We start from the raw sequence: 56,504 nt of genomic DNA on the forward strand, positions 1-56,504 counted from the left end.
ACCACACCCCCCCCCCCCCCCCCCTCCCCCCCCCCCCCCCCCCCCCCCCCCCCCCCCCCCCCCCCCACACCCCCACCCCCCCCCCCCCCCCCCCCCCCCGGTCCAGGTCGGCGGCGAGCAGTTCGAAGTCGTCGGCGTCCTCGGGCGGGCGGCGGCGCGGCGAGCGCTGCGGCGGGGGCTCGCCCTGGCGCAGCGCGTCGACCAGGGCGTGCAGGTCGGCCTCGCCGTGCGCGGCGGTACGGCGCAGGGCGGCGACGCGGTCGGAGACCGAGCGGGCGGCGCGGTCGGCGGCCACGGCGGCGATGAGGATGCCGGCGACGGTCACGGTGACCGCTCCGGCGAGCACGGCCCACAGCATGGGCCCGGTGCGGGTGCCGGAGGACCGGATGCTGAACAGGACGGCGGCGGTGGCGCTGAGGGCGACCGCGACGGGCGGCAGCACGGCGAGCCGCATGAGCTGGGGCCGTATGTGCGTCTCGGGCAGTGCGGGAGCGGGTCGGGCGACCGGTCGCCCGTGCCGTCCGCCCTCCCGGCGGTCGGCACGGCCGGCCGGTGCTCGGAGGTGAGACATCTGCGTCCTCGTACTTGTCCGTCGGGCTGCCATGCGGCCACTGACAGTAGTCGCCTCTGCCTCATGTGCGGGGGGCAGTTGACAAAGTCCCGCACGATCGGTCCCGCTCTGGTATGAGCCTTCGCACAAAAGGCCGATAACCCAGCCCGGCCAAGGGAGTTGGACTTCGAAAGAGATCGGTACGACTCGCACATGATCGGTCATGGGGATGCACTGCGAACCCTCGACCGACCCGGCAAATCATTACGGAGAGTAATATCTCTGGCCCCCGACTGGACCCACCCGGTCACCGCCGTGCGGTGGCGGCACCCGGGCTGAGGCGAGAGGAGGAGGGGGCGGGTGGCCCGGCCGGCGGGCGCACGGCCGTGGTGCGGGTGTCCGAGGTACGGCACGTGAGGAATCCGCACGCCACACTCGTGCCGCCGTCCGTCGATCCGTTCTTCTACCACCGGGCCGCACAGGAGTCGGCCGGAACCGGTCGCGTGTCGGCCGGTTCTCAGATCGCCGTCAAGCAGAACTGCACGAGCCCCGCGTCGACGTCCAAGATGTTGCGCTCCATCTCCCGCCACGATGGGTGGAAGCCGCCGGCCCGGTCGCCCCACTCCACGGTGAAGCCCAGGATGGCGCCCTGGGTATGGGTGGTGTCGGCGAAGTGCCGTGCGTAGGCGTAGTCGTCGCTGGTGCCACAGGTCGGATACAGGTGGAAGGCGGACTTCGGGGTGTAGGTACGGCCCGCGACGCCCCGCACGGCTTCGCAGAACTGCTGCGCGAGGTCGACGGCGTCATTGGCGTCGTCCTTCGGGAAGTACTCCCCATATGTGCCGTTTCCCAGCCCTCGCCGGTGGTCGAAGACGGAGTTGAGGAAGTTCTGGTCCTCGTCCTGCGACTGGTTCTCGTCGTCACCCCAGTTGGTCAGCATGTCGTCGGAGTAGCTGTGCACGTCGACGAACCAGCGGGTGCGGGGGTGGCTGTCGAGCAGCCGGCGGACGTTGCGGGTCTCGGGCTCCGAGAAGGGGCTCGGGCCCTGGTAGACCTCGCTGGCCGGGTCGGCCGAGACCTGTACCGGGGCGCTCGGGGCGAAGGCCTGCGTGAAGTCGAAGAGGAAGTCGTAGTTGCGGTTGATGTCGACGCCGATGCGGGCCGGGTCGCCGCCCGAGTTCGCCGGATTGCGGTTCTTGCGCCACATCGGCTCGACGGTCTGGCTGTAGCGTCGGCCGTCCGGGTTGACCAGGGGAAAGACGACGAGCTCCAGCTCGTCCACGATGGTGCGCACCTGGTCGCTGGTGAAGCGCGTGCCCCCGTAGCCGAGTCCGGTGCCGGTGGCGTAGGCCTCCAGCAGGTCGGCCGCGAAGTGGACGAGGATCTCGCAGCTGCCCCACTCCCGGGCGTGCACGCCGCCGATCAGTACGGCGCAGTCCTTGGTACCGGCGGGGGCGGAGCCGATCCGCAGGGCGTGGCAGATCCGGCCCTCGACCGACGGCTCGGGCAGGTCGATGAGTGCGCTGGTGGCCGGGTAGGCGGTGGCCAGGCTGGTCACGGCGGAGTCGACCTCGGTGATGTTCAGGTACGGCATGGTGTCCTCCTGAGCGTCCTACTCCTTGGCGGCCAGGCCGCGGGGGACCGCGTCGGCGGGGGCGAAGCGGTCGCCCTGGCCGACCTCGGCCTGACGGGCGCGGCCGACGGCCGTGGCGTCCTCGATCGTGGTGACCTGGACTCCCTCGCGTTCGAGGGCCTCTGCCTGCTCGGCGGTCACATAGGCGTCGATGGCGACGGTGCCGTCGTCGGAGCGGTGGGGACGGCCGCCCACGTCGGGGCGGGCGTCCTGCAACAGGGCCCGCAGGGTGTCGGCGTCCCGGGCGGTGACGCGCACCCGGAGGATGGGCTCGGAAGTGCTGGGCATGACGGGCCTCTTCCGGCGCCGTCGGGCTGCCGGGGCGGCACGGCGGCGCGCAGGAGCACGGGTGAATGTACGGGTGGGAGCGCGCGCAGTGCGGAATATTCGGTAAGCATATGCCCGATGTGTACGTTGTAATCTCAGGGTGCTCCGCCCCGGTAGAAGGCGTCAAGCGGGGGCTCGGGGAGGCTGCCGAGGAGGCTGTTCAGGCCGGTCATCAGCTCCCGCTCGTCGTCGTAGTCGCCGAAGCGCGGGACGAGGGCGCGCAGCCGCGGGTACTCGGCCGCGGGCAGCCGGTGCAGGCCGAGGCGCAGCATGACATCGGGCTCGTCGGGATCGTCGACGACCTGTCGCTTGTCCACGAGGAGGCAGCCGAGGGTCCAGGCGACGAAGGTGCGGTAGACCGTCAGCGCGGTGGTGTCGTCGAATCCGGCACGGGTGAGGACGGCGAGCATGTGCTCGGTGAGCTGGAGCCAGGCCCTGGGGCGCCGGGCCACGGGCACGGCGAGCGGGCGGGTGGCGACCACCGGCAGGATCTGCGGATGCGCGTGCACGACAGCGGCGAACGCCCGCGCCACCCGCCACAGTTCGGCCCGCCAGGGCGGCTCGGCCGGTGCGGCGCCGGCGCGGGGTTCCTGTGCCGAGGTGCGCAGCCGTTCGTTGACCTCCTCGAAGAACGCCTCGACCAACCCGTCGAGCAGCCCTTCCTTGCCGTCGGTGTACCGGTAGAGAGCCATCGGCTCCACGCCCAGGTCGGCCGCCAGGCGCCGCATGGTCAGAGCCGCGAGCCCGTCGCGGTCGACGAGGGTGACAGCCGCACTGAGCACCAGCGGGCGACTGAGGCGTCCCCGCCGCTCGGGGTTGTTCCGCTGAGCCATGACCGCGCTCCGGATACGACGTACACTTCGTCCTTAATTGTACGTTTTACCCTTACAGGGCTGCCAGCCCAGTGCTCAGCAGTTCCAGCCGTGCAGGTGGCGAGGTCAAGCGAGTTCCTTCCGCATCAACGTGCACATCGTTTCGTAGCGGCGCAGCGATCCATCAGGAGCTTGCTCGTCCCACGAGTCCGGCTGACGGTCGTACGCGACATATCCCAGTCGTTCGTACAGTGCACGTGCCCGGGGGTTGATTTCCTCCACCGCCAGCTCGGCCCGCCGCAGACCGCGGTTCCTGATCCGCAGTTCTGCGGCTTCGACAAGGAACGTGCCGATCCCACACGACTGCAATGCGGGGTGGACCGCCAGCTGCCACAAAGTGCCGGCACCTTCCTTGACCCGGTAGTCGACACCGCCCTTCGCCACAGGGATGTTGGTGGCAGGGCAGACCGCCAGGTAGTCGACCTCACCGATCCGGGCACGCTCCAACTGCTCGGCGACGCGGGCCAGGTGGTGGGCAGACCCTGCCCACCCGCACGACGCCAGGTCCGCATGCACGAAGTCACGGGCTGACAGCTTCAACACAACGCCGGTCATCTTCAGTACCTCCGGCGAGCCAGCATCCCCGCCGGTCACACGCGGCGCAAAGCCGTTTCCCCGACCCTCGACCTGATCAGTACGGTCGGGTCGTTCGGTCCAGGCGGACGACGACGATGGCGATGTCGTCGTCGGCGCCGCTGGCGAGGCCCAGGCGGGCGAGGAGGGCGTCGGCGAGATGCTCCGCGCCGAACTCGGTGCACGTGGCGAGGGTCGAGGTCAGGCGGGTCAGGCCAGCGTCTATGTCCTCATCGCGGCGTTCGATCAGGCCGTCGGTGTAGAGGACGAGGGTGTCGCCGGGCGTGTAGGTCGCGTTGGCCTGCGGGCGGGGGACGTGTTCGGGGCGGGCCCCCAGCGGTGGGTCGGTGGCCTGGTCGAGCAGCTCGCAGGAGCCGTCCGGGTGCAGCAGTACGGGCGGGGGGTGGCCGGCGCTGCTGTAGATGAGCAAGTGGCTGTGGCAGTCGACGAGGACCTGTACGGCGGTGGCGGCCAGTGCTCCTTCGACCGAGCGGGCGTACAGCCCCAGGACCTCCAGCGCTTGGGCGGGGCCGTGGACGGTGCGGGTGGCGGCGCTCAGTGCGCTGCGGAGCCTGCCCATGACGGTGGCGGCCATCAGCCCGTGGCCGACCACGTCGCCGACCGTGACGGTGAAGCGGTCCGCGGGCAGGTCCACCGCGTCGTACCAGTCGCCGCACACGTTCAGTGATCCGGTCGCGGGCAGGTAGCGCACGGCGATGTTCGGGTGCCGGGCCAGGTCCGGGGAGTGGAGCATGGCTTCCTGGAGGGCGACGGCGATGCGCCGTTCACGGGCGTGGGCCTGTCGCAGTTCCTCGTTCAGCTGCTGCAGTTGCCGCGCCCGGGCGTACAGCTCGGCTTCCATGGCCGCTTCCCGGCCGGGGCTGACCGACGGCAGGTGCGCCGTGCGGCGGGAGCGGACGACGTCGGTCATGTCCTCGGACCGGTGGATGATCCAGGCGACCTTTCCGTCCGGTCCGACGACGGGCACGTTGATCGCGGTCCACCACCGCTCCTTGAAGACCTCGGGGTTGCCGGGGACCGGGATGTCGTACTTCTGCAACGCCATGTGATCGGTCTGGCCGGAGGACAGGACACGGTGCAGTGAGGCCTTCAGCGTCTCCACCCCGTCGGCCTCCGGGTCGGTGGGGTTGTCCGGGAAGGTGTCGAAGAGGTACTGCCCGAGCAGCTCGGCCCGGCTCTGTCCGGTCACCTCGCAGAAGGCCGGGTTGGCGTCAGCGATCACCAGGTCCGTGCCGAGCACCAGGCACGGGCTCGGAAGGGCGGCGAACACCCCTGGGTAGTCGATCGTCGGTGTCACACGCATTCCTGCCAGTCGCTCGCTCCTCAATCTACGGAAGGTCCAGCTCCCGCGCCCGCCGAGCCCGCTCGTGGGCACCGCGGGCAGCTGCGTACGATCAACGGACGTCCGCCGTGATCAGGGCCCGCCGGATCACGTGGTGCCCTGCCCCGCGGCGGTGTCGTGGGGGCGGCGGTGTGTGACGGCGTCGTGGGCAGTGGCTCACGCATGGCCGGGCAGTGCGGGCGGGCCGCTGCGGGGCAGCAGGTGCGCAGCGGACTGACGAGCCGCATCAAGGGGGACGTGGAGGGGACGTCGCCCGGCGTCCGGCGTGCCGGCCACGGTGGTGCAAAGGCCGTCGACCCACGACTCGGCCGTGCGTATGTGCGGGGTCGGAGATCATCTTCGATCGCGGTCTGGGGGATACGAGATCCTCGCGGAGCACACGAGGCACACCGTCGACCTGCTGCTGGACCGCTCCCGCCCCCTGGCCGAGCGGGTCGCCGCCGGGCAGGCCGCTGTGGTGGGCCTGTGCTGCAGCCTGGCCGACGGGACCGCGCGCCTCGTCGCGGCCCGTGGCCTGGACATGCGCGTCGCCTCGGCTCGGTGAGGACCAGAGGCAGGGTCCTCGGTCAGCTCCTCGAAACCGGCGGGCGGTCCGCTTCGTACTGCTGCCGGAATGCCTCCTGGGCCACCGGATGCTCCGCGTCGAGCACCAGTACGTCTCCGCGGCCCCGCGCCTGCTCCAGCTGCGGGTACAGCGCGGAACGCTCCGGCGCGTAGAGCACCTGGACGCGTCCTTCGCCGGAACCCCGTTCCGCTATCGGGGCCACTGCCACCGGATGGCCGCCGACGTCGGTGACCCACAACTGGAAGTCGTCCTCCTTGAAGAAGACGATCTCGGTGATCGGACTCGGGTAGTGGTGGACCCCACCGCCCTGCGGCAATTCGGCGGAGTGCACGTCATGCGGCAGCGGGACACTGGCGTTGCAGATCGAATCCGTCCACTTCTTCACTCCGTCGGCATCCGTGATGGGGGTGTCCAGGAGCTCTCGGATGCCGAGCTTCTCCACGGCTTCAGGGAAACGCGCGTACAGACGACGGGCGTTCTGGCGCAGCAGATCGACCTTCGCCGGATCGGCACAGAATTGGGCGGACCACTCGATTCCCGCGAGATTGCGGACCATGAACCAGCCATCGTCGTCCTTGAGCCACAACCCTCCGCCGTGGTGGTCCTCGACGGGTTCCGGACCGTAGAAGGGCGGATTCAATGTGTCGACCAGCTGGTGCATTTGCTTCCGGGAGGCGATGTACTCCGGAGAGTCCCGCCGGGGTTCATGCCCGGGGATGTTGATCGTCCAGCCCAGCTTCTCCGATTCAGTGTGCGGCTTGCTCGGGCCTGCCCGCGTTGCGTCCATGGCGCCCTCCTCGTCGAGCGCTGTGCAACCTTCATGAGACGGCTTTCATGCGGATCCATGTGCGGCCGGAGGGTCGAAGCGGCGTAAGCCGTCGTGGGGTCGGGAAACTCACGAGCCGACGAGGCGCAGACGACGCAAACCGTTGATTGCGGACGCTCTGCCGACCTCCTTCCACGCTACGACCTGCACGGGTGGACTGCCACTGCGGGTTACCGACGGGCCTACGCGCATCGGTCTGGCTGGGGGATGCTGCGGGCGTAGTGCGTCCAGTCGGTGGGGCCTGCGTGCCGAAGTGTGCTGCATACCAGGGCACGGACGGTGTCCGGGGTGAGATCCCAGAGGCGGACGGTGCCGTCGAGGGCGGCGCTGGCGAGCTGCCCTCATGCGGGCCCATGCGGGCGCCGTGCGATGAGTTCCAGGGCGGCGGCAAGGCGCGTCCCCCGGTACAGCAGGTGGGGGGTCCTGGCCCTCCTGCACCCAGGTGCGGGCGGCGGTGGTGAGCTGCTGGTGGGCACGCAGCGCGGCACGGTCGGAATCGATCCATTCGCGCAGCCTGGGCCACGCCCGGAGCAGGGCCTCGTGGCTGACCTGCACCTGGTCGGCGTCGACGGTCGGCAGCCGGGCCCGGGTGAACGCCTCGACGACCCCCTCCGCCGCCGGATCCGCTTGGACCAGGGCGTCCCGGTCGGCCGGTTGACGGACGTCGTCCTCGTTGTCGCCGACCCGCGCATCACCCCCTGGGCCGCGTCCTGCTCCTCGGGACTGAGCCGGGCGTAGACGCGTTCTGCGGTGGCGGCAACGGCACCGTGGATGCCGCCGGTGCGCTCGTAGCCGGCGACGGTGAGGACGCCGTCCTGGCGATGCTGCCGACCGAGCGGTTGGACAGGAGGAAGCAACTGCTCCCCGAACGGTTGGACTTCACACGCGCAGCCGCAACCGGCACCGGCAGGCACGTGACCTGATGTCGCGTCACCCCCTCCTCCGCCGCTCCGAGCGCAGCCGACGCCCGTCCCACGAGATCGCTCAGCCGCAGGTCAGCGGCCTGGGACGTCCCAAGGCGTCCCATCCGGCCGTCAGCGGTGGAGGGACGGTGGCGCGGTGATCAAGGATGGTGGTCGCCGGCCGGCTCCCCCCCAACGCCACTCCATCCATCCCTCCTGGGCATGACCCGGGACAACTGGAAGAGAATCCACGTGTCCACAACGACCCTCCGCATGCCCACGCGTGCGGTCGGCGCCCGCGTCACCTCGGTGACGCTCGCCCTCGCCGTGATACTCGTCGGCCTGCTGTTCGGCCCGGGGGTGTCCCAGGCTCACGCGGCCGACGTGCGCCTGCTCCAGCGGGACCTCGCCGGCCTCAGCTACGCCCCGCTCAGCGGTGTCGACGGCGTCTACGGCCCCCAGACCACCGACTCGGTGCGCCACTTCCAGCGCGACAACGGCCTGGCCGTGGACGGTGACGCCGGCCCCGCCACCATGACCGCGCTCACCGCGAAGGTGAAGCAGGTCCAGAGCAAGGCGGGCACCCCGGCCGACGGCGACTACGGCCCGGCCACCCTCAGCGCGGTGAAGACCTACCAGAGCGCGCACGGCCTGGACGTCGACGGCATCGCCGGCCCGCAGACCATGGGCGCGATGAACATCGACCGTGTGACCTCCAGCGGCACCGGCACCAGCAGCGACACCAAGCTGCTGCAGCGCAACCTGGTCGGCCTCGGCTACCTGGGCGCCGGCGGCGTGGACGGCATCTACGGTCCGGCCACCAAGGACGCGGTGGTGTCCTTCCAGAGCGACAACGGCCTGGACGTCGACGGCATCGCCGGCCCGCAGACGAACTCCGCGCTCACCGCGAAGGTCAAGCAGGTCCAGAGCAAGGCGGGCACCCCGGCCGACGGCGACTACGGCCCGGCCACCCTCAGCGCGGTGAAGACCTACCAGAGCGCGCACGGCCTGGACGTCGACGGCATCGCCGGCCCGCAGACCATGGCGTCCATGGGCATCGCCCGCGAGACCGGCGGCGGCAGCTCCGGCGGCGAGAGCGGCGGCACGCCCAGCGTCCCCCCGCTGTCCGGCAGCGCCCGTGACAAGATCGTCCAGGCCGCGCGTTCGCAGCTCGGCGTCCACGAGTGGGGCAACAACTGCAACCCCTACGGCCCGTGCGAGGCCTGGTGCGCCCTGTTCGCCAGCTGGACCTGGCGGCAGGCCGGTGTCGACTTCCACACCGCGTTCAGCGGGGACTTCTACTACTACGGACGCGAACACGGCACGCTGCACAGCGGTCTGAGCAACCCTCAGCCCGGTGACGCCATCGTCTTCGGCAGCGGTCCGCAGAACACCAACACCAGCGTGCACGTGGGCATCATCGAGAAGGCCAACGCGGACGGCACCGTCGACACCATCGAGGGCAACTCCAGCGACCAGGTGATCCGCCACCACTTCAACCCGGCCTCGCGCGGCGCCTACGCCATCGTCTCCCCCGCCGGAGCCTGATTCGCCTCCGGGCCCAAGAGCCGAAGGCCACGGCCACGGCCACCCACCACATCGATCCGTCCACGAAGGAAAGAAACAACCATGCGTGTGAAACTCGCCGCCGCCACCACCGGCCTACTGCTGCTCTCCGGCCTCGGTATCGGCGTCGGCACCGCAACCAGCGCCTCCGCCCTCTGGCAAGGCAACTACTGCAGCATGTACACCACGGCCGAGCCTCAGGTGAGCTACGGCAGCACCGACGACGCCGTCAAGGCCGTCCAGTGCGCGCTGAACCGCAGTGTGAAGAACGCGAACCTCGCCGAGGACGGCATCTTCGGCAAGCAGACCCGCAGCATGGTCGTCAAGTTCCAGGGCTGCGCGGGCCTCGCCCAGGACGGCATCGTCGGCCCGAAGACGTGGCGCCAGCTGGATGTCTGGAGCAGCTGGGACACCAAGGCGGACTGGATCTGCTGATCCCCGCTCCCCCGGGCCGCCCCGTCGGGGCGGCCCGGCCCCACGACTCACACAAGAGGAACTCCCTTCATCATGACCGCAATCCGGACCGTCAAGGCCCTGCCCACCCTCGCGCTCGCACTGTCCGCAGCCGGCACGCTGCTGCTCTCGGCGCCCGCCGCCCACGCCGGCGAGTACCTCGACACCTGCCTGGACTCCGTCGGCGCGCGCACTTCTCCGAACGGCGTCTGGAAGATCCCGGCCCGCAACTACTCCCAGGGTTCGTCGGGAGTGTGCGTGAAGGAGATCCAGGCCGACCTCGCCTCCACCATCGGGCTGGACCTCGCCGACGCCGACGGATTCATCGACGGCCGGTTCGGCCCCAAGACCGATGCGTACGTGCGCCGGTTCCAGCAGACCTACCACCTTCAGGCGGACGGCGTCGTCGGCCCGCAGACCTGGCAGATGCTCGTCTCCATGACGAAGGACTGAGCGGCGATGACCCGAACGAACAGGACGGCAGGCCGGCGCGCCGGCGGGGCCGCCGCGGTGCTCGCCGCTGTGGCGGCACTGGCTGCCGGGGGCGCGACCCCGGCCCAGGCCGGCTGGGACGGCACGCTCCAGACGTGCAAGAACACGTACGGATCGGAGCACTACCTGGGCTGGGACATCCCCACGGTGGTGCTCGCCCGGGGCTCGACCGGAGTGTGCGTGCAGGAACTGCAGGAAGAGCTGGTCGAGGCGGGAGCGGTCGCGGTCGCCGACCGACCGGGCTTCGTCGACGGGGTCTTCGGACCGAAGACGTACGGCGCGGTGGTGAACTATCAGCTCCGGCACGCGGTGACGGGCGGCGCCGACGGCGTCGTGGGGCGGTACACCTGGCACAGCCTGATCGCTCGGGTCTACTTCGAGTAGCCGCGTCGCCCGGCGTCGCGAGTGGCGCGGCTAACACCTTCTCCGCGGCGTGTGCCGTCGCGGCGGCGCGCTGCGGCGACTGTATGCTTCCGTTCGACTTTCAGGACCGGAGCACCGGGCCTGAGGCGGGGGGCAGTCAACTACGGGGGCCGGCGGCGCGCCGGTGCGTCGCTGTGCCCTCGGCTCGGGCTGGTGTTCCATCAGCGAACGGGCTCACAGTGAGCGACAGAGATCTCCCCGCAGTCAGACCTGAGCCTGGCTCCGATGCCAGGCTGCACGCGGAACTGCTTGCGCTGAAACAACGGTCGGGACTCAGCTACGCCCGGATCAGCGCGCTCACCCATTACTCGAAGTCGTCCTGGGAACGCTGGATCAACGGCAAGCAGTTCCCGCCCCGCGGCGCCGTGGAGAGCTTCGCCCGCGCCGCGCGGACGCAAGCCGCGCCGCTCCTCGACCTGTGGGAGCAGGCCGAACTGCTCCGGGTCGCCGGCGCCGAGCCGGCCGAGCAGCCGCTTCCGGTGTCCGAGGGGGAGCCTGCGGCCCCGGAGAACGGGGATCCCACGGCCGGCCCTCCGGGCGGGTCGGACCCGGAACCGGCCGTGCCGGGACCGGACCGGCCGCGGCCCGCCGCGCCCGAACCCGGCGCGGCCGAGCAGGACATGCGCGAACCTGCCGTAGCCGGGCCCACCGTGCCCGGTCCGGCGGACACCGCTGGTGACGGCGGTGCTTCCGCCGGCGGCGCGGGCTTCGTCCGGCGCCAGGGACGCGGCCGCCTGGTCGCGATGGTGGCCGCGGCCTGCGTCGCGGTGGCGGCGGCCGGTGTCGCCGTCGTTCGGTACTCCTCGGACAACGCGGAGGACGGTTCGCACACCGCGGGCGGTCGTGCCTCCGCGTCCCACGCCGCCGCACACGGCGACCCGGTCGGCTGCACCCACGCCGGCTGCACGGGCAAGGATCCGATGACCATGGGGTGTGTACGGGACGGACAGACGCTCGCCCTGATCCGCAACCAGAACATGGTGATCGAGCTCCGGTACAGCAGCGAATGCGGCGCCGCATGGGGGCGGATCACCTATGCCAAACCCAAGGCGGTCGTCGACGTGGACAACTCCAGCGGCACCACGGAGGCCACACCGGTGCACTGGGGCAACGACGTGTACTCCCCGATGGCCGAACTGGGCCCCGGCCAGACCGCTTGGGCGTGCGGAACACAGCCGGACGGAAAGAGCCGGACCTGCACCACGCACAGTCCCGTACCCGCCGGGCACTGATCCGCGGGGCGGCGAACCGGCGTGGTCAGCCCTCGCCCACAAGGTCGAGGTCGTCACGAGAGGCCACCGGCATGATCTCCGGAACGGCCCACTTGCGGTTCAGCGGCTGGGACGCGTCCCGCCACCAGGGGCGCGCAGGGAGGACCCCGGCAGGCTCGAAGGGCTGGCCCGGGACAGGGACGGCGACCGCCTGCCCGACCGCGTCGGCCGCGGCCAGCGTCCACTCGCCCGGTTCGGCCCAGGGGTGCGGGGCGAGGTTGAAGGTGCCCCAGTGGATCGGCAGCAGCGCGCCGTGCGGCGCTCCGCCCTGCAGGTCGAGGTGGGCGCGCAGGCCTTCCTCGGGCGTCATGTGGATGTCGGGCCAGAACTCGCTGTACGCACCGATCTGGATCATCGTGGCGTCGAACGGGCCGTGGGCCGCGCCGATGTCCTTGAAGCCGTCGAAGTAGCCCGTGTCACCGCTGTGGAAGATGCGGTGTTCCTCGCCTTCGACGGCCCAGGACGCCCAGAGGGTGTGCTGGGTGTTGCGCAGGGCACGGCCGCAGAAGTGGCGGGCGGGTGTCGCGGTGAGGGTGAGCCCGCCGACCCGGGTCGACTCGTGCCAGTCCAGCTCGCGCAGCCGGTCCGGGGAGACGCCCCAGTGTTCGAGGTGGGCGCCGACGCCGAGCGGCACGGCGAACAGGGTGTCCGTGCCGGCCAGCGCCTTGATCGTGGGCAGGTCCAGGTGGTCGTAGTGGTCGTGCGAGATGACGACCACGTCGACCTCGCCGAGCGCGGCCAGCGGCAGCGGCACGGGGTGCAGCCGCTTGGGTCCGGCGAAGGGGAACGGGGAGCAGCGCTCACCCCAGACGGGGTCGAACAGCACGCGGTGGCCGTCGATCTCCGCGAGGACGCTGGAGTGGCCCATCCAGGTCAGCCGCAGTCCCGTGGCGGGCGGCTCGGCCAGGTCGGCGAAGGTCGTGGGATGCACCGGGACGGTGCCCTTGGGGGCGCGCAGGGGGCGGGTGTCCTTGTCCAGGAACACCTTGGCGAGGTCCAGCGTGGAACCGGAGGGTCTGGTGCGTGCCGTACCGCCCGGGTTCTGGAAGACGCCGTCCTTGAAGTGGGGAGAGCGGCGGATGCGTGCCAGGCGCTCACCGCCCGGGTCCGCGCCGAAGGCCGCCGGCCGCAGCGCGCGGAGCCCGGAGGTCGAGGAACGCAATCCGGTCACGGTACCTCCCGGTGGAGTGGGTGAGCTCCCCATTATGGTCGGACCCTCCGACAGCCCCGGACGGCCGGGGCGCCGGTACGGCCCCGGCGCACGCCACTGCCCCTTCGTCGAGCGCATTGACAGGGCGCGGGCCACGTCCCGATACTGACTCATCGTTCAGTAGAGAGGCAGTCCCCGAGCCGAGGCCGCCGGGCACCTGCAGGACATCGTGGTGTTCGCACGGCGGCTGCGGCGGGATCCGCGACGGGATGCGGGCGCGCGGCGGCGTACCGGTCGCGGCGGACCCGGCGCCGGACCGGCCTGGCCCGCCCTGGCCCGCGCCCACGACGGACATGGCACGCGCGCGTGCCGTCCCGCCGCACCGGCGCGCGCCCGCACCGGGGCCCTCGACCGGCCCGGCCCCACCCTGTGCACCGTCCCCGAGGAGATCCCATGACCGCCCCCGCTCCCCTGATGTCGCTCGTCTGGACCGACCACGTCACCGGCCGCCGGGGTTTCCTGGTCGTGGACCGGCTGGTGCGCGGCGTGGCCAGCGGCGGGCTGCGGATGCGCCCCGGCTGCACCCTGGAGGAGGTGGCGGGCCTCGCCCGCGGCATGACGATGAAGGAGGCCCTGCACTACGACCCCGAGGCACGCTATGTCCCCCTCGGCGGCGCGAAGGGCGGCATCGACTGCGATCCGCAGGAGCCACAGGCGTACGGACTCCTCGTCCGCTATCTGCGCGCCATGCGGCCGTACATCGAGAGCTTCTGGACCACCGGCGAGGACCTCGGCCTCACCCAGGACCTCGTCGACCGGGCCGCCGTCGAGGCGGGCCTGGTCTCCTCCGTCCAGGCGGTGTATCCGCTGCTGGACGACGAGGCGGCGGCCCGTGGGCGGCTCGCGGACGCGTTCGCGGTCGAGGTGGAAGGCATCGGCCTGGACGAGCTGGCCGGCGGCTGCGGGGTCGCCGAGTCGGTGCTCGCGGCGCTGGACCGGGCGGAGGTGCCGTACGCGGGCACCCGGGTGGCGGTGCAGGGGCTCGGCACGATGGGCGGGGCCACCGCGAGATTCCTCGCGCGCGCGGGGCTGACGGTGGTGGCGGTCGCCGACGTCAAGGGCACGATCGCCAATCCGGCGGGGCTCGACGTCGAGGCGCTGCTGGCCGCGCGGGACGGCTATGGCGCCGTCGACCGCCGTGTGCTGCGCCCCGGCGACCGCGAACTGTCCGGTGAGGCCTGGCTGTCCGCCGATGCGGAGGTGCTCGTGCCGGCGGCCGTGTCCTATGCGATCGACACCGGCAACCAGCACGGCATCCGCGCCCGCTGGATCGTGGAGGCCGCCAACATGCCCGTGCTGCCGGAGGCGGAGGAGCTGCTGGCGGCGCGCGGGGTGGCCGTGCTGCCGGACGTGGTGGTCAACTCCGCCACGAACGCCTGGTGGTGGTGGACCCTGTTCGGTGACATCGGGCCCGACGCCGACGAGGCCTTCGCGTACATCCGGCGCTCCATGCGCGCCCTGGTCGAGCTGATGCTGGACCGTGCGGACGCGGACGGTACGACCCCGCGTGCGGCCGCCCACGCCATGGTGACCGACCGGCTGCCGGTGATCGCGGACCGCTTCGGGTGGTACCGGTGACGGACCCCGCGATGCCTCGCCGTCACGGGGGCGTCAGGGCCGCGCACCTGTCTGCACCCGGCCGCCCGGCGCACGGGTGACCGAAAGGTCTGCCGCCCCGCACTCGAACGGCCGCGAGTGCGGGGCCCTTCCGTGCCGTCCTCGGCAACGGATTAGGGTGAGCGCGTGGCGAGAGTGCGGTTGAGCGTGGCCGAGCGGCGGGAGGAACTGCTGCAGGCTGCCATCGGGCAGATCGAGGCGCGGGGCGTGGCGGCGGTCAGGATCGCCGACGTGGCCGCGGTGCTCGGGGTGAGCAACGCCCTGGTGCTGTACCACTTCTCGACGAAGGAGAAGCTGGTCGCGGCCGCGTTCCGGTACGCGGCAGAGGACGATCTCGCGCATCTGCGCAAGCTCCTGGGGCGGCGGACGTCCGCGCTGCGCCGGCTGCGGGCCGCGGTGCGCTGGTATGCCCCGACCGGGCAGGCCAAGGGCTGGCGGCTGTGGATCGAGGGCTGGGCGGTGGCCCTGCGCGAGCCGGTGCTGCGCGAGGTCACCCGGGATCTCGACAAGCAGTGGAAGGCGGCGATCGCCGAGGTCATCGCCGAGGGCGTGGCGGCGGGCGAGTTCGCCTGCGCCGACCCGGCCGGTGCCGCGCTGCGGCTGACCGCGCTGCTGGACGGGCTGGCCGTGCAGCTGACCTCGTACCCCGGAGCGGTGCCGCGGACCCGCGCGCAGGAATGGACCGACGAGGCGCTGGCCCGTGAACTGGGCCTGGACCGGCAGGCGTTGACCGAACGGTAGGGGCTCTCGGCCGCATCGGGCCGGCTGCACGGTGCTGTGCGGGTGAGCCGCTGTGGTGCCCGAAGCCGGGGTTGGGCGGGCGCCGCCGACGAACACCGGCCGGCCGGACACCCACGTGCCCCGCACCGCGGGTACGGGCGGTGCGGGGCACGTGGGTGCCGGTCAGGCCACCGAGGTGATGCGCAGCTTGATGTCGTCGGGGGAAAGGGTGCCCTTCGCGGTGACATGGTCGCCGGAGGACTCGCCGCGCAGACGGCGGCCGATCCACGGGACCAGGTACTCGCGGGCCCACTGGACGTCGTCGCGGCGGATGTCCAGCGTGCCCCGGGGCGGCTGCGGCGGCCACGGCTGCTCCGGGTCGGCCGGGATCTCCAGGCCGAGGACCTGGCCGGCGCGCAGCGCCACGCGCGTGTGCCCCTCGGGCGAGAGGTGCAGCCGGTCACTGTCCCAGGCCCTGCGGTCCTGTACGGACTTCAGGGACCACAGGTCGAGCACGGGGCAGCCGTACCGGTCGGCGATGGCGCGGACGTGCCCGTTGTACGTGGCGATCTTGCCGCGCAGATGCTTCAGCACGGGGACGCCACGGGTGTCGAAGCCGGTCGTCACCATCACCGTGCCGACCGCCTCGGTCAGCCGGGCCACGGCGCGCTCGAAGCGCTCGGCCACCTCGTCCGGGTCGGTGCCGGGCCGGATGATGTCGTTGCCGCCCGCGCAGAAGGACACCAGGTCCGGGGCGAGTTCGACGGCCTGCGGGAGCTGGTCCTGCACGATCTGGTCGAGCAGCTTCCCGCGGACCGCGAGATTGGTGTATTTGAAGTCGCCCTCGGGCTGCCGGTCCGCGAGCAGTACCGCGAACCGGTCGGCCCAGCCGACGAATGCCCCGTCGGGGCCGGGGTCGCCGACGCCCTCGGTGAAGCTGTCCCCCACCGCCACGTACGACCCGATCACTGATGTGTTGTCACTCTTCGAATCGTCTGCCACGTCGGACCATGATTCACCTTTGGATGTGTCCTACGCGACCGTAGGCAGGGGTTGACGGCCGGTGAGATATGACACCCTTAAATGATTTGCCAACCCGGAACAGGGCGAACACGCCGAAGGACGGACAGCCTCAGACGACGGCGACGCCGTGCTCGCGGAGGTAGCCGACCGGGTCGATGTCGGAGCCGTAGTCGGGGGTGGTACGGATCTCGAAGTGCAGGTGCGGGCCGGTGACGTTGCCGGTGGCGCCCGACAGGCCGACCTGCCGGCCCTCGGTCACGGTCTGCCCGGGCGAGACGGAGAGCCGGGAGAGGTGGCCGTACTGCGCGTAGTGGCCGTCGTTCAGCCTGAGGACGACCTGGTTGCCGTACGCGCCGCCCCAGCCGGCGGAGACGACCGTCCCGGCGGCGACGGCCTTGACCGGGGTGCCGGTCGGTACGACGAAGTCGACGCCCGTGTGGTAGCCGCTGGACCACATGCTGCCGGCCACGTGGTAACCGGTGCCGATGGTGGCGCCCGTGACCGGGAGGGTGAAGCCGGTGGAGGTGGCCGGCGTCGTGGCGGCGCCGGAGGTCCTGGGCGCCGGGGCCGCCTGGGGCGTGGAGCGGTGCGAGCCGCCGGACGACCGGCTCGGGGCCGCGGGCTCGGTGCGGGTGGGTGCGGTCTGCCTGCGGGTGGGTGCGGCCTGCCTGCCGAGCGCGAGCTCCAGGCCGGGGTGGATCAGCGACGGGTCGTCGCCGACGGCCTGCCGGTTGTCGGCGTAGAGGCGGTGCCAGCCGCCCGCCACGTGCTGCTCGTCGGCGATCACCGAAAGGCAGTCGCCGGTCTTCACCGTGTAGGTACGGACGCCGGAATCCGGCTGCGCGGCGGCCTTGTGCACCGGGGCCCGAAGGGACTGCACGGCCTGCGCGGAGACGGACTGCGCGGTGCCGACGGCATGCGCCCCGGTGGTTCCGACGAGCGGGAGGGCCAGGGCGGCACCACCGGTTCCGGCGACGGCGATCGAGCGGGAAAGACGCGGGGTCTTGGGGCGTCGGTGCTTGCCCTTACCAGGCATGGCGCATTCCTCTCCGGCGCCTGCGAGGTGAGCTGTCGGGTTCGGGCTGGAGCTGCCCGGCCGTGCGCGCACGGTTTCACCCCGAGCCTGTCGCGGAGACCGGACAGGCAGTGGTACCTGATGGGTCCCCCGCTCCTGCCGAACACGGGTCAAGTGTGTGGGGCTCCGGGCGGCGGCAGGATTCGGCGTTCCGTCCGGATCGGTGGCGAACGTAAGCGGGTGGGACGCAGGGAAACAAGCAGTCGGATTCCGCCGTTCGCCTTTCAGAAGATCGGATTCGGGAATTCGCCGTCACCCTCCGTGCATTTCCACCCGTTACGGCCCTTCAAATTCCCTCTTCACCGAGGAAATTACGTGGACATGACGCGGCACGCACCGTCACGAATATGACGCTCCTCACGCGCACCCGACCATGAGTCCGCATTTCACTCCGAGTTTGAATGAAGGCACCAATTCGGGCAGAAGCATTAGATGCGGCGCAGGCGGATAACCGTTGCATCCAGGTCACCTTTGAGGCCGGCACGCAGCCCGTGGTGCAGCAGTACGGCACCGCGATGGACTTCGCCCGTTTCGCGACATTCGTACGACGCCGCCGGGTCGAGTCCGCGCAGGCGCAGCGCCGGCACGGGTTCGCCGTGGCTCTGCGCCTGGAGCCAGGCGAGGACCACCGTCTCCTCACCCAGGACGTACTGGACGGCGCTCAGTCCACCGGCCGGAGGTCGCAGCCGGTACAGGTCGCCCTGCTGGACGACCGGCCGGATCTCCTTGTAGAGATCGATCCACTGCCGGGCCTCGGCCAGTTCCTGATCGGTCCACTCGGTGAGGTCGCCGCCCACCCCGAGCACGCCCGCCATGGCGCTGACGAAACGGAACCGCAGGCCACTGACCCGACCGTTGAGCTGGGTGTTCGGGCTGTCCGTGACCCAGGCGGCCATGATCCGGGCCGGGTGGATCTGACTGAAGCCGTGCTGGATGGCGAGCCGGTCCAGCGGGTCGGTGTTGTCGGAGGTCCACACCTGGTCGGTGCGGCTCATGACGCCGAGGTCGATCCGGCCGCCACCCCCCGAGCAGGACTCGAAGGCGACGGAGGGGTGGGCCGCGCGCAGCCGGTCCAGCAGGGCGTACAGGGCGCGGACGTGGTCCACCCACAGGCGCTGCGGGTACGGCTCACCGGGCCAGCCGGCGTCGGTGAAGCAGCGGTTGAAGTCCCACTTCACATAGTCGACCGGCGCGCCGGAGAGCAGGGTGTGCAGCTGCTCCCACAGGTACTCCTGCACATCCTCACGGGCGAGGTTGAGGACGAGCTGGTTGCGCAGTTCCGTCCGCTTCCGTCCCGGTTGGTACTGCACCCAGTCCGGGTGCGCGCGGTACAGGTCGCTGTCCGGGTTGACCATTTCGGGCTCGACCCAGATGCCGAACTGCATGCCGAGGTCGTGCACCTGGTCGGCGAGGGGCTTCAGGCCGTGCGGGAAGCGGTCGGGGTTGGGCGTCCAGTCGCCGAGACCCGCGCGGTCGCTGGTGCGGGCGCCGAACCAGCCGTCGTCCACGACGAAGAGCTCCACGCCGATCCCGGCGGCCCGGCGGGCGAGCGCGAGCTGCTGCTCCTCGGAGATGTCGAAGTTCGTCGCCTCCCAGGAGTTGAACAGCACCGGCCGGTCCCGCTCGGCGTCCGGGATGACGTACGCGCGCTGGTAGGCGTGCCAGGCGCGGCTCGCGCCACCGAAGCCGCCGTCGCTCCACAGGCCCGCGAACACCGGGGTGGTGTACGACTCCCCCGGCTCCAGGAGCAGCAGGCCCGAGTCGTCGTAGCCGGCGCCGCCGGTGATCTGCACGCGCGCGTCCGGGAGTTGGGCGACCGCGATGCGCCAGGAGCCGGACCAGCCGAGCGCGCATCCGTAGACCTCACCGCGCTCCTCGGTGGCGTCGGTGTCCAGCGCCACCCAGGGCAGGTGCTGGTGGCCGGTGTGGCCGCGGCGGCTGCCGATGACCTTCTCGCCGTAGGTGAGCGGGGCGGCGACGAGGCGGGACTCGGCTGCCCAGCGGCCGTGCAGCTGGGACAGCCGCCAGCCCTCGCGATCGGGCAGGGTCCAGGTGGCGGCGTCGGCGCGCAGCAGCTCCACGCGTACGTGCCCGCCGTTCGCCACGGTCACCCGGCGTTCCACGACATCGCCGCGCATCCGGTAGTGCAGGGTGACGGCGAGGCCGTCGTCGTCGAAGCGCAGCCGCAGCTCGTCACCCTCCGGCCCGTCCGCCTCGTACGCCTGGAAGGTCCACTCCGTGCCGCGTCGCTCGGCGGTACGCACCGACAGGGCCGGGCGGACGAAGCGGGGGCCGCCCTCGACGGGGTACTCCTCCCGGCCGTCCAGGGGGGACTCGAAGGGCCAGTGGCCGGGCAGCGGGTCCTTGGCCAGGGCCTGCGCGTCCGCGAGGGTGATGCGTGGCCCCCAGTGCAGGTGGAGCAGCTCGTCCGCGCCGGTGAGATGCAGGGCGTAGCTGCTGGTGGGCCCCGAGAGGAGCCAGGTACGACCGTCTTCGGAGATGTCCACCACGTAAGACCTCACAGGTGCCAACAGATTCGCTCAAGTGCAAACATCATCGAGCCGTACGAGCGTGGCGACAAGCCCTGTGGACAACTCCTTGCCCGAGGAAACCGATGTCGTATGGTCGTCAGAGCGCCCGCCGACGAGCCGCGACGGCGGGATCCGAGCGTGTGAGGAGCCCCCGTGACGCAGCACGTCCCGTCGACCGAGCCGGAGCTGGCCGGAGTACGCAATTTCCGTGACGTGGGCGGACTGCCGACGGTGGACGGGCGGCGGGTGCGGCACGGGGTGCTGTTCCGCAGCGGTCACCTGGCGCACGCGACCGAGGACGACGCGGCCTTCCTCGCCTCCCTGGGCCTGCACACGATCTTCGACTTCCGCAACGCGGCCGACCAGAAGCTGGAGGGCCCGGACGTCGAGCTGCCCGGCGTGCGGAATGTGAACCTGCCGCTGAGCGACCCGGCGGACGGCGCCGAGTTCTGGAAGATGGTCCGCGACGGCGACCTCGACCAGCTGCGCCAGATCCTCGCCGACGGCAAGGGGGCGGCCCGGATGATCGCCTCGTACCGGAGGATCGTCAAGGAGCGCACCGCCGAGCACTCCCAGGTGCTGCGCGCGCTCACCGAGGACAGCGTGCCCGCGCTGATGCACTGCGCGGCGGGCAAGGACCGCGCGGGCATCTCGATAGCCGTGACGCTGCTCGCGCTGGGCGTGGAACGCGAGGCGATCATCGCCGACTACCTGGAGTCCAACGCCAGGCACCGGCGCTACAAGGTCCACCGCAGCGGCAGCGCCAAGACCGCGTACACCCCGGAAGTCATGGAGCTGCTGAGCCCGCTCTTCGACGCCCGCGCCGAGTACCTCCTGGCGGCGTTCGAGACCATCGAGCAGACGTGGGGCGGCGTGGACACCTACCTGGAGCAGGGCCTCGAACTCACCCCGGCGGCCCGGGCCCGGCTCCGCGAACGCCTGCTGGACTGACCGGACCGCCCCCGCAGCCCGGTGTCCTCGTGCGGGGCACGAGAACGACAGCCGGACGTACCGGTGGCTTCGTCGCGTCAGCTCTTCCCGCCGACCGCGAACAGCAGGTAGAGGAAGGCGGCCAGGACGTGGCCGGCGGCGATGTAGATGATCAGGCGGATCCACAGGGCGCGGGGGAACTTGGTCTCGAGGTTGGTCATGGCAGCTCTCCGGTCGGCGGGCCCAGGCACAGCGTGGCCGTGGGGCTCTGCAGCAGGGTGTGGACGAACAGCAGCTCGACGCCGTCATGGTCCTCGGCGGCGAGGCGGTGCGGGGTGAGCGAGTCGAAGTGCGCGCTGTCGCCGGGTGCGAGCAGGTGCGCGGTGTCACCGAGGCGCAGCCGGAGGCGGCCCCGCAGGACGTAGAGCCACTCCTCGCCCGGGTGGACGCGCACGATGTCGCCCTGCGAGCCGTACGGCACGCGTACGCGCAGGGCCTGCATACCCCGGCCCGGCGCCCCGGCCTGGAAGTATGTCCAGCCGCCGGCCCGGGTCGGCTCCATGTCGCCGGCCCGTACGATCGCGTTCCGGTCGGCGACCGTCTCACCCAGCAGTTCGGAGACGGTCGTACCGTAGATGCGGGCGAGAGCCAGCAGCATCGGCAGCGAGGGCTGCCGCTGTCCGGTCTCCAGCCGGGACAGATGGGCCGGCGAGAGCCCTGCGGCACGGGCGGCGGCCTCCAGGGTGAGGCCGGCGCGCCGGCGCAGCCCGCGCAACTGCGGTGCGACAGCGGTCAGCTCGCCGCCCGGGCCCGCCGACGGGCCGGCGTCTGAGGCGTTCATGCCTCCATTCAGCCCGATTCTTGCCCGAGCGGCAATTTCCTTGCCTGTGAGGCAAGGCGCCTCGACGTCATCCCCCTTCCTGGTACTCCCCGGCCGGCGCCCGGTGCGGGCGTCCTCAGCGGCCCGCCACCGCCTGCTTCATCAGGGTCTTGCCGAAGTCCCACATCAGGCCGCCGCCGCTGTGCGCGTCGTCCATCACGGCGGTGAAGGCGTCCACGAACCGCTCGACGTCCGCCTCGTCGAGGATCAGCGGCGGGATCAGCTTGATCACCTCCAGGTGGTCACCGGAGACCTGGGTGAGGATCCGGTGCCGCTGCAGCAGCGGCACGACGACCATCTGCGCGAACAGTCCCTTGCGGGCGGCCTGCAGCACGGTCCAGCGGCCGCGGAGCTTGAGCGAGGACGGCCTGCCGAACTCGATGCCGATCATCAGGCCCCGCCCGCGCACGTCGGCGAGGAGTTCGTACTTGTCGATCAGCGCGGTCAGCCGTGACTTCAGCAGTTCGCCGGTCCTGCGGACGCCGGCGACGATCTGCTCGTTCTCCATGACCGACAGCACGGCGAGGCCGCACGCCATCGCCTGCGCGCCCGAGCCGAAGCTCGCCGAGTGGACCAGCACCCGGTCCATGGACGAGTAGACCTTCTTGAAGATCCAGTCCTTGCCGAGGGTGGCGCCGACCGGGACATACCCGCCGGACAGGGCCTTGGCCACGCACACCAGGTCGGGTTCGACACCGTCCTCGTGCTGGTAGGCGTAGAAGTCGCCGGTGCGGCCGAGACCGGTCTGCACCTCGTCGGCGATGAGCAGCGCCTTGTGCTTGTGCAGCAGCTCCTGCGCGGCGCGCAGATAGCCGGGAGGGGCCTCGTGCACGCCCTTGCCCTGGATGGGCTCGACGATGAGGGCGGCCACGTCACCCTTCTTCAACTCGCGGGCCAGGGCGTTGAGATCACCGAGGGGTACGGCGGTGTCGGGCAGCAGCGGGGCGAAGCCGTCACGGAAGCCTCTCTCGCCGTTGACCGACAGGGAGCCGGTGGTCAGACCGTGGAAGGCGTGATCGCAGTAGAGGACACGGGGCTTTCCGGTGGCGTACCGGGCGAACTTCAGGGCCGTCTCCACGGCTTCCGTGCCGCTGTTGCCGAAGAACACCCGGTCCAGGTGCGGGCTGTGGGCAAGCAGCCGTTCGGCGAGCAGGCCGGGCAGCGGCTGGCAGTCGAACCGGGTGAGGTCGGCGAGGTCCAGGTCGAGCACGTCGTGCAGCGCCTTGCGGACGACCGGGTGGTGGCGGCCCAGGCCCATCACACCGAACCCGGCGAGCATGTCCAGGTAGTCGTTGCCGTCCGCGTCGAAGAAGTGGGCGCCCTCGGCCCGCTCGTAGACCTTGTCGAAGCCGATGGTGTGCAGCATGCGCGGGAGCTGCGGGTTGAGGTACTTGGTGTGCAGCTCGTAGCGTTCGGCTCCGCGCTCGGCCAAGAGGGCGCCGAGGTCGAACTCCGTGGTCATTCCTTCTCCTTGACTGTGCCGTCCATGTGCCGGACGGCCAGGCTCGCGCTGATCCGTCCGGCGACCTCGACGGGCGTGAGGCCGATGTCGGCCAGCACCTCACTGCGTTTGGCGTGCGCGAGGAACTGCTCCGGGATGCCGAACCGCCGTACCGGCACGTCCACGTCGGCGTCCCCGAGGGCCAGTGCCACCGCCGAACCCACCCCGCCGGCCCGGCTGTTGTCCTCGACGACGGCCACCAGACGGTGTTCGGCGGCCAGACCGGGCAGGGCCGGGTCGACCGGTTTGACCCAGCGCGGGTCGACCACGGTGCAGTTGACACCCCGTGCCGCCAGAAGCTCGGCGGCCTGGAGGCACACGGATGCCATCACGCCGACGGCCACCAGGAGCACGTCCGGGCGGTCCGCGCGGTGCAGGACGTCCATGCCGCCGACCTGGTCGATCGCCGGGATGTCCGGCCCGACCGACTCCTTCGGGAAGCGGACCAGGGTCGGCGCGTCGTCCACGGCCACGGCCTCCCGCAGCTGGGCGCGCAGCCGGCCGGCGTCGCGCGGGGCGGCGATCCTGAGGCCGGGGACGGCCTGGAGGATCGACATGTCCCACATGCCGTTGTGGGAGGCGCCGTCGGCCCCGGTGACGCCGGCCCGGTCGAGGACGAAGGTGACCCCGCAGCGGTGCAGGGCGACGTCCATGAGCAGCTGGTCGAAGGCGCGGTTGAGGAAGGTGGCGTAGACGGCGACGACCGGGTGCAGTCCGCCGGTGGCGAGGCCGGCCGCGGAGACGGCCGCGTGCTGCTCGGCGATGCCCACGTCCCACACGCGGTCGGGGAATCGCTCGGCGAACTTGCCGAGGCCGACCGGGTGCAGCATGGCCGCCGTGATGGCAACGACGTCGTCCCGTTCCTCGCCGATCCGTACGATCTCGTCGCCGAACACCGAGGTCCAGGAGGGGGCCTGGGCGGGCGCGAGCGGCTCGCAGGTCAGCGGGTCCATCACACCGACGGTGTGGAAGTGGTCCTCCTCGTGGGCGAGGGCGGGCTCGTAGCCGCGGCCCTTCTCCGTGAGGCAGTGGACCAGCACCGGGCCGTGGAACCGTTTCGCGCGGCGCAGCGCCGACTCGACGGCGCCGATGTCATGGCCGTCGATCGGGCCGACGTACTTCAGGCCCAGGTCCTCGAACATGCCCTGCGGCGCGAAGGCGTCCTTGAAGCCCTTCTTCGCGCCGTGCAGGGACTCGTAGATCGTGCTGCCGACGACGGGTGTCCTCAGGAGGACGTCCTTGCCCCAGGCGAGGACCTTCTCGTAGCCGTCGGTGGTGCGCAGGGTGGCCAGGTGGTTGGCGAGGCCGCCGATGGTCGGGGCGTAGGAGCGTTCGTTGTCGTTGACGACGATGATCAGCGGGCGGTCCTTGGCCGCCGCGATGTTGTTCAGCGCCTCCCAGGCCATGCCGCCGGTCAGCGCGCCGTCGCCGATGACCGCGACCACATGGCCCTTCTCCCCCTGCACCTGGTTGGCCTTGGCCAGGCCGTCGGCCCAGCCGAGCGCGGTGGAGGCGTGGCTGTTCTCGATGACGTCGTGTTCGGACTCCTCGCGCGAGGGATAGCCGGACAGGCCGCCCTTGCCGCGCAGCTTGGAGAAGTCCTGACGCCCGGTCAGCAGCTTGTGGACGTAACTCTGATGTCCGGTGTCCCACAGGATGCGGTCGACCGGTGACTCGAAGACCCGGTGGAGCGCGACGGTCAGTTCCACCACGCCCAGATTGGGTCCGAGGTGACCGCCGGTTCTCGACACCGCGTGCACCAGGAACTCACGTATCTCCTCGGACAGTTCACCCAGTTCCGCCTCGGACAGCGCCTTCAGGTCGCGTGGTCCCCGGATGCTCTCCAGAATGGTCACGCTGGGCCCCCTCTCGGTCCGTGCCGTGCTGTACTCAACTCACTTCGTCTGCGGGGCTCGTCCGCTCGGCGAGCTTCATGGCCTCCTCGATGAGGGTCTCCACGATCTTCGACTCGGGTACGGTCTTGACGACCTCTCCCTTGACGAAGATCTGCCCCTTTCCGTTGCCCGAGGCAACTCCGAGGTCGGCCTCACGGGCCTCGCCCGGACCGTTGACCACACACCCCATCACCGCGACCCTCAGCGGCACTTCCATGCCGTCCAGGCCCGCCGTGACCTCGTCGGCGAGCTTGTAGACGTCGACCTGCGCCCGGCCGCAGGACGGGCAGGAGACGATCTCCAGACGCCGCTGCCGCAGGCCCAGGGACTCAAGGATCTGGATACCGACCTTGACCTCCTCCGCCGGCGGCGCGCTCAGGGAGACGCGGATGGTGTCGCCGATGCCCCGGGACAGCAACGCCCCGAAGGCCACGGCCGACTTGATCGTCCCCTGGAACGCGGGACCCGCCTCGGTCACCCCCAGATGCAAGGGGTAGTCGCAGCTCTCGGCGAGCTGCCGGTAGGCCTCGATCATCACGACCGGGTCGTTGTGCTTCACCGAGATCTTGATGTCCCGGAAGTCGTACTCCTCGAAGAGCGAGGCCTCCCACAGGGCCGACTCGACCAGCGCCTCCGGGGTGGCCCTGCCGTACTTCTGCAGCAGCCGCCGGTCCAGCGAACCGGCGTTGACCCCGATACGGATCGGCGTGCCGTGGTCCTTGGCGGCGCGGGCGATCTCCCGCACCTGGTCGTCGAACTTCTTGATGTTGCCCGGGTTCACCCGGACCGCCGCGCAGCCGGCCTCGATGGCCGCGAAGACGTACTTCGGCTGGAAGTGGATGTCCGCGATCACGGGGATCTGCGACTTGCGGGCGATGGTGGCGAGGGCGTCCGCGTCGTCCTGCGTGGGGCAGGCGACACGGACGATCTGGCAGCCGGACGCGGTGAGTTCCGCGATCTGCTGCAAGGTGGCGCCGATGTCCGACGTACGGGTCGTCGTCATCGACTGCACCGACACCGGGGCTCCGCCCCCGACCGCCACCGGCCCGACCTGGATCTGCCGCGACTGCCGCCGCGGTGCCACCGGCCGGGCCGGTACCTCGGGAACGCCCAGGGGGACGGCGGTCACCGCGTCACTCCCGGTTCCCGGAGACGGTCTCGCGCATGGCCCGCAGCGACTCCTTCAGGGAGCCCATGGTGGCGAGGACGGCGGTGGGCTCGTACCCGCAGTGCGCCATGCAGTTGGCGCAGCGCGGGTCCTTGCCGCGGCCGTACTTGTCCCAGTCGGTCTTCTCGATGAGTTCGCGGTACGTCGGCACGTACCCGTCGCTCATCAGGTAGCACGGGCGCTGCCAGCCGAAGAGCGAATAGTTCGGGATCGCCCACGCGGTGCACGGGAAGTCGACCTTGCCCTCCAGGAAGTCCAGGAAGAGCGGGGAGTGGTTGAGCCGCCACTTCTTGCGGTTGCCGCCCGCGAACGCCTTCTTGAAGAGTTCGCGGGTCTGCTCCACGCCGAGGAAGTGCTCCTGGTCGGGGGCCTTCTCGTAGGCGTAGGCGGGCGAGATCATCATCTCGTCGACCTTCAGGTCGTCGTTGAGGAAGTTGAGCACCTCGATGATGGTCTGCGGGGTGTCGGTGTTGAAGAAGGTGGAGTTGGTGGTCACCCGGAAACCGCGCCGCTTGGCCTCCTTGATGGCCTCCACCGCCTCGTCGAACACGCCCTCCTTCGCGACCGACTCGTCGTGCCGCTCACGCAGACCGTCGATGTGCACGGCGAAGGCGAAATAGGGAGAGGGCTTGAATTTGTCGATCTTCTTGCGCAACAGCATCGCGTTGGTGCACAGGAAGACATACTTCCGCTTGGCCACCAGCTGGCGCACGATCTCGTCGATCTGAGGGTGCATCAAGGGCTCGCCACCGGCGATGGAGACCATCGGCGCACCGGACTCCAGCACCGCGCCCACGGCCTGGGCGACCGGCATGCGCTGCTTGAGCACACCCGCCGGATGCTGGATCTTGCCGCAGCCCTCGCACTTGAGGTTGCAGGCGAAGAGCGGTTCAAGCTCGACGATGAGCGGAAACTTGTCCCGCCTGCGCAGTTTCTGTTCAGCCAGGTAAGTAGCGACCTTGATGGACTGACGCAGCGGCATGGCCATCTGGCTCACCTCCGGGGGAGCAGCAAAGAACGGTGCCATTCGAAAAATGCGGGAAGAACGGATCGAAGAACACGGAAGGCCGATATTCCACCGCGCACCGTGCCGATCCGCACGAGTTCGTGTTCAGGGGCGTCCACGACCACCCGTACGGCCGCAACCGGACGCTCACTGATCCGGACGGCGCTCAGCAGGGTGGCCGCCGACTCCATGTCGACCGCGATCGCGCCGGTCGCGAGCAGCTGGGACCGCTCGGGGCCGCGTACGACGTGGTCGGAGCCGGTGAGCGGGCCGGTGTGGACCGTGCGCCCGGGCAGCAGCCGCACGAGTTCCTTGACCAGCAGTTCGGTGCCCACGCAGGCGACGGTGCCGCGCGGGTCCCGGGTCTCCTCGGCGACCACCAGATCGCCGGGGTGCATGCCGGGGGCGAGCCCGGCGCAGAAGCCGGTGGCCAGCACGGCGGCGTCGGCAAGGTGCGGCTCGGACAGATACCCGGTGACGGACCGTTCCGCCGCCCGGGGACCCATGCCCGTACGGACGAAGGTGACCGGCCCGCCGGCACCGCTGTGGTCGCCGGTGCGCAGGGCGAGGTGCTCGATGCCGAGGGCGCAGGCGATCAGCAGCGGGGCCGGGGCGGGCGGGGTGCTCAACTCAAACTCACCTTGGCCCCGGACAGCGGTTTCCCGGCGAGGAGGCCTCGCTCGAAGGGGTCGCCGTGCAGGTACCGGCCGAGCGCGGTGAGCGGGAAGACCTGCCGGTACAGGTGGTAGTTGATGGAGAAGTCCCAGGGGAAGCCGGTGCCGGTGAAGTACGGCTCGTCCCAGGTTCCGTCCGCCCGCTGGGTGTCGGCGAGCCACTGGATGCCGCGCTCGACGGCCTTCGAGTCCTGCTCCCCCGCCGCGAGCAGGGCCATCAGCGCCCACGCGGTCTGCGAGGCGGTGGACGCGCCCCGGCCGCTCCATTCCTTGACGTACTTGTAGGAGCGCAGGTCCTCGCCCCAGCCGCCGTCGTCGTTCTGGACGCTCTCCAGCCAGGACACGGCCCGTCGGATCGCCGGGTGCGAGCCGGGCAGCCCGGCGGCGGTGAGCGCCGGTACGACGGACCCGGTGCCGTAGATGTAGTTGACGCCCCAGCGGCCGAACCACGAGCCGTTCGGCTCCTGTTCGGCGAGCAGCCAGTCGATGCCCCGGCGGGTACGGGGATCGTGGGCGAGTCCCTCGGCGGCGAGCATCTCCACGACGTGCGCGGTGACATCGGCGGAGGGCGGGTCGATGACCTCGCCGAAGTCGCAGAACGGCAGCCGGTTGGGGAACGGGCTGGTGTTGTCGACGTCGAAGGCGCCCCATGCGCCGTTCTTCGACTGCATCCCGAGATTCCAGCGCACCGCGCGCCCGATGGCGTTGTCCACACGCTCGGGGTCGTGGTGCCGGACCCGGCGCAGCGCGAGGGCGACCTCGGCGGTGTCGTCGATGTCCGGGTAGTTGTCGTTGTGGAACTCGAACGCCCAGCCGCCCGGCGGCAGCCCGGGCCGGCGTACGGACCAGTCGCCGGGCCGGACGATCTCCTCGCCGAGCATCCAGTCGGCCGCCTTGACCAGTTGCGGATGGTCGGCCGGGAGGCCCGCGTCGACGAGCGCGATGGTGGCGAGGCAGGTGTCCCACACCGGGGACTGGCAGGCCTCGATCATCCGGGCGCCGTCCTCGCGCCACACGGCGAAACGGTCCAGCGAGGCGAGGCCCTCGCGCATCACCGGATGCTCCAGGTCGTAGCCGAGCAGGTGGAGGGCGATGACCGAGTACACGGCCGGGGGCTGGATGCCGCCCCAGCAGCCGTCGTTCTCCTGCCGCTCGATGATCCAGCGGGCGGCGGTGTTCATCGCGGCCCTGCGGAGCCGGCGCGGGGCGACCTTGCGGAACCGGTGCAGCGCCTTGTCCAGGCGCTGGAAGGCGCCGTCCCAACTGGCCAGCGGAGCAAGCGGCTTCACGGGCTTCGGGTGCGCCGGGTCGGTGTGCAGCTCGTCCAGCGGGAAGGGCGCGGGGCGCACCGGGCGCTTGGCCGAGACGATGGTCAGCGGCACGATGGTCTGCCGGGCCCAGCAACCGAAGTCGTAGATGTTCAGCGGCATCCAGGTGGGGAACCAGATGAGTTCCGGCGGGAGTTCGGGCAGGTCCTCCCACTTCCACCAGCCGAACAGGGCGAGCCAGATCCGGGTGAAGACCCGGGCGGCGGCGATGCCGCCGCGCTCACGGATCCAGGCGGACGCCTTCGCCATGTGCGCCTCGTCGGGCGCGTCACCGGCCAGGCGCAGGGCGACGTACGCCTCGATGGTGGTGGACAGTTCGCCGGGCCCGCCGTAGAAGGTGGCCCAGGTGCCGTCCTCGCGCTGCTCGCCGCGGATGAACCTGGCGGCGGCCTGCGTGGTGTGCTCGTCGCGGATCCCCAGGAACTGACGGAGCAGCAGGTCCTCGGCGTCCATGGTGACGTTGGTCTCCAGGTCGCCCTTCCACCAGCCCTGGGCGTCCTGCCGCGCGAGCAGGAAGTCGGTGGCACGCCGGGTGGCGCGTACGGCGGCTTCGCGTACCCCGGCCGCCTCGGGGGTGGTGAGGGTGGTGTCGCTGGCCGCGGCAGCGCGGGGCGGCACAGTCGCCCCGGTGCTTCCGTCGGTCGTCGCTGTCATGGCTTCCCCTTCGTGCAGTCGTGCGAGTCGTGCTGCTGTGGGTCCGCCGTCGGCCGGTGTCCGCACCATCCTGCGGCACCGGCCGGCGACTACGCGAGGCGTGTTGGGCCGATAGGGATCATCTCTTTCGTACGACGACGAAGTCGGCGAGCGCCGTGAAGGAGTCGCGTACCCGCTCGGGCATGTCGACGGCGTCGAGGGCTTCGATGGCGATGGTGTGCTGACGGCGCGCTTCCTCGGCCGTCCAGGCGCGGCCGCCGGCCTCCTCGATGAGGGCCGCGCGGGCCGCGAACTCCTCCTCGGAGAAGTTCTCGAAGTCGCTGCTCTTGGCGTCCGCGGCGAGGATCTCGCCGAGCCGCTCGGAGGCGGGGCCGCCGGCCGCGAGCGCGGCGACGACCGGCAGGGACTTCTTGCGCTGGCGCAGGTCGCTCCAGGTCTGCTTGCCGGTGGCCTCCGGGTCGCCCCAGATGCCGAGCAGGTCGTCGATCGCCTGGAAGGCGAGGCCGAGGTGGTAGCCGTACTTCTCCAGCGCGTCGGCGGTGGCGTCGTCCGCGCCGCCGAGGACCGCGCCGATGGAGCTGGAGGCGGCGAGCAGCGCGCCGGTCTTGTTGCCCTCCATCTCCAGGCACTCCTCGACGCTGACCCGGTCGCGGTGCTCGTAGGAGATGTCCTGCGCCTGACCGTCGATCAGGGCGCGGGTGGCGGTGGTCAGCCGGCGGGTGGCGCGGCCGGCCTCGACCGTGCCGAGCTCCAGCAGGATCTCGTTGGCGAGGGCGAACAGGGCGTCGCCGACCAGGATGGCCTGGGCGGGGCCGTGCACCTTCCAGACGGTGTCGCGGTGCCGGCGCTGCTCGTCGCCGTCCATCAGGTCGTCGTGCAGCAGTGAGAAGTTGTGGACGAGTTCCACGGCCACGGCACCCGGGATGCCCACCTCGGGCGCGGCGCCGGTGACCTCGGCGGAGAGTACGGCGAGCGCGGGACGCACGGCCTTGCCGCCGTCGCCGTCGGCCGGGTTGCCGGCGGCGTCGATCCAGCCGAAGTGATAGGCGGCGACGGTGTCCATGGGAGGCGCCAGCCGGTCCACGGCCGCACGCAGGACGGGAGTGGCCAGGGTCCGGCCGCGCTCCAGCAGCGCGGTCACGTCCACCGCGGCCCGTGGGACGGGCGTCGAAGCCGGGGGCACAGTGGGCACAGTCTCTCCTCTTGTCGCGGTACCGGGGGTGCGGGGGCCTGCCGCGTGCCGGTCGGGCATCAGGCCGCCTCCTCGAACTCGAAGAGGTGGCGGGGGCGGGGCCGGCCGAGGGCGCTGAGTGCGGCGTCGGCCGCGCTCACTCCACTGCGGACCGCACTCTCCATGGTCGCGGGCCACCCGGTGGCGGTCCACGCTCCGGCCAGGTACAGGCCGGGGGCCTTGGTGCGGGCGCCGGGCCGCAGCCGTCCGACGCCGGGGGTGGGGGCGAACGTGGCCGTGCGCTCCCGGGTCACGAAGAAATCTTTCACCACGGCGCCGCGGGTACCCGGGATCAGCCGCTCCAGCTCGGGCAGATAGCGCTCGCGCAAGTCGGCGACCGGCAGGTCGATCTCGTCCTGCGCGGCCGACTGGGACAGCGCCAGGTACTGACCCTCGGTCAGTCCGGAGGCGTCCGTGCGGTCGAAGACCCACTGCACCGGGGTGCCGAGGGCCGCGAAGAAGGGGCGTGCGAGCACCTTGCGGTCGTAGACGACATGGACGTTGAGGATCGGCGCGGTGCCGATCCGCAGCAGCTGCCCGGGGGCGTCGAGTGCGCCGGGCGGCAGCAGGTCGTGGGTCTCTCGCTGGGGTACGGCGAGGACGACGGCGTCGGTTTCGAGGCACTCGCCGGGAACCTGAACGCTCCAGGTGCCGTTCTCGTTGATAGAGACGGAGGTGACGCGTGTACGGACCTCGGTACGGACGCCCGCGGAGTCGAGCGCCTTGCGGGCCAGCCGGTCGTGCAGTTCGCCCAGCGGGACGCGGGCCCAGCCGATGTCGGCCGCGCCCGGGTCGGACAGCAGACCGGTCTTGAACACCATCGCGGCGAGCCCCAGCGAGGCGTCGCCCGCGACCGCGTTGAGGGTGGCGACCCCGACCAGGTCCCACAGGGCCTCGACGGCGCGCGCGGACTGGCCCTGTGCGGCCAGCCAGCTGCCGAAGTCCTGCGTGTCCAGGGCCGGATCGGCGAGGTCGAGCCCCTTCAGCGCGAGCGCGGCCCGCCCGACCGCGGCGCGCTCGGCGAGCGAGAGATGCGGATAGGCGGCCAGGCTGCGCCCCAGATGGAGGGGGACGGGCAGCGGGTCGCGCCGCAGCCGGCCGAGCCGTCTGCCCTCGGGCTTGGTGACGTCGACGACGGGCACGTCCAGGCGGTCCTGCAGCGGTGCCAGCGCCGCGCCCTGGATCCGGTCGAGGAACCAGCGGTAGGCGGTGCAGCAGCGCAGGTAGACGTGCTGGCCGTTGTCCACGGTCAGTTCGCCGCGCTGGAAGGAGAAGGCGAGGCCGCCCAGTCTGGGCCTGCCTTCGAGCAGGGTGACACGGACGCCCGCGTCGGCGAGCGCGAGCGCCGCGGTGATCCCGGCGAGCCCGCCGCCGACCACGACGGCGCGGCGGCTTGCGGCACCTTCCGGTTCCGCGGTGCCGTGCGTCCGTGCGGGGCGGGAGCCGTCGCTCATGGTGCGTCCTTCCGTGCGAGCGCTCCGCGGGCCATGCCGTGATGGGCCGTTGGCCGTCTGCGGGCCCGTTGTGGCTGATCGCGCGGTTCCCCGCACCCCTTCGGGGCGCCCGCACGGTCGGCCGTCGCTGTCAGGGACGCCACGCCGCTGCCGAGGGTTGCCTCGCCCGTGTCTCCTGGTTCGGTGAGGCCCATCAGGCGCGCCTCCTGACGGACCGCGGGGAGACATGGCGGGTCACGTGCCGGGTGTCGAGGCCGGACAGGCCGCGTACGGCGACGTAGGCCTTCTCGCGTCCGGGCAGCGAGACCCGGCCGCGCAGCACGGCCTCGGGGTCGCGCTCGATGCGGTCCAGCAGCCGGCGGTAGATGCCGGCCATGGCGGCCACGCAGGCACCGCTGCGCCGGTCGAGCATGGGCAGCAGCCGGTAGCCCTCGGCGAAGAGGGCGCGGGCCCGCCGCACTTCGAAGTGCACGAGGCCCGCGAAGTCGGAGCCCTCCGGTGGCGTGGGCCCGTCGAACCCGGCCGCGCAGCCGAACTTGGCGAGGTCGTCGGCGGGCAGATAGGTACGGCCGCCGGCCGCGTCCTCGCGGACGTCCCTGAGGATGTTGGTGAGCTGCAGGGCGAGGCCGAGCGTGTCGGCGTACTCGGGTGCGCGCTCGGCGCCGCGCGCTCCCGGTTCGGTGCCGAACACACCGAGCGAGAGGCGGCCGATGGCACCGGCGACACACCGGCAGTAGACCTTCAGGTCGTCCCAGGTCTCGTAGGTCTCGCCGCGCACGTCCATCTGGACGCCGTCGATCAGCTCGTCGAGGCCGCCGAGCGGGATCGGGAAAGCGCGTGCCGCATGGGCGAGCGCCACGGCGACCGGATCGGTGTCGTCCTCCTCCACCTCGTCCTCCCGGACCCGGGCGAGCAGCGCCCGGGTGTCCTGAAGCCGCTTCAGCTTCACCTCGCCGGCCAGGTCGCCGTCGCCGATGTCGTCGACACGCCGGGAAAACGCGTACAGCGCCGACATGGCGCGGCGCTTCGGCGTGGGCAGCAGGCGGATGCCGTAGGCGAAGTTGCGGGCCTGCTGCCCGGTGACGGTCTCGCAGTAGCTGTAGGCGGCGAGTACCGGTGCGGACACGTGCGACGGAGAATCCACGGTCCGGATCACCCCTCTCCTCGCAGGATCACGCCCGCCTCACGCAGCAACTGGACCTTGCCGGGTCGGGGCGGGCCGGGAAGTACGTCGTATTCGGCGGCGGCGATCGCGTGGATCGCCGCCCTTCCCCCCGCCACGAACCCTGCGAGCAGCAGCTTCAGCCTGCCGTGGACGCTACCCACCAGGGGGGCGCCTTCATTCAGCAGATCGCGGGCGCGTTGCGCTTCGTATGCAACCAGGGCGCGCACCGATGCGCCCGCGGTTTTTGCGCCAAGATCCGTTTCCTGGACGTGAAAGCGCTTCATGTCCGCGGCCGGGAGATAGATCCGGTCGCGGCCCAGGTCCTCGGCGACGTCCTGGAGGTGTTCCACGATCTGCAGCGCGGTGCAGATCGCGTCGGACAGCCGGATCCGCTCGGGGGTGGCGGTGCCGGTGACGGCGAGGACGAGGCGGCCGACGGGATTGGCGGACAGTTCGCAGTAGGCGAGGAGGTCGTCGTAGGTCTCGTAGCGGGTGACGAGCTGGTCCTGGCGGTTCGCGGCGATCAGTCCGAGGAAGGGCTCGGGGGTGAGGGAGCGGCGGCGGACCGTGGGCTGCAGCCGGCGCAGCAGCGGATGGCGCGGGGTGCCGTCGAAGACGCGGCGCAGGTCGGCCTCGAAGGCGTCGAGGAGGACCAGGCGGTCCTCGGCGTCGGCGGACGGCACGCCGAGCATCCGGGCGTCGGCCCCGCCCGGGGCGAGGTCGCCGTCACCGATGTCGTCGACCAGACGGGCGAAGCCGTAGACGGCCATGAGGTCGTCACGCCATGCCCGGGGCAGGAAGAAGGGGGCGACCGGAAAATTCTCGCCGGCGGCCTTGTCGAGGGTGGCGCGTTCCAGGTCCGGCGCCGTATCGGTGGCCGTCATCGGGCGCTGCCCGCGGCGGGGACGGCACATGCTGCGTTGAGCTGGGGAGTTTCCGTAGCCATTGCCGTCACATCTCCCGTTCTACACTGCCGACCCAATACACACTATTTCGGACACGCCGCCCGGCAATTCGCGGGGTCTCACCGGCGCAGGGTGTCGCGCATTATCGCCCCACTTGCCGCTTTCCAGCACTGGTACAGCTTACGTTGTACAACGCTGCAAGGTCCGTCGGGGTGTCCTGCGCATCACAACAACACACCGATTGGTTCCAAGATTCCTGACACTGGCCGGAGTTGACGGTTCCTTTACGGACACAGGGCCCCGCCGGACGGTTCCGGCGGGGCCCTGACCGAAACAGGCTACTTGCCCGTGAACTTCTCGTACTCCTTCAAAACCTCTTCGGTCGGTCCGTCCATACGCAGCTCACCGCGCTCCAGCCACAGGACGCGGTTGCAGGTGTCGCGGATGGACTTGTTGTTGTGACTGACCAGAAAGACCGTTCCGGCCTCCTTGCGCAGTTCCCGGATGCGTTCCTCGGAGCGCTTCTGGAACTTGCGGTCACCGGTGGCGAGCGCCTCGTCGATCATGAGGACGTCGTGGTCCTTCGCGGCGGCGATGGAGAACCGCAGCCGGGCCGCCATGCCGGAGGAGTACGTGCGCATCGGCAGCGTGATGAAGTCGCCCTTCTCGTTGATGCCCGAGAAGTCGACGATGTCCTGGTAGCGCTCCTTGATCTGCTCCCGGGACATCCCCATCGCGAGGCCGCCCAGGATGACGTTCCGTTCGCCGGTCAGGTCGTTCATCAGGGCCGCGTTGACACCGAGCAGGGAGGGCTGGCCGTCGGTGTAGACCTTGCCCTTCTCGGCGGGCAGCAGGCCGGCGATGGCGCGCAGCAGCGTGGACTTGCCGGAGCCGTTGGAGCCGATCAGGCCGATGGCCTCGCCGCGGTAGGCGACGAAGGACACACCGCGCACGGCGTGCACCTTGCGCACGCCCCGTGCCGCATCGTCGGAGCCTCGCTTCAGGATCCGGCTGAGAGCCGCCGTCGCGCTGCCCTTGCCGGTCTTGGCCCCGTTGACGCGGTAGACGATGTGCAGGTCGTCCGCGATGACCGTCGGGCGGCGTTCCCCGGGGTCCGGTGTGTTCTGCTCAGCCACGGCCGTACCTCTCCTCCGCCTTCCAGAAGTACACGAAGCCGCCGGCGAAGACGACCACGGCCCAGAACAGTGCGACGGCCCAGACGTGCGGCGGCAGGTTCGAGGCGCCGTAGCCGTCGATGAGCGCGTAACGCATCAGGTCCATGTAGACCGCGGCCGGGTTGACCTGGAGCAGCCGGGCCGCGATCTCGGAGCGGCCCTCCATCATCTTGTTGATGGAGAACATGACACCCGAGGTGTACATCCAGGTGCGCAGGACGAACGGCATCAGCTGGGCGAGGTCCGGCGTCTTGGCGCCCATGCGGGCCACGATCAGCGCGAGCCCGGTGTTGAACAGGAACTGCAGCAGCAGGACGGGCACGATCAGCAGCCAGGCGGGGCTCGGATAGCTGCCGAAGCCGATCGCCACGACGAACATCACGATCATCGAGAAGAGCAGCTGCTGGAGCTGCTGCAGCGAGAAGGAGACCGGCAGTGAGGCGCGCGGGAAGTGCAGGGCACGCACCAGACCGAGATTGCCGGAGATCGCACGGACGCCCGACATGACCGAGCTCTGCGTGAAGGTGAAGACGAACACACCCGTGACCAGGAACGGGATGTACACGTCCTGGGACAGGCCGCGGCTCGCGTGCAGGATCACGCCGAAGATGAAGTAGTACACGCCCGCGTTGAGCAGCGGTGTCGCGACCTGCCACAGCTGGCCGAGCTTGGCCTGGCTGTACTGGGCCGTCAGCTTCGCCTGCGAGAAGGCGAGGATGAAGTGGCGCCGCCCCCACAGCTGGCGGACGTACTCGGCCAGCGAGGGCCGGGCACCGCTCACGGCGAGCCCGTACCTGGCGGCGAGCTGCGCCGCACTCAGCCCCTCGTCGGGCGACGGTATCGCGCTCACCGCGACACCGCCGTCATGCGTTGTATGACTCACGAGTGGAAATCCGGAACTCTCTCAGTAAGAAGCTTGCTCTCTTCGGGTAAGAGAAGCTTCTCAGATCACCGGGGGCCGGCCCAGCCGGGTCAGCCGCCACACCGTGCGCCAGCGCATGGGCCGGCGCGGTCCGCACGGCGTGGTCCAGCCTTCCCGGAATCCGCCGAACCACGCCTTCAGGGCCGGCCGGGAGGGACGGCGCAGCAGCGTGAGCAGCAGCCAGACACCGAGGTAGACGGGGACCAGGAGCGCGGGGAGGTTGCGCCGGGCCAGCCACACCCGGTTGCGGGCGACCATGCGGTGGTAGACCGCGTGCCGCGAGGGCGCGGTCGTCGGGTGGTACAGCACCATGTCGGAGCGGTAGTCGATCATCCAGCCGGCGTCCAGGGCCCGCCAGGCCAGGTCGGTCTCCTCGTGGGCGTAGAAGAACTCGTCCGGCAGGCCGCCGACATCGGCGAAGACCCGGGTGCGGACGGCGTTGGCACCGCCGAGGAACGTGGTGACCCGGGAGGAGCGCATCGGGTCGGAGGCGCGCAGCCGGGGCACGTGCCGGCGCTGGGTCTCGCCGGTCTCGGGGTCGGCGATGCGGAAGCTGATGATGCCGAGCTCCGGGTCGGCCTCGAACGCCTCGCGGCACAGCTCGGCGGTGTCGTGGCGGGCGAGCAGGCCGTCGTCGTCGAGGAAGAGCAATATGTCGACATCGCGGCCGCTGGGCCCGAAGGCCTCTATGCCGACATTGCGGCCGCCCGGGATGCCCAGGTTCTCGGGCAGCTCGATCGTGCGCACGCCGTCGGGGACGTCCGGCACGGGCGAGCCGTTGCCGACGACGACCACCTCGACGGGGTCGCCGTCCTGCTTGGCGACCGAGTCGAGCAGAGCCCGCAGCTCCTCGGGCCGGTTGCCCATGGTGATGATGACTGCGCCGACACGCATGGCGGTACTCACTTCAGCCTGCTGGAGGCGAGGATGGACACCAGGTGCAGCAGGGTCTGCAGCAGGGCGATGCCGGCCAGCACCGCTACACCCAGCCGGGAGAAGAACAGGTCGCCGCGCGCCTGGTCGGCGAGGGCCAGGACCAGGATGAGCAGGGACGCCTCGATACCCAGGATCAGCCGGTGGAACTTGAGGGCGGCGGCGGCCCGGCGGGCCAGCGCCATGCCGGAGGAGCGCATCTCGGCGGCGGCCTCCTGCACCGGAGGCTTGCCGGCCTGGTGCCGGGCGACGCCGACGAGGTCGGTCTCGGCCTTGATGAGGATGGCGCCGAGCGCGGCCAGCGTGCCGAGGAAGGCCCAGAGCCAGTCGATACGGCCGCCGCCCCACAGGTCGGCGGCGCGCAGGCCGAAGCCGGCCAGCACGGCGGCGTCGGTCAGATAGGCGCCGACCCGGTCCAGGTAGACGCCGTTCAGCGAGTACTGCTTCTTCCAGCGCGCGATCTCGCCGTCGACGCAGTCCAGCAGCAGATACAGCTGGACGCACACCACGCCGAGCACCGCGCCCCAGATCCCCGGCACCAGGAGTGCCGGGGCCGCGAGCACGCCGAAGACGGTCATCAGGTACGTGAGCTGGTTGGGCGTGACCCTGGTGTTCACCAGGTAGCGGTCGACCCGCAGGGACACCTCGCGCATGTAGAGGCGTCCCATCCAGTGCTCACCGCTGCGGCGGTCCTTCACCCCCGCGGGATGGACGACCGGACGGAGTTCAGCTACCGATGGCCTTGACATAGTCGGCGTAGGTGTCCTTGATCTGGTTCGTCTTGAGGTCGAGGTGTTCGAGGATCGTGTAGCGGCCGGGGCGGGTCTCCGGGGCGAACTCCACCGCCCGCACGAACTCGTCCACGGTGAAGCCGATCTCCTCCGGCAGCACCGGGAGCCCGTGCCGGCGCAGCACCGCGGCCGTGTGGACCGCCTCCTCGTGCGCCCCGCGCAGATACATCGCGAAGGCCGCGCCGAGCCCGCACTGCTCGCCGTGGGCGGCGGCACGCTTGGGGAACAGCAGGTCGAAGGCGTGGTTGATCTCGTGGCAGGAGCCGGAGGCGGGCCGCGAGTCGCCGGAGATCGACATCGAGATGCCGGTCAGGACCAGCGCCTCTGCGAGCACCTGGAGGAAGCCGTTGTCGCCGATGCCGCCGGGGTGCCTGAGGACCGCCTCGCCGGCCTGGCGGGCCATGGCCGCGGCGAGACCGTCGATCTTCTCGCCGTTGATGCGGTGGGACAGTTCCCAGTCCGCGACCGAGTTGATGTTGGAGATCGCGTCGCCGATGCCGGCCCGGACGAAGCGGGCCGGGGCCTCGCGGATCACGTCCAGGTCGATGACGACGGCGATCGGGTTCGGCACGCCGTAGGAGCCGCGCCCGGCGTCGTTGTCGAGGGTCGCCACCGGCGAGCACAGGCCGTCGTGCGCGAGGTTCGTCGGCACGGCCACCAGGGGCAGGCCGACGCGGGCCGCGGCGAACTTGGCGCAGTCGATGATCTTGCCGCCGCCGAGTCCGATCACCGCGTCGTAGTGGCCGGACTTCATCTCGCCGGCCAGCCGGATCGCGTCGTCGAGGGTGCCGCCGCCGACCTCGTACCAGCTGGCGCCGGGCAGCGAGGGGGCGATGCGCTCGCGCAGCCTCGCGCCGGAGCCGCCGCTGACGGCGACGGCGAGCCGGCCGGACTGCGCGATGCGCTCGTCGGCGAGGACGCAGGCCAGGTCGTCCAGGGCACCCGGGCGGATGTCCACGACGACCGGCGAGGGAATCAGCCGGGTCAGTAGCGGCACGCGATCTCCCGTCCCTTGGCGAGGTCGTCGTGGTTGTCGATCTCGACCCACTGGACGTCGCCGATCGGCGCCACGTCGATCTTGAAGCCGCGGTTGACCAGCTCCTGGTAGCCGTGCTCGTAGAACTGCTGCGGGTCGGTCTCCCAGACCGTCTTCAGCGCGTCGGCCAGCTCGGCGGCGGCGTCGCCCTCGATCAGCGTGACGCCGATGTACTCGCCGGTCGCCTCGGCCGGGTCCATCAGCTTGGTGATCTTCGTCATGCCCTTCTCGGGGTCGACGACCACCTTCATCTCCTCGTCGGCGAGGCTCTTCACCGTGTCCAGGGCGAGGATGATGCGACGGCCCTCACCGCGCGCGGCGAGCAGCGTCTTCTCGACGGAGACCGGGTGCACGGTGTCGCCGTTGGCGAGGATCACGCCGTCCTTGAGGGCGTCACGGCCGCACCACAGGGAGTAGGCGTTGTTCCACTCCTCGGCCTTGTCGTTGTCGATCAGGGTGAGCTTGAGGCCGTACTTCTGCTCCAGAGCCGCCTTGCGCTCGTAGACGGCCTCCTTGCGGTAGCCGACGATGATCGCGACCTCCGTCAGACCCACCTCGGCGAAGTTGGCGAGGGTGAGGTCCAGCACGGTCGGTTCGCCCTCTATGCCCGCGGGCCCCACCGGCACCAACGCCTTGGGCAGAGTGTCGGTGTAGGGGCGCAGACGGCGTCCGGCGCCGGCCGCCAGCACGAGGCCGATCATGCGGGTTCTCCTTCGTCGTGTACGGCTGGGGCGCCCTCCCTGTGAGCGGCGACCCAGAAACGGATGCTCTCGACGAGCACCACGAGGGCGACGGCCACGGCGAGGACCGTGAGCGCGACCGTGAACTGCGAGGCGGTGAGCACCGCGGCCAGAACGGTGACGACCAGCGTCCGCCCTTCGTGCCCCCCGATGGCGCACACCAGCCAGGCCGGGGGCGCTCCGGCGTTGCCGCGGATGCGGTACACCGTGTCGTAGTGATGGTAGGCGACGGCGGCCACCAGCCCGAAAGCCGCCGGCAGCGCTCCGTTCACCCCCGCCTTGCCCGCGAGGGCGAGGACGGTGCCGTACTCGGCGGCCCGGAAGAAGGGCGGGACGAGCCAGTCGAGGGCGCCCTTGAGGGGGCGGGCGACGGCAAGGGCCGAGGTGAGGACATAGACCAGGGCGCCGATGACCGGCAGGACCGAGCCGTAACCGGTCAGGGCCGAGCAGGCGACGGCCGCGGCGCCGCCGAGCAGGGCGACGGCGGGGACGGCGAGACCCGGCAGGCCACGCCGGGCGACCCGCTGGAGGGCGTCCGCCAGCGGCCCGGAGTCGGCGAGGTCCGCCAGCGCCCGGGCGGCCCGGTCGGTGCGCCGCGCCTTGCGGGTCAGGGACCGCAGCACCCGGCCGGCCGTGGTGTACGTCGCCGCGAAGGCGCAGCCGACGAGCAGGACGTAGAAAGTGATCCGCGGGGTGGTGGCCGCGGTGAGGATCGCGATCATCGCCCAGCGCTCACCGATGGGCAGGACGATCATCCGCCGCACCCAGACCGTCCACCCGACGCTGTCCAGCTTGTCGGAGAGGGCGGCGGTGGGGCTGGTGTTGGCGGTGGCGTCGTGGTTGGCCTCGGTGAAGGAGAAGTCGACCACGTGCCGGCAGGTCTGCAGGATCATCGCGCCGAGGGCGAGGGCCCACACGTCGTCGCCGCCCCGGGCCGCGCCGAGGGCGAGGCCGGCGTAGTAGGCGTACTCCTTGGCCCGGTCGAACGTGGCGTCGAGCCAGGCGCCGAGGGTGGAGTACTTCAGGGCGTAACGGGCGAGCTGGCCGTCGGTGCAGTCCAGCACGAAGGACGCGATCAGCAGCACACCGGCCGCGACGAAGCCGGCCCGGGTGCCGGTCGCCGCACAGCCCGCCGCTATCAGGGCGGTGAGCAGCGAGGCGGTGGTGACCTGGTTCGGGGTCAGGCCCCGGCGGGCGCACCAGCGGGCGAGGTAGCGCGAGTAGGGGCTGATGAAGAACGTGGTGAAGAAACCGTCGCGGGACTTCACCGCCGACTTCAGGCGTACGGCCTCGTCGTCGACGGCGGCGACGGCCTGCCGTGCCTCGTTGCGGGCCTGCGGGTCGGCGGGGACGGCGGCGACCAGGCTGCCCAGCTCGGGACGGTGCATCTCGCAGCCGTCGGTGCCGAGGGCGGCGACGATCCGGTCGGCGAGGCTGTCCACAGCCGGCGCGGTACCGCCGCCTGACGAGGTCTCGCGGGCCACGGCCCGGGTCAGCGCCTGCCGGGCGGCCGGCTGGGCGGTGACGGCGCCGGGGACGGCGGAGAGCGGGAAGCGCGGGTCGGTCAGGCCGAGGCGCAGGGCGTGCTGGTGGCCCACGAAGCGGGCGTCGACCAGGGCCACACGGTCGTCGGCCGGAGCGGCGGCGAGCAGGGCCTCGGCCTCGGCGGCGTCCGCTGCCACCCGGACGTCGAAGCCGAGCGACCGCAGATCGTTCTCCAGAGACGATCCGGGGACCGGCTGACCGGTGACAATGGCGGTCGGCAACCGAACTCACTCCCTGGGTGCCGGCGGGGGCGCCGGTCTCTCACGTGGTGGGGCGCCCTGCCTTTGGCACCCGGGCGGCATGTCGGCAGAGGGTATCGGATGGGCGGAAGCCCATGTTCACCGGCCGTTCACGGCCCGGCCCACGGGGGCTGCCCCGGCCTTTGCCGCGATCATCATGGGTGATCCGGGGCCCGCCCCACAAACCCGTGTGCGCAGACCCGGGCGAAGCGCACCGAAGGGGCGCGAGGCTGTGCCGGCATCCGGCTACCGCCGCGCGCGCGACCACGCGCACCCGGCACACGACATCGCCCTCCGAGCTCTGCACATCGCCCTCCGACCTCCGCCCCGCATAGGGTGAACAACCATGACGTGGCTGATCACCGGCGGTGCCGGATACATCGGGGCGCACGTGGCACGGGCCATGGCCGGCGCCGGGGAGAAGGTCGTGGCGCTGGACGACCTGTCGGCGGCGGTGCCCGAGCGGCTCCCCGCCGACGTCCCGCTCGTCGAGGGTTCGACGCTCGACGGGGACCTGCTGAAGCGAGTCTTCGCGGAGTACGGCGTCACGGGCGTCGTCCACCTGGCGGCGCGCAAGCAGGTCGCCGAGTCGGTGGCCCAGCCCACCCGCTACTACCGGGAGAACGTCGGCGGCCTCGCCACGCTGCTGGACGCGGTCGCCGAGGCGGGGATCGACCGCCTGCTGTTCTCCTCGTCGGCGGCGGTGTACGGCAACCCTGACGTGGACCTGATCACCGAGGACACCCCGTGCGCGCCTGTGAACCCCTACGGCGAGACCAAGCTGGCCGGGGAGTGGCTGGTGCGGGCGGCCGGAAAGGCGCACGGGATCTCCACGGTGTGCCTGCGGTACTTCAACGTGGCGGGCGCCGTGGCGCCGGAGCTGGCGGACACCGGCGTGTTCAACATCGTGCCGATGGTCTTCGACCGGCTCACCCGCGACGAGGCCCCGCGGATCTTCGGTGCCGACCATCCGACGCCGGACGGCACCTGCATCCGCGACTACATCCATGTGGCCGACCTCGCCGAGGCACATCTCGCGGCGGCGCGGCGGCTCGCCGACGGCGACCTGTCCGGGGATCTGACGCTGAACATCGGGCGGGGCGAGGGCGTCTCGGTGCGCGAGCTGATCACGGTCATCGGGGACGTTACCGGGGACCGCCGGGAGCCCGTGGTCGAGGGGCGCCGGCCGGGGGACGCTCCGCGTGCGGTCGCCTCGGCCGAGCGGGCCGCAGAGACCCTCGGCTGGCGGGCCGGGCGCGGGGTGCGCGAGATGGTCGAGTCGGCGTGGCGGGGCTGGCAGCTGCACCACGGCGGGTGAGCCGGGCCGACCGCTGCACCCGTCTTGACCTGCGGAACGTTTCCGCAGGTCAGGGCAGATGACAACGGTGTTCAGTGCCGCGTTGCCCCATACCCCCCACCCGTAGTTGACTGGGCCCTGCCGGACAGATACGGAAGGGCGGTTGGCATGGGGGCAGGGCACGACCACGGGCACGCGCACACGCATGCGCCGGCCACGGGTACGGCCGCGGCCGCGTACCGGGGCCGGCTGCGGATCGCGCTGGGCATCACGCTGATGATCATGGTCGTCGAGATCATCGGCGGCCTGGTGGCGGATTCGCTCGCGCTGATCGCGGACGCGGCGCACATGGCGACCGACGCGGTGGGTCTCGGCATGGCGCTGCTCGCGATCCACTTCGCGAACCGCCCGCCGAGCACCAACCGCACCTTCGGCTACGCCCGCGCCGAGATCCTGGCCGCCCTGGCCAACTGCCTGCTGCTGCTCGGCGTCGGCGGATACGTCCTGTACGAGGCGGTCCAGCGGTTCGTGACACCCGCGGACACCCGGGGCGGCGTGATGGTCGTGTTCGGTCTGATCGGCCTGGTCGCGAACAGCGTCTCGCTGACCCTGCTGATGCGCGGACAGAAGGAGAGCCTGAATGTGCGCGGCGCCTTCCTGGAGGTCGCCGCGGACGCGCTGGGCTCGGTCGCGGTGCTGATCTCGGCCGCGGTGATCCTGACCACCGGCTGGCAGGCCGCCGACCCGGTGGCCTCGCTGGTCATCGGCGTCATGATCGTGCCGAGGACGCTGAAGCTGCTGCGCGAGACGCTGGACGTGCTGCTGGAGGCGGCCCCGAAGAACGTCGACATGTCCGAGGTGCGGGCGCACATCCTGGCGCTGGACGGCGTCGAGGACGTACACGACCTGCACGCCTGGACGATCACTTCCGGCATGCCGGTGCTGTCGGCGCACGTGGTGGTCAGTTCGGACGTGCTCAGCGCCATCGGCCACGAGAAGCTGCTGCACGAGCTGCAGGGCTGTCTCGGCGATCACTTCGATGTGGAGCACTGCACCTTCCAGCTGGAGCCGGGCGGGCACGCGGAGCACGAGGCACGGCTCTGCCACTGAGGGCATCACACATGAGTTCGGTACCCGCCCCGGACGGTTCCGTGATCGCCTGACCGGGCACGATGATCTACCGGGTCCCGCTTCCGGTACCGCCACACCTGCGGACGTGCCGGGAGTGCCGGATTCGTACGGCAGACTTGGGGTGCGAAGACCGAGGCGAAGGATGGGTATGCCGATCACACCTGCCACCGAGACGCACAGTTCGTCGAACGGCACCGCAGAGGCGATTTTGCTGGAACTTGTCGACGAGAAGGGTGTGACGATCGGCACGGCGGAGAAGCTCGCCGCCCACCAGCCGCCGGGACAGCTGCACCGCGCCTTCTCGGTCTTCCTCTTCGACGAGCAGGGCCGGCTGCTGCTGCAGCAGCGGGCGCTCGGCAAGTACCACTCCCCCGGTGTGTGGTCCAACACCTGCTGCGGCCACCCGTACCCGGGCGAGGCACCGTTCGCGGCCGCGGCCCGGCGCACGTTCGAGGAGCTGGGCGTGTCCCCGTCGCTGCTGGCGGAGGCGGGCACCGTCCGCTACAACCACCCGGACCCGGCCTCGGGCCTGGTCGAGCAGGAGTACAATCACCTGTTCGTCGGCCTGGTGCAGGCGCCGCCGGCGGTGGACCCGGACGAGGTCGGGGACACGGCCTTCGTGACGGCGGCCGAGCTGGCGGAGCGGCACGCCCGCGACCCGTTCTCGGCCTGGTTCATGACCGTCCTGGACGCGGCCCGTCCGGCGATCAGGGAGCTGACGGGCCCGTCCGCGGGCTGGTGAGCGCTCCCTCACCACACCCGCCTGCCAGCACGAGCACCGGGCGGCTCCACGGCACCGCCGCCGACCTGAGCAGCTCCGCGGACCGTGGCAGGCATGAGCGGCTCTGCGGAAGCCCCCGCGGCGTGAGCTGCTCCGCGAGACTGCCGCAGGACGCGGCGGTTCTACGGGAGCGGCGCCGGCGTGAGCGGCTCCGCGGACCGTCGCAGGGCGTGGCGGGCTCCACGCAAGTGCCGCCGGCCTGAGCCGCTCCGCGGACCGTCGCAGGCGTAAGCGGCTCTGAGATAGGCCCGCGGGGGTGAGCTGCTCCGCGGGAGCGTCGCGGGGCGTGAGCGATCCCACGGAAACGCCGCCGGCCTGAGCGGCTCCGCGGACCGTCGCTGGGCCTGGCGGCTCCAGGAATCGCCGCCGGCCTGATCCGCTCCCCAGACCCGCCGCAGGCCTAAGCGGCCCCGAGTAAGTCCGCGGGGGTGAGCTGCTCCGCGGGAGCGTCGCGGGGCGTGAGCGATCCCACGGAAACGCCGCAGGGCGTGGCGGTTCTACGGAATCGCCGCCGGCCTGTGCAGCTCCGCAGACCCGCCGCAGGCGTAAGCGGCTCTGGGGAAGCCCGCGGGGTGAGCGGCTCCGCGGACCGTCGCAGGATGTGCGGTGCTACGGAAACGCCGTCGGTTTGAGCGGCAGGGCGGCCCAGATCACCTTGCCGCCGCTTGCGGTGTGCTCCACGTCGACCATGCCGCCCGCCTCCCGTGCCACCTCGCGGACCAGGAGCAGGCCCCGGCCGCCGGTCTGGCCGTGGTCGGCCTCCAGCGCGGTCGGGCGGTAGGGGTGGTTGTCCTCCACGGACACCCGCACCCACTCGGCTCCGACGGCGACCTCCACGGCCAGCATCGGCGACAGCAGCGCCGCGTGCCGCACCGCGTTGGTGACCAGCTCGGAGACGATCAGCAGCAGGCCGTACACCAGCTCGTCGGAGACCGGTACGCCCTGGCGCAGCAGCAGGTCCCGGACGGCGTGCCGGGCCTGCGGGACCGAGGCGTCCACCGCGGCGGCGGTGAACCGCCAGACGCCCTCGTACGGCAGTGGTTCGGACGACCGCTCGGCCTCCCCCGCTGGGCGCGGGCCGTCCCCGCGCCCATGGTTGTCCATCGTCCGGTCGCCACCCTCGCGCTCGATTGTCACCACACGTCGAGTGTTGGTAACGATGCGCTGCGGACTTTGTATCTGAACGCAAGTCACCGAGTATCGAGCGGTTCATGACCGAGTGCGTATGACACGGTCACGTGTGGGACTGTTCCTGTCGCACCGGCGCCGGTTCCCGAACTAATCGGTTCGTCGGGTCGGGGCTAGCGCTCCTCGGAGACGAGCCCGACGACCCGCCGCCCGCCGTAGCCGGTGGCCACGAGGCCGAGCCCGTCGAAGAGCAGGGCGAGCGAGAGGAACGTGCCGATGACGTACTGGCTGCTGCTCGGCCAGGAGCCGAGGACCAGGATCCCGAGCAGCAGGTCGAAGGCGCCGAGGAGCAGCGTCCAGCCGAACTGCGAACCGCGCACCACCAGACTGCCGACCAGCCGGAAGACGCCTGCGGAGAGGAACAGCAGCGCGGCGAACATGGTGAGGGCGACGGCGGCCGCGTGCGGCAGGCGGATGACGACGACTCCGGCCGCGATGTTCAGCGCGGCGACGATGACGCCGAGCCAGAAGAAGCTGGTGCCTCGGGCCTGGACCGAGTGCAGCAGGCCGACGATCCCGCCGATCAGCAGCAGCCAGCCGAACAGCAGCATCGAGGTGAGCGTGGCGGCGGCGGTGTAGACGAGTCCCACGATCCCGGCGATGACGAGGATCACGCCGAGCGCGGCGAGCAAGCCGAAGCCATGGCGCAGCTTCGCCGCTTTGTCCTTGGGCCTGCGTGTGCGGAACTTGGCCATCGCCGCCTCCTCGGCCTCCTCCGTTTTTGCACCCTCCCTCCCTATATGTCCCCACGGGAAGGAATCGGTAACGCCGGGGTGAGGCACCCTGCGCGAAGTCGGCCCCCGATAGCATCCGGCGCATGGAGCCCCAGCTGTCGCACCGTGTCGAAGGCGCCGTCGCCACCGTCGTCATCCGCAACCCGGCCAAGCGCAACGCCATGACCGCCACGATGTGGCGGTCGCTGCCGCCGCTGCTGGACGGCCTGGCGCACGACCCCGGCGTACGGGCGCTGGTGCTCACCGGGGAAGGCGGAACCTTCTGTGCGGGTGCGGACATCTCCACGCTCCAGGAGACACCCGAGGAGGCCCAGGGACTCGCCGTGGCGGCCGAGGAGGCGCTCGCCGCGTTCCCCAAGCCGACCGTGGCCGCCGTACGCGGGCACTGCGTGGGGGGTGGGGCACAGCTGGCGGCGGCCTGCGATCTGCGGCTGGCTCAGGAGGGCGCCCTGTTCGGGGTGACACCGGCGCGGCTCGGCATCGTCTATCCGGCCTCCTCGACCCGCCGGCTGGTGTCGTTGGTGGGTCCCGCCGCGGCCAAGTACCTGTTGTTCACTGCCGAGTTGATCGACGCCGGGCGGGCGCTGACCACCGGGCTGGTGGACGAGGTGCTTCCGGAGGGCGAACTGGACAAGCGCGTCGCCGAGTTGACCGGGATCCTGGCCTCCCGCTCGCAGCTCACCCAGGCCGCAGCGAAGGAGTTCGCGAACGGCAGGACGGACCGGGACGCCCACTGGGCGGAGCAGGCACGCGGCAGCGGCGACACCGCGGAGGGCGTCGCCGCGTTCCTGGAGCGCAGGCGGCCGCGCTTCACCTGGAGCGTGTCTACGTCAGGCTGAACCGGCTGCCCGCGCGCAGTTCCTCGACGAGGTGCGCGGGGGCCTTCTGCGGGGAACCGGCGTCGTACGGCGGCCGGGGGTCGTACTCGGTCAGCAGTTGGACGGCCTGGGCGTGTTCGTCGCCCGCGATCCGCCCGGTCAGGGTGAGCGCCATGTCGATGCCGGAGGAGACCCCGGCGGCGGTGACGTACTTGCCGTCGGTCACGACCCGCTCGCCCGTCGGTTCCGCGCCGAACTCCTTCAGCAGGTCCAGCGCGGCCCAGTGGCTGGTCGCCCGGCGGTCGCGCAGCAGGCCCGCGGCGGCGAGCAGCAGCGAGCCCGAGCAGACCGAGGTCGTCCACGTACTCGTCGCGTCCGCCGTGCGCAGCCAGTCCAGCAGGGCCGGGTTCTCCAGCTGGGCCATGGTGCCGGGCCCGCCCGAGACCACCAGGAGGTCGGGACGGGGCACCTCGTCGAGGGCCTTGTCGGCGGTGAGGGCGAGAAAGCCGGTATCGGTGCGTACGGGGCCGGGCCGTTCGGCGACGAAGGTGAGGTCCGCGTCCGGGAGCCGGCTGAGGATCTCGTAGGGCCCGACGACGTCCAGGGCGGTGAAGCGGTCGTAGACGACCAGGGCGATCTGCATGGGCTTGTCCTTTCAGTGGGTGGTGGCGGGCCGGAACCGGCGGCGGTACTCGGCCGGGGCCGTACCGAGGGCCTTGACGAAGGCGCGGCGCATCGCCTCGGGGGTGCCGTAGCCGCTGGCGCGGGCGACCTCCTCGATGCCGTCGGCGGTGTCCTCCAGCAGGCGGCGGGCGTGTTCCAGGCGGACCCGGTCGACGTAGCGGCCGGGTGTCATGCCGGTCTCCTCGCGGAAGGCGCGCGAAAAGTGGCGCGGTGACAGCCGGGCTCTGGCGGCGAGCGACTCGACCGTGAGGTCGCCGGCCGGGTGCTCGGTGATCCACCGCTGGACCTCGCGCAGCGGTGCGCGCTGGGCGGTCTGGGCGGCGAGCTGGGCGCTGAACTGGGCCTGGTTGCCGGGCCGGCGCAGAAAGACCACCAGGTGCCGGGCGACGGCGAGCGCGACGTCCCGGTCCAGGTCCTCCTCGACCAGGGCGAGGGCCAGGTCGATGCCGGAGGTCACGCCGGCCGAGGTGGCGACGTCCCCGTCCCGGACGTAGATGGGCTCCGGGTCCACGGCGACGGCCGGGTGGTCGTGGGCGAGCTTGTCGCAGTACGCCCAGTGGGTCGTCGCCCGGCGGCCGTCGAGGAGTCCGGCGGCGGCGAGCAGGACGGCGCCCGTGCACACCGAGACCAGGCGGGGGGCGCGCGGGCCGCGGACGCGCAGCCACTCGATCAGCCGCGGATCGGGGGCGCGGGTGCCCTGGCCGCCGGGGACCAGCAGGGTGTGCGGGTCGGCGGCGGTGGCCAGCGCCTCGTCCGGTACGAGGGTCAGGCCGCTGGAGGTGCGCACCGGGCCGCCGTCCAGGGAGGCGGTACGGAGCCGGTAGGTGCCCGGTGTGTGGTTCTCCGCACCGGCGAACACCTCCAGCGGACCGGTGACGTCGAGGCTCTGCACACCGTCGAAGAGGACGAAGAGGAGGGTTCGCTGCGCCATGCCGTCGATTCTTCGCCGCCCGGCCCGTGGCCGCAATGACATGATTCCCACCTTTCCTGCCACGGATGAGGGCGGATCGGTGAGGTACCCGAAGGCCGCGCACGGGGGCCGTGCCTGAACCTGGCGCCGGCGGCCCGCCACGCACCGCCCTGATCCCCGGTTGTCGGTGTCACCTGCCACAATTGCCGCGCAACCTCAGTGGAGAAGGCGGTACGGGATCGTGACGACACCCGGATCCATCGGAGCGGGATCCATCGAAGGCAGGATCGCCGAGGAGCTCGGCGTACGGGAGCGGCAGGTGAAGGCCGCGGTGGAACTGCTCGACGGCGGTTCGACGGTGCCCTTCATCGCCCGCTACCGCAAGGAAGCGACCGAGATGCTCGACGATGCGCAGCTGCGCACGATCGAGGAGCGGCTGCGCTACCTGCGGGAGCTGGAGGAGCGGCGGGCGGCGATCCTGGAGTCGGTGCGCGAGCAGGGCAAGCTCACCGACGAGCTGGAGGCCCGCATCCGCGGCGCCGAGACCAAGGCGCGGCTGGAGGACATCTACCTGCCGTACAAGCCCAAGCGGCGCACCAAGGCGCAGATCGCGCGCGAGGCCGGCCTGGAGCCGCTGGCGGAGGGCCTGCTGGGCGACCCGACGGTGGAGCCGCTGGCGGCCGCCGCCGCGTTCGTGGACGCCGACAAGGGGGTCGCCGATCCGCAGGCCGCCCTGGACGGCGCGCGGGCGATCCTCACCGAGCGGTTCTCGGAGGACGCCGACCTGATCGGCGAGCTGCGCGAGCGCATGTGGGTGCGCGGACGGCTGGCCGCGAAGGTCCGCGAGGGCAAGGAGGAGGCGGGCGCCAAGTTCGCCGACTACTTCGACTTCGCCGAGCCGTTCACCGAGCTGCCCTCGCACCGGATCCTGGCGATGCTGCGCGGCGAGAAGGAGGAGGTCCTGGACCTCGTCCTGGAGCCGGAGGAGCCCACGGACGGGCCTTCGTCGTACGAGGGCATCGTCGCGCACCGGTTCGGGATCGCCGACCGGGGCCGGCCCGCCGACAAGTGGCTGACGGACACGGTCCGCTGGGCCTGGCGCACCCGTCTCCTCGTCCACCTCGGCATCGACCTGCGCCTCAGGCTGCGTACGGCCGCCGAGGACGAGGCGGTGAACGTCTTCGCCGCGAACCTGCGCGACCTGCTGCTGGCCGCTCCGGCGGGCACCCGCGCGACGCTGGGCCTGGACCCCGGTTTCCGTACGGGCGTGAAGGTCGCCGTGGTCGACGCGACCGGCAAGGTCGTCGCCACGGACGTGATCTACCCCCATGTCCCGGCCAACAAGTGGGACGAGGCCCTCGCCAAGCTGGCCCGGCTCGCCAAGGAGCACGCGGTCGAGCTGGTCGCGATCGGCAACGGCACCGCGTCCCGCGAGACCGACAAGCTCGCCGGTGAACTGATCGCCAAGCACCCGGAGTTGAAGCTCACCAAGGTGATGGTGTCCGAGGCGGGCGCGTCGGTGTACTCGGCGTCCCAGTACGCCTCGCGGGAGCTGCCCGACATGGACGTGTCGCTGCGCGGCGCGGTGTCCATCGCCCGGCGGCTGCAGGACCCGCTGGCCGAGTTGGTGAAGATCGACCCGAAGTCCATCGGCGTCGGCCAGTACCAGCACGACCTGTCCGAGGTGAAGCTGTCCCGCTCGCTGGACGCGGTCGTCGAGGACTGTGTGAACGGCGTCGGCGTCGACGTCAACACCGCGTCCGTACCGCTGCTTTCGCGCGTGTCGGGCATCTCGTCCGGCCTCGCCGAGAACATCGTGGCGCACCGGGACGCCAACGGCCCGTTCACGTCCCGTTCCGAACTGAAGAAGGTGGCCCGGCTCGGTCCCAAGGCGTACGAGCAGTGCGCGGGCTTCCTGCGCATCCGCGACGGCGCCGACCCGCTGGACGCCTCCAGTGTGCACCCCGAGGCCTACCCGGTGGTGCGCCGCATGGTGAAGACCACCGGCCGGCAGGTGGCTTCCCTCATCGGCAACACGGCGGTGCTGCGCTCGCTGAAGCCCGCCGACTTCGTGGACGACACCTTCGGTCTGCCGACGGTCACGGACATCCTGAAGGAGCTGGAGAAGCCGGGCCGCGACCCGCGTCCCGCGTTCAGGACGGCCACCTTCAAGGAGGGCGTGGAGAAGATCTCCGACCTGTCCGCCGGGATGGTCCTGGAGGGCGTGGTGACGAACGTGGCCGCGTTCGGCGCGTTCGTGGACGTCGGCGTCCACCAGGACGGCCTGGTGCATGTCTCGGCGATGTCCCGGACGTTCGTCAAGGACCCGCGCGATGTCGTCAAGCCCGGTGACATCGTCAAGGTGAAGGTCCTCGACGTGGACATCCCGCGCAAGCGGATCGCGCTGACCCTGCGCCTGGACGACGAGGCGGCGCCACAGGGGCAGGGCGGTGGCCGCCAGCAGCGCGGCGGTGGCGGCCCCCGTCCGCCGCAGCAGCGGCAGGGCGGCGGACAGGGCCAGCGGCAGGGCCGGGGCGCTGACCGGGGTGGCCGTCAGGCCCCCGCACCGGCCAACAGCGCGATGGCGGACGCGTTGCGCCGGGCGGGGCTGCTGGACCCGAAGAAGCGCTGACCCTGCGGGGCTTCGGCCGCGGCCCCGGGGCGGAGCCCCGGGGCCCGCTTCACCCCTGCCGACCCGGCGCCCCCGAGCGGAGCGCTACCGCTCGGTCACCTTGCCGTCCGCCACCTCCAGGCGGCGGGTCACCCGGACCGCGTCCAGCATGCGGCGGTCGTGGGTGACCAGGAGCAGGGTGCCCTCGTAGGTGTCGAGGGCCTGTTCCAGTTGCTCGATGGCGGGCAGGTCGAGGTGGTTCGTCGGCTCGTCCAGGACGAGGAGGTTGACGCCCCGGCCCTGGAGGAGGGCCAGGGCGGCGCGGGTGCGTTCGCCCGGGGAGAGGGTCGCGGCCGGACGCAGCACATGGCCGGACTTCAGGCCGAACTTGGCGAGCAGGGTGCGCACCTCGACCGGTTCGGTGTCGGGGACGGCCGCGCAGAACGCGTCCAGCAGGGACTCGGGGCCGTGGAACAGCTTGCGGGCCTGGTCGACCTCGCCGACCAGGACGCCGGAGCCGAGCGCGGCATGCCCGGAATCGAGCGGGACGCGGCCCAGCAGCGCACCGAGCAGGGTCGACTTGCCGGCGCCGTTGGCCCCGGTGACCGCGACCCGGTCCGCCCAGTCGATCTGCAGGGACACCGGGCCGAAGGTGTAGTCGCCGCGCCGTACCTCGGCGTCGCGCAGGGTCGCCACCACCGCACCGGAGCGCGGGGCGGAGGCGATCTCCATGCGCAGTTCCCACTCCTTGCGCGGCTCCTCGACCACCTCCAGGCGCTCGATCATGCGCTGCGTCTGGCGTGCCTTGGCGGCCTGCTTCTCGCTGGCCTCGCTGCGGAACTTGCGGCCGATCTTGTCGTTGTCGTTGCCCGCCTTGCGCCGGGCGTTCTTCACGCCCTTGTCCATCCAGGACCGCTGCATCTGGGCGCGGTCCTGGAGGGCGGCCTTCTTGTCGGCGTACTCCTCGTAGTCATCGCGGGCGTGCCGGCGGGAGACCTCGCGTTCCTCCAGGTAGGCCTCGTAGCCGCCGCCGTAGAGGTTGATCTGCCGCTGGGCGAGGTCCAGTTCGAGCACCTTGGTGACCGTGCGGGTGAGGAACTCGCGGTCGTGGCTGACGACGACCGTGCCGGCGCGCAGGCCGGTGACGAAGCGTTCCAGGCGTTCGAGGCCGTCGAGGTCGAGGTCGTTGGTGGGCTCGTCGAGGAGGAAGACGTCGTAGCGGGACAGCAGCAGGGAGGCGAGGCCGGCGCGGGCCGCCTGGCCGCCGGACAGGGACGTCATCGGCTGGTCCAGGCCGACGGCGAGGCCGAGGGAGTCGGCGACTTCCTCGGCGCGCTCCTCCAGGTCGGCGCCGCCGAGGCCCAGCCAGCGCTCCAGGGCCGTGGCGTAGGCGTCGTCGGCGCCGGGTGCCCCGTCCACGAGTTCCTGAGTGGCTTCGTCCATGACCCGCTGGGCCTCGGCGACACCCGTACGACGGGCCAGGAACTCCCGGACGGTCTCCCCCGGCCTGCGCTCCGGCTCCTGCGGCAGATGGCCGACGGTGGCGGTCGGCGGGGACAGCCTGAGTTCGCCCTGTTCGGGTGCGGTGAGACCGGCGAGCAGCTTCAGCAGGGTGGACTTGCCCGCGCCGTTGGCGCCCACGAGACCGATCACGTCGCCGGGCGCGACGACGAGGTCCAGCCCGGAGAAGAGGGAGCGGTCGCCGTGGCCGGCGGCGAGGTTCTTGGCGACGAGGGTGGCAGTCATCAGGAAGCCGATCCTAATGGGCGGGCACCCCCGTCCCCGCCGTGTTTCCGGTGGGCCCGGCGCCGCACCTCAGCCCCGGCTCGCGCCCGCGACCGGTGCCGTGAGCACACCTCCCGTCGTGCGGGCGACGACGAACGCCTCCCCCTTGACCGCCTTCGGGTCGAGGGGGACGCGGTGCCGGCCGGGTTCGAGGACGCCGTCGAACACCTCGCGGGTGCGGGTGCGGTGGAGCCGGTCGAGCCGGTAGGCGGTGATCCGCACCCGGCACGCGGAGGTCACCTCGACCTCCGCGGTGCTTTGGTCGGCCGTGAGCCCGGTGAGCCGGCGCTGGGGCAGCGGGCTGCGGTCCAGGGCGTGCTCGATCTGCGCGACGAGCAGCGGCACGATCGGCGCCAGACCGTCCACGCGGGCGATGTCGACCCCGGCGCGCTCGAAGGCCTCCAGTACGGCGGCTTTCTCGGCCTCACCGACCGCGCGGCCGAAGGCGACCGCGCCGTAGCCGCGCAGTTCCTCGGCGGGGACGGCCCGGGCGTCCTGGGTGATGTCGGCGCCGATGCCGATGGTGCGCAGCGCGGCGGCCAGCCTGGCCGGCACCGCGACCCGGGCGCCGATCAGCAGCACCCGGCGGCGGGGTGTGGCGGAGCCGTCCATCAGGGCGCCCAGTGCCGCGCGGTACTCGGCGCCGTGGAAGCGGAACGGCCCTATGCCGTGGTAGCCGTTGAGCTCCAGATCGGCATGCTCGTCCGTCTGCCAGGCGAAGTCCCGCCAGATGTAGTCCTCGCCGTCGCGCTCGATGACGGCGGTGACCGCTCCGCAGCCCAGATCCGCGCACTCGGGACAGCCGTAGATGACGAACCGGCCGTCCGGGAGCGGTGGTTCGGCCTCCAGGAGCAGGGCGCGCACCTGCTCGGTGAAGATGGCGGGGGGTACGTCCGAGGCGAGCGGGGAGACGGCGTCGAGGTCGGACAGCCGGAACAGCAGCGGGCGTCCGTCCACGACGAAGTCCACGAAGTCGCGGTGCACCTGGTAGCCGCCGTCGGCGAGCACACCGCCGGCGCGGATCGCCGGTGCCAGGCCGAAGGTCGCGTATGCGGCAGACATGCTGTGAGTATCCCCACACCCGCACGGGTGTGAGCACAGCATGCCGGAGTCGGCCGGACCGGGCCGTGCGCCTGGTGGCCGGCGCCCGTCGCCCTCGGCATGCTGCGAGCGTACGGCCTCGTCGGTCGCCGGCGGCCTGTGGTGGCCGTACCGCATTCAGCCCGCCCGGTGGGCCGGAGCCTGGGCGCCGGAGTCCCGCACCGTGTACGAGGAGCCCGCGGGGCGGCCGGAGGAGCCGGGCGTACGCCTGCTCGACGGCGTACACCTGGGGATGCGCCTGGACGAACCGGGCACGTGGCGGGCCGGGTGCCGGGACCGCGGGCCATGTCCGGTGCTCTCGCGGCGCGGCTGCCGGTGTGTCCGGGGTGGCTGCCCGAGCGGCTCGCCGAGGCGGGCGGTGTGGTGGAGTTCTGGCGCACGACTACGCGCACGACTACGCGCACGGCGGGGCCAATTGAGGGGTGGCACGGGAGGCGGCCGGGGTGAGGGGGGCACGGGGTGCCCGCGGGAGGCGGCCGGGTTGGCGTTCCCGGCCGCCTGAGAGGGCACCTGTACCGGCCGTGCGGCGACTATGCCGGGAGGTGCGGGACCGCGCGGGGCGGCTGGACCCCCTTCAGGGTACTCGGCGCGTGGACAGCGGCCGTGCCGGATGTGGCCCGGGCGAACGCCGCCGCGCCGCCGACCAGCGGGAGACTGGCCGTCGTACCGGACAGGGACACCGTGAGGGCCGGCTTCGTCGACGGCGGGTCGATCAGGTCCTTGTCCGTGCCCGCGATGATCAGGGCGAGGCGGTGGCCCTCGGCGACGACGTGGTCCGTGGCCGCGAGACGCAGAGTCATCGTGTACGCCTTGCCCGGGGTGAGCGGGACGCCCTTGGCGAGGGAGGCGTAGTGGCCGAGGTCGGCCCAGCCGCGGCTGAAAACCGTGTAGTCGACCTTGGCCGTCCTGGCCGCCGTCTCCTTGAAGCAGGCGCTGTCCCCGGCCGTGCTCGCGCCCCAGCAGGTGCGGTCGGTGAGCGTGGTGATGCCCTCGGCCGCGTCCGCGTAGTCGCGGATCGTGTCCGGGCCGAGGTCGACCAGGACGGCGGACAGGTGGGCCGAGGTGGTGGTGGGCGTCGCGGTCACGGTCACCGCGGACGAACCGGACAGCCGCAGGTCATGGCTGAGCGGCGCGGTGAGGAAGCCGGTCTTCTCGGCCGTGGGCGTGGTCAGGTGGGCGGCCCAGTCGGTCTCGCTCAGCTTCGGGTCGTCGGTGAAGCTCTCCGTGCCGGTGGCCGGGCGCAGGCCGAGCGTGCCGACGCCGGCCCGGGTGCCGGGCGCCGGGTGCAGGACGGTGGCGC

At 71.5% G+C, this 56,504-nt stretch carries 50 protein-coding genes, 2 pseudogenes and 1 riboswitch (1 of these 53 running past the window's edge); of the genes and pseudogenes, 14 read left to right on the plus strand and 38 right to left on the minus strand.

Translation table 11 applies throughout. The annotated features are described in order from the left end of the window. The 6 genes and pseudogenes from ACZ41I_RS10950 to ACZ41I_RS10975 all read right to left on the minus strand — a co-directional run. Positions 1-571: pseudogene (locus ACZ41I_RS10950) on the minus strand (hypothetical protein); the annotation flags it as partial. A 496-nt stretch (positions 572-1,067) separates the two neighbouring features. Continuing rightward, positions 1,068-2,144 (minus strand): M14 family metallopeptidase, encoded by a 1,077-nt coding sequence (locus ACZ41I_RS10955; protein WP_468513886.1) that lies wholly within the window; start codon positions 2,142-2,144, stop codon positions 1,068-1,070. A gap of 18 nt (positions 2,145-2,162) precedes the next feature. Beyond that, positions 2,163-2,471, minus strand: coding sequence for a hypothetical protein (locus tag ACZ41I_RS10960; RefSeq protein ID WP_468513887.1), 309 nt, complete (start codon positions 2,469-2,471; stop codon positions 2,163-2,165). A 134-nt stretch (positions 2,472-2,605) separates the two neighbouring features. Continuing rightward, the gene (locus ACZ41I_RS10965; RefSeq protein ID WP_468513888.1) at positions 2,606-3,343 is read right to left on the minus strand and encodes a TetR/AcrR family transcriptional regulator; all 738 of its coding nucleotides are present in this window, start codon (positions 3,341-3,343) and stop codon (positions 2,606-2,608) included. Positions 3,344-3,448: 105 nt separating this feature from the next. After that, positions 3,449-3,937 (minus strand): GNAT family N-acetyltransferase, encoded by a 489-nt coding sequence (locus ACZ41I_RS10970; protein ID WP_468513889.1) that lies wholly within the window; start codon positions 3,935-3,937, stop codon positions 3,449-3,451. Positions 3,938-4,013: 76 nt separating this feature from the next. Then, positions 4,014-5,279 carry a PP2C family protein-serine/threonine phosphatase gene (locus ACZ41I_RS10975; protein WP_468513890.1) on the minus strand — a complete coding sequence of 422 codons (1,266 nt, stop codon included), beginning with the start codon at positions 5,277-5,279 and terminating at the stop codon, positions 4,014-4,016. A gap of 349 nt (positions 5,280-5,628) precedes the next feature. On the opposite strand from ACZ41I_RS10975, the gene ACZ41I_RS10980 reads away from it, so the two are divergent. After that, on the plus strand, positions 5,629-5,862 hold the full coding sequence (locus ACZ41I_RS10980; RefSeq protein ID WP_468513891.1) for a hypothetical protein: 234 nt from the start codon (positions 5,629-5,631) through the stop codon (positions 5,860-5,862). 22 nt (positions 5,863-5,884) lie between these two features. Here ACZ41I_RS10980 and ACZ41I_RS10985 read toward each other — a convergent pair whose 3' ends face one another. Then, positions 5,885-6,670 (minus strand): DUF6424 family protein, encoded by a 786-nt coding sequence (locus ACZ41I_RS10985; RefSeq protein WP_363217893.1) that lies wholly within the window; start codon positions 6,668-6,670, stop codon positions 5,885-5,887. Between the two features lie 108 nt (positions 6,671-6,778). Then, a pseudogene (locus tag ACZ41I_RS10990) lies at positions 6,779-7,623 on the minus strand (nSTAND1 domain-containing NTPase). A gap of 240 nt (positions 7,624-7,863) precedes the next feature. On the opposite strand from ACZ41I_RS10990, the gene ACZ41I_RS10995 reads away from it, so the two are divergent. The 5 genes from ACZ41I_RS10995 to ACZ41I_RS11015 all read left to right on the plus strand — a co-directional run bounded on the left by ACZ41I_RS10995 (position 7,864) and on the right by ACZ41I_RS11015 (position 11,777). Beyond that, positions 7,864-9,159 carry a peptidoglycan-binding protein gene (locus ACZ41I_RS10995; RefSeq protein WP_468513892.1) on the plus strand — a complete coding sequence of 432 codons (1,296 nt, stop codon included), beginning with the start codon at positions 7,864-7,866 and terminating at the stop codon, positions 9,157-9,159. A gap of 81 nt (positions 9,160-9,240) precedes the next feature. Then, positions 9,241-9,612 carry a peptidoglycan-binding protein gene (locus ACZ41I_RS11000; protein ID WP_399765678.1) on the plus strand — a complete coding sequence of 124 codons (372 nt, stop codon included), beginning with the start codon at positions 9,241-9,243 and terminating at the stop codon, positions 9,610-9,612. 72 nt (positions 9,613-9,684) lie between these two features. Then, positions 9,685-10,083 carry a peptidoglycan-binding domain-containing protein gene (locus tag ACZ41I_RS11005; protein ID WP_468513893.1) on the plus strand — a complete coding sequence of 133 codons (399 nt, stop codon included), beginning with the start codon at positions 9,685-9,687 and terminating at the stop codon, positions 10,081-10,083. A 6-nt stretch (positions 10,084-10,089) separates the two neighbouring features. Beyond that, on the plus strand, positions 10,090-10,506 hold the full coding sequence (locus ACZ41I_RS11010; RefSeq protein WP_468513894.1) for a peptidoglycan-binding domain-containing protein: 417 nt from the start codon (positions 10,090-10,092) through the stop codon (positions 10,504-10,506). Between the two features lie 218 nt (positions 10,507-10,724). Beyond that, positions 10,725-11,777, plus strand: coding sequence for a helix-turn-helix domain-containing protein (locus tag ACZ41I_RS11015; RefSeq protein ID WP_468513895.1), 1,053 nt, complete (start codon positions 10,725-10,727; stop codon positions 11,775-11,777). A gap of 25 nt (positions 11,778-11,802) precedes the next feature. On the opposite strand, the gene ACZ41I_RS11020 is transcribed toward ACZ41I_RS11015, so the two are convergent. Beyond that, complete coding sequence (locus ACZ41I_RS11020; RefSeq protein ID WP_468513896.1) at positions 11,803-12,987, minus strand: MBL fold metallo-hydrolase; 1,185 nt, start codon at positions 12,985-12,987, stop codon at positions 11,803-11,805. A gap of 432 nt (positions 12,988-13,419) precedes the next feature. Between ACZ41I_RS11020 and ACZ41I_RS11025 the strand changes: the two genes are divergently transcribed. Together ACZ41I_RS11025 and ACZ41I_RS11030 are read left to right on the plus strand one after the other, a co-directional pair. Continuing rightward, the gene (locus ACZ41I_RS11025; protein ID WP_468513897.1) at positions 13,420-14,604 is read left to right on the plus strand and encodes a glutamate dehydrogenase; all 1,185 of its coding nucleotides are present in this window, start codon (positions 13,420-13,422) and stop codon (positions 14,602-14,604) included. A gap of 165 nt (positions 14,605-14,769) precedes the next feature. Next, positions 14,770-15,384, plus strand: a complete 615-nt coding sequence (locus ACZ41I_RS11030; protein WP_363217884.1) for a TetR/AcrR family transcriptional regulator — start codon at positions 14,770-14,772, stop codon at positions 15,382-15,384. Between the two features lie 162 nt (positions 15,385-15,546). On the opposite strand, the gene ACZ41I_RS11035 is transcribed toward ACZ41I_RS11030, so the two are convergent. From ACZ41I_RS11035 to ACZ41I_RS11045, 3 genes are all read right to left on the minus strand, one after another. Then, the gene (locus ACZ41I_RS11035) at positions 15,547-16,332 is read right to left on the minus strand and encodes an SGNH/GDSL hydrolase family protein (RefSeq protein ID WP_399766151.1); all 786 of its coding nucleotides are present in this window, start codon (positions 16,330-16,332) and stop codon (positions 15,547-15,549) included. A 163-nt stretch (positions 16,333-16,495) separates the two neighbouring features. Then, positions 16,496-17,422, minus strand: coding sequence for a M23 family metallopeptidase (locus ACZ41I_RS11040; protein WP_468513898.1), 927 nt, complete (start codon positions 17,420-17,422; stop codon positions 16,496-16,498). Between the two features lie 4 nt (positions 17,423-17,426). Next, positions 17,427-17,582, minus strand: a riboswitch (cyclic di-AMP (ydaO/yuaA leader). Between the two features lie 307 nt (positions 17,583-17,889). Then, positions 17,890-19,971 carry an alpha-galactosidase gene (locus ACZ41I_RS11045; RefSeq protein WP_468513899.1) on the minus strand — a complete coding sequence of 694 codons (2,082 nt, stop codon included), beginning with the start codon at positions 19,969-19,971 and terminating at the stop codon, positions 17,890-17,892. Positions 19,972-20,145: 174 nt separating this feature from the next. Between ACZ41I_RS11045 and ACZ41I_RS11050 the strand changes: the two genes are divergently transcribed. After that, positions 20,146-20,943 (plus strand): tyrosine-protein phosphatase, encoded by a 798-nt coding sequence (locus ACZ41I_RS11050; RefSeq protein ID WP_399765702.1) that lies wholly within the window; start codon positions 20,146-20,148, stop codon positions 20,941-20,943. Between the two features lie 77 nt (positions 20,944-21,020). On the opposite strand, the gene ACZ41I_RS11055 is transcribed toward ACZ41I_RS11050, so the two are convergent. From ACZ41I_RS11055 to ACZ41I_RS11145, 19 genes are all read right to left on the minus strand, one after another. Next, positions 21,021-21,143 (minus strand): DUF6126 family protein, encoded by a 123-nt coding sequence (locus tag ACZ41I_RS11055; RefSeq protein ID WP_399765705.1) that lies wholly within the window; start codon positions 21,141-21,143, stop codon positions 21,021-21,023. Continuing rightward, a complete protein-coding gene (locus ACZ41I_RS11060; RefSeq protein WP_399765707.1) occupies positions 21,140-21,763 on the minus strand; it encodes a helix-turn-helix domain-containing protein in 624 nt (207 codons plus the stop codon). Before ACZ41I_RS11060 ends, ACZ41I_RS11055 begins: the two co-directional genes overlap by 4 nt. Positions 21,764-21,878: 115 nt before the next feature. After that, entirely contained in the window at positions 21,879-23,264 is a 1,386-nt protein-coding gene (locus ACZ41I_RS11065; RefSeq protein ID WP_468513900.1) for an aspartate aminotransferase family protein, read from the minus strand. Beyond that, entirely contained in the window at positions 23,261-25,159 is a 1,899-nt protein-coding gene (gene dxs / locus ACZ41I_RS11070; protein ID WP_363217877.1) for a 1-deoxy-D-xylulose-5-phosphate synthase, read from the minus strand. Before dxs ends, ACZ41I_RS11065 begins: the two co-directional genes overlap by 4 nt. Before the next feature lie 34 nt (positions 25,160-25,193). After that, positions 25,194-26,327, minus strand: a complete 1,134-nt coding sequence (gene ispG / locus ACZ41I_RS11075; protein ID WP_468513901.1) for a flavodoxin-dependent (E)-4-hydroxy-3-methylbut-2-enyl-diphosphate synthase — start codon at positions 26,325-26,327, stop codon at positions 25,194-25,196. Between the two features lie 4 nt (positions 26,328-26,331). Next, positions 26,332-27,354, minus strand: a complete 1,023-nt coding sequence (hpnH, locus tag ACZ41I_RS11080) for an adenosyl-hopene transferase HpnH (RefSeq protein ID WP_363217875.1) — start codon at positions 27,352-27,354, stop codon at positions 26,332-26,334. A 5-nt stretch (positions 27,355-27,359) separates the two neighbouring features. Then, a complete protein-coding gene (locus ACZ41I_RS11085; RefSeq protein WP_399765717.1) occupies positions 27,360-28,001 on the minus strand; it encodes a phosphorylase family protein in 642 nt (213 codons plus the stop codon). After that, on the minus strand, positions 27,998-30,028 hold the full coding sequence (gene shc, locus ACZ41I_RS11090; RefSeq protein ID WP_468513902.1) for a squalene--hopene cyclase: 2,031 nt from the start codon (positions 30,026-30,028) through the stop codon (positions 27,998-28,000). The genes ACZ41I_RS11085 and shc overlap by 4 nt, the downstream gene beginning before the upstream one ends. Positions 30,029-30,146: 118 nt before the next feature. Continuing rightward, a complete protein-coding gene (locus tag ACZ41I_RS11095) occupies positions 30,147-31,280 on the minus strand; it encodes a polyprenyl synthetase family protein (protein WP_363217872.1) in 1,134 nt (377 codons plus the stop codon). Continuing rightward, positions 31,280-32,713 carry a hydroxysqualene dehydroxylase HpnE gene (gene hpnE / locus ACZ41I_RS11100; protein ID WP_399765726.1) on the minus strand — a complete coding sequence of 478 codons (1,434 nt, stop codon included), beginning with the start codon at positions 32,711-32,713 and terminating at the stop codon, positions 31,280-31,282. Before hpnE ends, ACZ41I_RS11095 begins: the two co-directional genes overlap by 1 nt. A 193-nt stretch (positions 32,714-32,906) precedes the next feature. Next, entirely contained in the window at positions 32,907-33,869 is a 963-nt protein-coding gene (gene hpnD / locus ACZ41I_RS11105; RefSeq protein ID WP_363217869.1) for a presqualene diphosphate synthase HpnD, read from the minus strand. Further along, positions 33,866-34,762, minus strand: a complete 897-nt coding sequence (gene hpnC, locus ACZ41I_RS11110; protein ID WP_399765728.1) for a squalene synthase HpnC — start codon at positions 34,760-34,762, stop codon at positions 33,866-33,868. Before hpnC ends, hpnD begins: the two co-directional genes overlap by 4 nt. Before the next feature lie 359 nt (positions 34,763-35,121). Beyond that, positions 35,122-35,919 carry an ABC transporter ATP-binding protein gene (locus tag ACZ41I_RS11115; protein WP_363217867.1) on the minus strand — a complete coding sequence of 266 codons (798 nt, stop codon included), beginning with the start codon at positions 35,917-35,919 and terminating at the stop codon, positions 35,122-35,124. Continuing rightward, the gene (locus ACZ41I_RS11120) at positions 35,912-36,841 is read right to left on the minus strand and encodes an ABC transporter permease (RefSeq protein ID WP_399765732.1); all 930 of its coding nucleotides are present in this window, start codon (positions 36,839-36,841) and stop codon (positions 35,912-35,914) included. The genes ACZ41I_RS11115 and ACZ41I_RS11120 overlap by 8 nt, the downstream gene beginning before the upstream one ends. A gap of 60 nt (positions 36,842-36,901) precedes the next feature. Then, on the minus strand, positions 36,902-37,774 hold the full coding sequence (locus ACZ41I_RS11125) for a glycosyltransferase family 2 protein (RefSeq protein ID WP_468513903.1): 873 nt from the start codon (positions 37,772-37,774) through the stop codon (positions 36,902-36,904). An 8-nt stretch (positions 37,775-37,782) separates the two neighbouring features. Next, positions 37,783-38,562 carry a CDP-alcohol phosphatidyltransferase family protein gene (locus ACZ41I_RS11130; RefSeq protein ID WP_363217864.1) on the minus strand — a complete coding sequence of 260 codons (780 nt, stop codon included), beginning with the start codon at positions 38,560-38,562 and terminating at the stop codon, positions 37,783-37,785. Further along, positions 38,540-39,601, minus strand: coding sequence for an iron-containing alcohol dehydrogenase family protein (locus ACZ41I_RS11135; RefSeq protein ID WP_363217863.1), 1,062 nt, complete (start codon positions 39,599-39,601; stop codon positions 38,540-38,542). Before ACZ41I_RS11135 ends, ACZ41I_RS11130 begins: the two co-directional genes overlap by 23 nt. Next, positions 39,589-40,341 carry a phosphocholine cytidylyltransferase family protein gene (locus ACZ41I_RS11140; protein ID WP_468513904.1) on the minus strand — a complete coding sequence of 251 codons (753 nt, stop codon included), beginning with the start codon at positions 40,339-40,341 and terminating at the stop codon, positions 39,589-39,591. The genes ACZ41I_RS11135 and ACZ41I_RS11140 overlap by 13 nt, the downstream gene beginning before the upstream one ends. Beyond that, on the minus strand, positions 40,338-42,146 hold the full coding sequence (locus ACZ41I_RS11145; protein WP_468513905.1) for a DUF5941 domain-containing protein: 1,809 nt from the start codon (positions 42,144-42,146) through the stop codon (positions 40,338-40,340). Before ACZ41I_RS11145 ends, ACZ41I_RS11140 begins: the two co-directional genes overlap by 4 nt. 364 nt (positions 42,147-42,510) lie before the next feature. On the opposite strand from ACZ41I_RS11145, the gene galE reads away from it, so the two are divergent. The 3 genes from galE (at position 42,511) to idi (ending at position 45,334) form a co-directional block, all read left to right on the plus strand. Then, on the plus strand, positions 42,511-43,482 hold the full coding sequence (gene galE, locus ACZ41I_RS11150; protein WP_399765745.1) for a UDP-glucose 4-epimerase GalE: 972 nt from the start codon (positions 42,511-42,513) through the stop codon (positions 43,480-43,482). A 147-nt stretch (positions 43,483-43,629) separates the two neighbouring features. Then, positions 43,630-44,571 (plus strand): cation diffusion facilitator family transporter, encoded by a 942-nt coding sequence (locus ACZ41I_RS11155; RefSeq protein WP_363219389.1) that lies wholly within the window; start codon positions 43,630-43,632, stop codon positions 44,569-44,571. A 169-nt stretch (positions 44,572-44,740) separates the two neighbouring features. After that, positions 44,741-45,334, plus strand: coding sequence for an isopentenyl-diphosphate Delta-isomerase (gene idi / locus ACZ41I_RS11160; protein ID WP_363219388.1), 594 nt, complete (start codon positions 44,741-44,743; stop codon positions 45,332-45,334). A 648-nt stretch (positions 45,335-45,982) separates the two neighbouring features. On the opposite strand, the gene ACZ41I_RS11165 is transcribed toward idi, so the two are convergent. After that, positions 45,983-46,477: an ATP-binding protein gene (locus tag ACZ41I_RS11165; protein ID WP_468514094.1), complete on the minus strand. Its 495-nt coding sequence runs from the start codon at positions 46,475-46,477 to the stop codon at positions 45,983-45,985. Between the two features lie 197 nt (positions 46,478-46,674). Further along, complete coding sequence (locus tag ACZ41I_RS11170; RefSeq protein WP_468513906.1) at positions 46,675-47,256, minus strand: HdeD family acid-resistance protein; 582 nt, start codon at positions 47,254-47,256, stop codon at positions 46,675-46,677. 122 nt (positions 47,257-47,378) lie between these two features. On the opposite strand from ACZ41I_RS11170, the gene ACZ41I_RS11175 reads away from it, so the two are divergent. Continuing rightward, entirely contained in the window at positions 47,379-48,134 is a 756-nt protein-coding gene (locus ACZ41I_RS11175) for an enoyl-CoA hydratase/isomerase family protein (protein WP_468513907.1), read from the plus strand. Here the strand turns inward: ACZ41I_RS11175 and ACZ41I_RS11180 are convergent. Beyond that, positions 48,121-48,756, minus strand: coding sequence for a DJ-1/PfpI family protein (locus ACZ41I_RS11180; RefSeq protein WP_399765749.1), 636 nt, complete (start codon positions 48,754-48,756; stop codon positions 48,121-48,123). The two genes, ACZ41I_RS11175 and ACZ41I_RS11180, sit on opposite strands and share 14 nt — an antisense overlap. Before the next feature lie 12 nt (positions 48,757-48,768). Next, positions 48,769-49,728 (minus strand): GlxA family transcriptional regulator, encoded by a 960-nt coding sequence (locus ACZ41I_RS11185; protein ID WP_363219384.1) that lies wholly within the window; start codon positions 49,726-49,728, stop codon positions 48,769-48,771. Between the two features lie 220 nt (positions 49,729-49,948). Between ACZ41I_RS11185 and ACZ41I_RS11190 the strand changes: the two genes are divergently transcribed. After that, entirely contained in the window at positions 49,949-52,339 is a 2,391-nt protein-coding gene (locus ACZ41I_RS11190; RefSeq protein WP_468513908.1) for a Tex family protein, read from the plus strand. Positions 52,340-52,423: 84 nt separating this feature from the next. On the opposite strand, the gene ACZ41I_RS11195 is transcribed toward ACZ41I_RS11190, so the two are convergent. The 3 genes from ACZ41I_RS11195 to ACZ41I_RS11205 form a co-directional block, all read right to left on the minus strand. After that, positions 52,424-54,064: an ABC-F family ATP-binding cassette domain-containing protein gene (locus ACZ41I_RS11195; RefSeq protein ID WP_399765758.1), complete on the minus strand. Its 1,641-nt coding sequence runs from the start codon at positions 54,062-54,064 to the stop codon at positions 52,424-52,426. Positions 54,065-54,133: 69 nt separating this feature from the next. After that, entirely contained in the window at positions 54,134-55,165 is a 1,032-nt protein-coding gene (locus ACZ41I_RS11200; RefSeq protein WP_399765761.1) for an oxidoreductase, read from the minus strand. 569 nt (positions 55,166-55,734) lie between these two features. Continuing rightward, a protein-coding gene (locus ACZ41I_RS11205; RefSeq protein WP_468513909.1) for a Xaa-Pro dipeptidyl-peptidase crosses the window boundary here: on the minus strand, positions 55,735-56,504 show its end. The gene runs 1,204 nt beyond the window's last position; the window shows 770 of its 1,974 coding nt (coding positions 1,205-1,974); the start codon falls outside the window, past its right edge — the gene reads right to left on this strand; its stop codon occupies positions 55,735-55,737.

Source organism: Streptomyces sp. NPDC030799 (assembly GCF_055572255.1).

Bases quoted from the DNA above. Each gene is read 5' to 3' on its own strand.
- galE (WP_399765745.1), top strand. From the start codon at position 42,511: ATGACGTGGCTGATCACCGGCGGTGCCGGATACATCGGGGCGCACGTG.
- hpnC (WP_399765728.1), bottom strand. From the start codon at position 34,762: ATGACGGCCACCGATACGGCGCCGGACCTGGAACGCGCCACCCTCGAC.
- ACZ41I_RS10965 (WP_468513888.1), bottom strand. From the start codon at position 3,343: ATGGCTCAGCGGAACAACCCCGAGCGGCGGGGACGCCTCAGTCGCCCG.
- ACZ41I_RS10955 (WP_468513886.1), bottom strand. From the start codon at position 2,144: ATGCCGTACCTGAACATCACCGAGGTCGACTCCGCCGTGACCAGCCTG.
- hpnH (WP_363217875.1), bottom strand. From the start codon at position 27,354: ATGGCCATGCCGCTGCGTCAGTCCATCAAGGTCGCTACTTACCTGGCT.
- ACZ41I_RS11175 (WP_468513907.1), top strand. From the start codon at position 47,379: ATGGAGCCCCAGCTGTCGCACCGTGTCGAAGGCGCCGTCGCCACCGTC.
- ACZ41I_RS11200 (WP_399765761.1), bottom strand. From the start codon at position 55,165: ATGTCTGCCGCATACGCGACCTTCGGCCTGGCACCGGCGATCCGCGCC.
- ACZ41I_RS11130 (WP_363217864.1), bottom strand. From the start codon at position 38,562: ATGTCAAGGCCATCGGTAGCTGAACTCCGTCCGGTCGTCCATCCCGCG.
- ACZ41I_RS11140 (WP_468513904.1), bottom strand. From the start codon at position 40,341: ATGATCGGCCTCGTGCTGGCGGCCGGCGCCGGACGCCGTCTGCGCCCC.
- ACZ41I_RS11065 (WP_468513900.1), bottom strand. From the start codon at position 23,264: ATGACCACGGAGTTCGACCTCGGCGCCCTCTTGGCCGAGCGCGGAGCC.
- ACZ41I_RS10975 (WP_468513890.1), bottom strand. From the start codon at position 5,279: ATGCGTGTGACACCGACGATCGACTACCCAGGGGTGTTCGCCGCCCTT.
- ACZ41I_RS11155 (WP_363219389.1), top strand. From the start codon at position 43,630: ATGGGGGCAGGGCACGACCACGGGCACGCGCACACGCATGCGCCGGCC.
- idi (WP_363219388.1), top strand. From the start codon at position 44,741: ATGCCGATCACACCTGCCACCGAGACGCACAGTTCGTCGAACGGCACC.
- ACZ41I_RS10960 (WP_468513887.1), bottom strand. From the start codon at position 2,471: ATGCCCAGCACTTCCGAGCCCATCCTCCGGGTGCGCGTCACCGCCCGG.
- hpnE (WP_399765726.1), bottom strand. From the start codon at position 32,713: ATGAGCGACGGCTCCCGCCCCGCACGGACGCACGGCACCGCGGAACCG.
- ACZ41I_RS11005 (WP_468513893.1), top strand. From the start codon at position 9,685: ATGACCGCAATCCGGACCGTCAAGGCCCTGCCCACCCTCGCGCTCGCA.
- ACZ41I_RS11040 (WP_468513898.1), bottom strand. From the start codon at position 17,422: ATGCCTGGTAAGGGCAAGCACCGACGCCCCAAGACCCCGCGTCTTTCC.
- ACZ41I_RS11055 (WP_399765705.1), bottom strand. From the start codon at position 21,143: ATGACCAACCTCGAGACCAAGTTCCCCCGCGCCCTGTGGATCCGCCTG.
- ACZ41I_RS10970 (WP_468513889.1), bottom strand. From the start codon at position 3,937: ATGACCGGCGTTGTGTTGAAGCTGTCAGCCCGTGACTTCGTGCATGCG.
- ACZ41I_RS11025 (WP_468513897.1), top strand. From the start codon at position 13,420: ATGACCGCCCCCGCTCCCCTGATGTCGCTCGTCTGGACCGACCACGTC.
- ACZ41I_RS11180 (WP_399765749.1), bottom strand. From the start codon at position 48,756: ATGCAGATCGCCCTGGTCGTCTACGACCGCTTCACCGCCCTGGACGTC.
- ACZ41I_RS11185 (WP_363219384.1), bottom strand. From the start codon at position 49,728: ATGGCGCAGCGAACCCTCCTCTTCGTCCTCTTCGACGGTGTGCAGAGC.
- ACZ41I_RS10985 (WP_363217893.1), bottom strand. From the start codon at position 6,670: ATGGACGCAACGCGGGCAGGCCCGAGCAAGCCGCACACTGAATCGGAG.
- ACZ41I_RS11060 (WP_399765707.1), bottom strand. From the start codon at position 21,763: ATGAACGCCTCAGACGCCGGCCCGTCGGCGGGCCCGGGCGGCGAGCTG.
- ACZ41I_RS11095 (WP_363217872.1), bottom strand. From the start codon at position 31,280: ATGCCCGACCGGCACGCGGCAGGCCCCCGCACCCCCGGTACCGCGACA.
- ACZ41I_RS11170 (WP_468513906.1), bottom strand. From the start codon at position 47,256: ATGGCCAAGTTCCGCACACGCAGGCCCAAGGACAAAGCGGCGAAGCTG.
- ACZ41I_RS11195 (WP_399765758.1), bottom strand. From the start codon at position 54,064: ATGACTGCCACCCTCGTCGCCAAGAACCTCGCCGCCGGCCACGGCGAC.
- ACZ41I_RS11165 (WP_468514094.1), bottom strand. From the start codon at position 46,477: ATGGACAACCATGGGCGCGGGGACGGCCCGCGCCCAGCGGGGGAGGCC.
- ACZ41I_RS11125 (WP_468513903.1), bottom strand. From the start codon at position 37,774: ATGCGTGTCGGCGCAGTCATCATCACCATGGGCAACCGGCCCGAGGAG.
- ACZ41I_RS11010 (WP_468513894.1), top strand. From the start codon at position 10,090: ATGACCCGAACGAACAGGACGGCAGGCCGGCGCGCCGGCGGGGCCGCC.
- ACZ41I_RS11000 (WP_399765678.1), top strand. From the start codon at position 9,241: ATGCGTGTGAAACTCGCCGCCGCCACCACCGGCCTACTGCTGCTCTCC.
- shc (WP_468513902.1), bottom strand. From the start codon at position 30,028: ATGACAGCGACGACCGACGGAAGCACCGGGGCGACTGTGCCGCCCCGC.